Origin of the sequence: Chryseobacterium sp. MDT2-18 (assembly GCF_030815285.1) — a bacterium.
GTDB classification, from domain to species: Bacteria; Bacteroidota; Bacteroidia; order Flavobacteriales; family Weeksellaceae; genus Kaistella; species Kaistella salivictor.
The window spans coordinates 1-57,293 of sequence record NZ_JAUSWQ010000007.1 but is presented as its reverse complement, the minus strand read 5'-3'; the positions used below and the strand labels follow the sequence as shown (position 1 = coordinate 57,293).

At 39.0% G+C, this 57,293-nt stretch carries 58 protein-coding genes and 2 pseudogenes; 36 read left to right on the top strand and 24 right to left on the bottom strand.

Annotated elements, in window-relative coordinates; translation table 11 throughout:
* Positions 1–124: 124 nt before the first annotated feature.
* The 4 genes from QF004_RS08950 to QF004_RS08935 all read left to right on the top strand — a co-directional run bounded on the left by QF004_RS08950 (position 125) and on the right by QF004_RS08935 (position 4,160).
* Entirely contained in the window at positions 125–802 is a 678-nt protein-coding gene (locus tag QF004_RS08950) for a hypothetical protein (RefSeq protein ID WP_307425223.1), read from the top strand.
* A gap of 342 nt (positions 803–1,144) precedes the next feature.
* Complete coding sequence (locus QF004_RS08945) at positions 1,145–2,161, top strand: PliI family lysozyme inhibitor of I-type lysozyme (protein ID WP_307425220.1); 1,017 nt, start codon at positions 1,145–1,147, stop codon at positions 2,159–2,161.
* Between the two features lie 514 nt (positions 2,162–2,675).
* A complete protein-coding gene (locus QF004_RS08940; RefSeq protein WP_282905808.1) occupies positions 2,676–3,506 on the top strand; it encodes an AraC family transcriptional regulator in 831 nt (276 codons plus the stop codon).
* Between the two features lie 93 nt (positions 3,507–3,599).
* Positions 3,600–4,160 (top strand): sugar O-acetyltransferase, encoded by a 561-nt coding sequence (locus tag QF004_RS08935; RefSeq protein WP_282905807.1) that lies wholly within the window; start codon positions 3,600–3,602, stop codon positions 4,158–4,160.
* A gap of 189 nt (positions 4,161–4,349) precedes the next feature.
* Here QF004_RS08935 and QF004_RS08930 read toward each other — a convergent pair whose 3' ends face one another.
* Complete coding sequence (locus QF004_RS08930; protein WP_307425217.1) at positions 4,350–5,051, bottom strand: response regulator transcription factor; 702 nt, start codon at positions 5,049–5,051, stop codon at positions 4,350–4,352.
* A gap of 470 nt (positions 5,052–5,521) precedes the next feature.
* On the opposite strand from QF004_RS08930, the gene QF004_RS08925 reads away from it, so the two are divergent.
* Entirely contained in the window at positions 5,522–6,364 is an 843-nt protein-coding gene (locus QF004_RS08925) for a toxin-antitoxin system YwqK family antitoxin (protein ID WP_307425215.1), read from the top strand.
* Positions 6,365–6,607: 243 nt separating this feature from the next.
* Here QF004_RS08925 and QF004_RS08920 read toward each other — a convergent pair whose 3' ends face one another.
* The 7 genes and pseudogenes from QF004_RS08920 to QF004_RS08890 all read right to left on the bottom strand — a co-directional run.
* Positions 6,608–7,462: an AraC family transcriptional regulator gene (locus QF004_RS08920; RefSeq protein ID WP_307425210.1), complete on the bottom strand. Its 855-nt coding sequence runs from the start codon at positions 7,460–7,462 to the stop codon at positions 6,608–6,610.
* A gap of 70 nt (positions 7,463–7,532) precedes the next feature.
* Positions 7,533–8,201 (bottom strand): ankyrin repeat domain-containing protein, encoded by a 669-nt coding sequence (locus QF004_RS08915; protein WP_307425207.1) that lies wholly within the window; start codon positions 8,199–8,201, stop codon positions 7,533–7,535.
* Positions 8,202–8,214: 13 nt separating this feature from the next.
* Positions 8,215–9,546 (bottom strand): amidohydrolase, encoded by a 1,332-nt coding sequence (locus QF004_RS08910; protein WP_307425204.1) that lies wholly within the window; start codon positions 9,544–9,546, stop codon positions 8,215–8,217.
* A gap of 340 nt (positions 9,547–9,886) precedes the next feature.
* The gene (locus QF004_RS08905; protein WP_307425201.1) at positions 9,887–10,516 is read right to left on the bottom strand and encodes a chloramphenicol acetyltransferase; all 630 of its coding nucleotides are present in this window, start codon (positions 10,514–10,516) and stop codon (positions 9,887–9,889) included.
* Positions 10,517–10,829: 313 nt separating this feature from the next.
* Positions 10,830–12,671 (bottom strand): Xaa-Pro dipeptidyl-peptidase, encoded by a 1,842-nt coding sequence (locus QF004_RS08900; RefSeq protein ID WP_307425198.1) that lies wholly within the window; start codon positions 12,669–12,671, stop codon positions 10,830–10,832.
* Positions 12,672–13,306: 635 nt separating this feature from the next.
* A complete protein-coding gene (locus QF004_RS08895; protein WP_133440710.1) occupies positions 13,307–13,828 on the bottom strand; it encodes a GNAT family N-acetyltransferase in 522 nt (173 codons plus the stop codon).
* Between the two features lie 26 nt (positions 13,829–13,854).
* A pseudogene (locus QF004_RS08890) lies at positions 13,855–14,043 on the bottom strand (multidrug efflux SMR transporter); the annotation flags it as partial.
* A gap of 356 nt (positions 14,044–14,399) precedes the next feature.
* On the opposite strand from QF004_RS08890, the gene QF004_RS08885 reads away from it, so the two are divergent.
* The gene (locus QF004_RS08885; protein WP_307425195.1) at positions 14,400–15,590 is read left to right on the top strand and encodes an ATP-binding protein; all 1,191 of its coding nucleotides are present in this window, start codon (positions 14,400–14,402) and stop codon (positions 15,588–15,590) included.
* Between the two features lie 386 nt (positions 15,591–15,976).
* Positions 15,977–16,486 carry a tol-pal system YbgF family protein gene (locus QF004_RS08880; protein ID WP_307425192.1) on the top strand — a complete coding sequence of 170 codons (510 nt, stop codon included), beginning with the start codon at positions 15,977–15,979 and terminating at the stop codon, positions 16,484–16,486.
* A 105-nt stretch (positions 16,487–16,591) separates the two neighbouring features.
* Here QF004_RS08880 and QF004_RS08875 read toward each other — a convergent pair whose 3' ends face one another.
* Entirely contained in the window at positions 16,592–16,783 is a 192-nt protein-coding gene (locus QF004_RS08875; RefSeq protein ID WP_133440707.1) for a hypothetical protein, read from the bottom strand.
* Positions 16,784–17,080: 297 nt separating this feature from the next.
* Here QF004_RS08875 and QF004_RS08870 point away from each other — a divergent pair, with 297 nt between their 5' ends.
* Both QF004_RS08870 and QF004_RS08865 read left to right on the top strand, forming a co-directional pair.
* Complete coding sequence (locus QF004_RS08870) at positions 17,081–17,323, top strand: hypothetical protein (RefSeq protein ID WP_307425189.1); 243 nt, start codon at positions 17,081–17,083, stop codon at positions 17,321–17,323.
* 6 nt (positions 17,324–17,329) lie between these two features.
* Positions 17,330–17,593 carry a helix-turn-helix transcriptional regulator gene (locus QF004_RS08865; RefSeq protein WP_307425187.1) on the top strand — a complete coding sequence of 88 codons (264 nt, stop codon included), beginning with the start codon at positions 17,330–17,332 and terminating at the stop codon, positions 17,591–17,593.
* Between the two features lie 114 nt (positions 17,594–17,707).
* Here the strand turns inward: QF004_RS08865 and QF004_RS13975 are convergent.
* A pseudogene (locus tag QF004_RS13975) lies at positions 17,708–17,785 on the bottom strand (hypothetical protein); the annotation flags it as partial.
* A gap of 480 nt (positions 17,786–18,265) precedes the next feature.
* Between QF004_RS13975 and QF004_RS08860 the strand changes: the two are divergent.
* From QF004_RS08860 to dcm, 6 genes are all read left to right on the top strand, one after another.
* Positions 18,266–19,054 carry an HNH endonuclease gene (locus tag QF004_RS08860; protein WP_307425184.1) on the top strand — a complete coding sequence of 263 codons (789 nt, stop codon included), beginning with the start codon at positions 18,266–18,268 and terminating at the stop codon, positions 19,052–19,054.
* Positions 19,055–19,057: 3 nt separating this feature from the next.
* Positions 19,058–21,718, top strand: coding sequence for a hypothetical protein (locus tag QF004_RS08855; RefSeq protein ID WP_307425180.1), 2,661 nt, complete (start codon positions 19,058–19,060; stop codon positions 21,716–21,718).
* Between the two features lie 101 nt (positions 21,719–21,819).
* Complete coding sequence (locus QF004_RS08850) at positions 21,820–22,509, top strand: hypothetical protein (RefSeq protein WP_307425177.1); 690 nt, start codon at positions 21,820–21,822, stop codon at positions 22,507–22,509.
* 28 nt (positions 22,510–22,537) lie between these two features.
* Entirely contained in the window at positions 22,538–23,713 is a 1,176-nt protein-coding gene (locus tag QF004_RS08845; RefSeq protein ID WP_307425174.1) for a hypothetical protein, read from the top strand.
* Positions 23,700–24,224 carry a hypothetical protein gene (locus QF004_RS08840; protein ID WP_307425171.1) on the top strand — a complete coding sequence of 175 codons (525 nt, stop codon included), beginning with the start codon at positions 23,700–23,702 and terminating at the stop codon, positions 24,222–24,224. The genes QF004_RS08845 and QF004_RS08840 overlap by 14 nt, the downstream gene beginning before the upstream one ends.
* Positions 24,225–24,547: 323 nt before the next feature.
* Positions 24,548–25,804, top strand: a complete 1,257-nt coding sequence (gene dcm, locus QF004_RS08835) for a DNA (cytosine-5-)-methyltransferase (protein WP_373456887.1) — start codon at positions 24,548–24,550, stop codon at positions 25,802–25,804.
* Here the strand turns inward: dcm and QF004_RS08830 are convergent.
* Positions 25,780–26,544 (bottom strand): Eco47II family restriction endonuclease, encoded by a 765-nt coding sequence (locus QF004_RS08830; RefSeq protein WP_307425168.1) that lies wholly within the window; start codon positions 26,542–26,544, stop codon positions 25,780–25,782. The genes dcm and QF004_RS08830 overlap by 25 nt on opposite strands.
* Before the next feature lie 210 nt (positions 26,545–26,754).
* On the opposite strand from QF004_RS08830, the gene QF004_RS08825 reads away from it, so the two are divergent.
* The 3 genes from QF004_RS08825 to QF004_RS08820 all read left to right on the top strand — a co-directional run bounded on the left by QF004_RS08825 (position 26,755) and on the right by QF004_RS08820 (position 28,023).
* Positions 26,755–27,303, top strand: coding sequence for a hypothetical protein (locus QF004_RS08825; protein ID WP_307425165.1), 549 nt, complete (start codon positions 26,755–26,757; stop codon positions 27,301–27,303).
* A 12-nt stretch (positions 27,304–27,315) separates the two neighbouring features.
* Complete coding sequence (locus QF004_RS13970) at positions 27,316–27,582, top strand: helix-turn-helix domain-containing protein (RefSeq protein ID WP_373456892.1); 267 nt, start codon at positions 27,316–27,318, stop codon at positions 27,580–27,582.
* A gap of 306 nt (positions 27,583–27,888) precedes the next feature.
* On the top strand, positions 27,889–28,023 hold the full coding sequence (locus QF004_RS08820) for a GIY-YIG nuclease family protein (protein WP_307425163.1): 135 nt from the start codon (positions 27,889–27,891) through the stop codon (positions 28,021–28,023).
* A 471-nt stretch (positions 28,024–28,494) separates the two neighbouring features.
* Here QF004_RS08820 and QF004_RS08815 read toward each other — a convergent pair whose 3' ends face one another.
* The 4 genes from QF004_RS08815 to QF004_RS08800 form a co-directional block, all read right to left on the bottom strand.
* Positions 28,495–28,899, bottom strand: a complete 405-nt coding sequence (locus QF004_RS08815) for a VOC family protein (protein WP_307425160.1) — start codon at positions 28,897–28,899, stop codon at positions 28,495–28,497.
* Between the two features lie 41 nt (positions 28,900–28,940).
* Positions 28,941–29,390 (bottom strand): SRPBCC family protein, encoded by a 450-nt coding sequence (locus QF004_RS08810; protein ID WP_307425157.1) that lies wholly within the window; start codon positions 29,388–29,390, stop codon positions 28,941–28,943.
* 463 nt (positions 29,391–29,853) lie between these two features.
* A complete protein-coding gene (locus QF004_RS08805) occupies positions 29,854–30,882 on the bottom strand; it encodes a zinc-dependent alcohol dehydrogenase family protein (protein ID WP_307425154.1) in 1,029 nt (342 codons plus the stop codon).
* Positions 30,883–30,946: 64 nt separating this feature from the next.
* On the bottom strand, positions 30,947–32,278 hold the full coding sequence (locus tag QF004_RS08800) for an erythromycin esterase family protein (protein ID WP_307425151.1): 1,332 nt from the start codon (positions 32,276–32,278) through the stop codon (positions 30,947–30,949).
* Between the two features lie 135 nt (positions 32,279–32,413).
* On the opposite strand from QF004_RS08800, the gene QF004_RS08795 reads away from it, so the two are divergent.
* Together QF004_RS08795 and QF004_RS08790 are read left to right on the top strand one after the other, a co-directional pair.
* Positions 32,414–33,091, top strand: coding sequence for a dienelactone hydrolase family protein (locus QF004_RS08795; RefSeq protein WP_133440687.1), 678 nt, complete (start codon positions 32,414–32,416; stop codon positions 33,089–33,091).
* Entirely contained in the window at positions 33,081–33,716 is a 636-nt protein-coding gene (locus QF004_RS08790) for a phosphoribosyltransferase (RefSeq protein ID WP_307425148.1), read from the top strand. The genes QF004_RS08795 and QF004_RS08790 overlap by 11 nt, the downstream gene beginning before the upstream one ends.
* A gap of 405 nt (positions 33,717–34,121) precedes the next feature.
* Here the strand turns inward: QF004_RS08790 and QF004_RS08785 are convergent, their stop codons facing one another.
* The 4 genes from QF004_RS08785 to QF004_RS08770 all read right to left on the bottom strand — a co-directional run bounded on the left by QF004_RS08785 (position 34,122) and on the right by QF004_RS08770 (position 38,602).
* Complete coding sequence (locus QF004_RS08785; RefSeq protein WP_133440685.1) at positions 34,122–34,553, bottom strand: Hsp20/alpha crystallin family protein; 432 nt, start codon at positions 34,551–34,553, stop codon at positions 34,122–34,124.
* A gap of 423 nt (positions 34,554–34,976) precedes the next feature.
* On the bottom strand, positions 34,977–36,221 hold the full coding sequence (locus QF004_RS08780; RefSeq protein ID WP_282905779.1) for a PAS domain-containing sensor histidine kinase: 1,245 nt from the start codon (positions 36,219–36,221) through the stop codon (positions 34,977–34,979).
* A 141-nt stretch (positions 36,222–36,362) separates the two neighbouring features.
* Positions 36,363–37,235 (bottom strand): universal stress protein, encoded by an 873-nt coding sequence (locus QF004_RS08775; RefSeq protein ID WP_133440683.1) that lies wholly within the window; start codon positions 37,233–37,235, stop codon positions 36,363–36,365.
* A 20-nt stretch (positions 37,236–37,255) separates the two neighbouring features.
* Positions 37,256–38,602 (bottom strand): L,D-transpeptidase family protein, encoded by a 1,347-nt coding sequence (locus QF004_RS08770; protein WP_307425145.1) that lies wholly within the window; start codon positions 38,600–38,602, stop codon positions 37,256–37,258.
* 480 nt (positions 38,603–39,082) lie between these two features.
* On the opposite strand from QF004_RS08770, the gene QF004_RS08765 reads away from it, so the two are divergent.
* Positions 39,083–39,778, top strand: coding sequence for a VIT family protein (locus tag QF004_RS08765; RefSeq protein WP_133440681.1), 696 nt, complete (start codon positions 39,083–39,085; stop codon positions 39,776–39,778).
* A 383-nt stretch (positions 39,779–40,161) separates the two neighbouring features.
* On the opposite strand, the gene QF004_RS08760 is transcribed toward QF004_RS08765, so the two are convergent.
* The 3 genes from QF004_RS08760 to QF004_RS08750 form a co-directional block, all read right to left on the bottom strand.
* Positions 40,162–41,145: a hypothetical protein gene (locus QF004_RS08760; RefSeq protein ID WP_307425141.1), complete on the bottom strand. Its 984-nt coding sequence runs from the start codon at positions 41,143–41,145 to the stop codon at positions 40,162–40,164.
* A 663-nt stretch (positions 41,146–41,808) separates the two neighbouring features.
* Complete coding sequence (locus tag QF004_RS08755; RefSeq protein ID WP_307425138.1) at positions 41,809–42,312, bottom strand: c-type cytochrome; 504 nt, start codon at positions 42,310–42,312, stop codon at positions 41,809–41,811.
* 543 nt (positions 42,313–42,855) lie between these two features.
* Positions 42,856–43,296, bottom strand: coding sequence for a DUF2147 domain-containing protein (locus QF004_RS08750; protein WP_133440678.1), 441 nt, complete (start codon positions 43,294–43,296; stop codon positions 42,856–42,858).
* Positions 43,297–43,893: 597 nt separating this feature from the next.
* On the opposite strand from QF004_RS08750, the gene QF004_RS08745 reads away from it, so the two are divergent.
* The 13 genes from QF004_RS08745 to QF004_RS08685 all read left to right on the top strand — a co-directional run bounded on the left by QF004_RS08745 (position 43,894) and on the right by QF004_RS08685 (position 53,179).
* Positions 43,894–44,472: a cysteine hydrolase family protein gene (locus QF004_RS08745; protein WP_307425136.1), complete on the top strand. Its 579-nt coding sequence runs from the start codon at positions 43,894–43,896 to the stop codon at positions 44,470–44,472.
* A gap of 5 nt (positions 44,473–44,477) precedes the next feature.
* The gene (locus tag QF004_RS08740; protein ID WP_282905773.1) at positions 44,478–45,068 is read left to right on the top strand and encodes a Crp/Fnr family transcriptional regulator; all 591 of its coding nucleotides are present in this window, start codon (positions 44,478–44,480) and stop codon (positions 45,066–45,068) included.
* Positions 45,069–45,207: 139 nt separating this feature from the next.
* A complete protein-coding gene (locus QF004_RS08735) occupies positions 45,208–45,660 on the top strand; it encodes a heme-binding protein (protein WP_307425422.1) in 453 nt (150 codons plus the stop codon).
* Between the two features lie 6 nt (positions 45,661–45,666).
* Positions 45,667–46,080, top strand: a complete 414-nt coding sequence (gene uraH / locus QF004_RS08730) for a hydroxyisourate hydrolase (RefSeq protein WP_133440674.1) — start codon at positions 45,667–45,669, stop codon at positions 46,078–46,080.
* Between the two features lie 216 nt (positions 46,081–46,296).
* Positions 46,297–46,857: a hypothetical protein gene (locus QF004_RS08725; RefSeq protein WP_307425129.1), complete on the top strand. Its 561-nt coding sequence runs from the start codon at positions 46,297–46,299 to the stop codon at positions 46,855–46,857.
* Positions 46,858–46,865: 8 nt separating this feature from the next.
* Positions 46,866–47,300: a hypothetical protein gene (locus QF004_RS08720; protein ID WP_307425126.1), complete on the top strand. Its 435-nt coding sequence runs from the start codon at positions 46,866–46,868 to the stop codon at positions 47,298–47,300.
* A gap of 284 nt (positions 47,301–47,584) precedes the next feature.
* Positions 47,585–47,971, top strand: coding sequence for a hypothetical protein (locus tag QF004_RS08715; protein ID WP_133440671.1), 387 nt, complete (start codon positions 47,585–47,587; stop codon positions 47,969–47,971).
* A gap of 6 nt (positions 47,972–47,977) precedes the next feature.
* Positions 47,978–48,556, top strand: a complete 579-nt coding sequence (locus QF004_RS08710) for a TetR/AcrR family transcriptional regulator (protein WP_133440670.1) — start codon at positions 47,978–47,980, stop codon at positions 48,554–48,556.
* A 575-nt stretch (positions 48,557–49,131) separates the two neighbouring features.
* Complete coding sequence (locus QF004_RS08705; RefSeq protein ID WP_307425123.1) at positions 49,132–50,127, top strand: NADP-dependent oxidoreductase; 996 nt, start codon at positions 49,132–49,134, stop codon at positions 50,125–50,127.
* 17 nt (positions 50,128–50,144) lie between these two features.
* Positions 50,145–51,305: an iron-containing alcohol dehydrogenase gene (locus QF004_RS08700; protein WP_307425120.1), complete on the top strand. Its 1,161-nt coding sequence runs from the start codon at positions 50,145–50,147 to the stop codon at positions 51,303–51,305.
* 201 nt (positions 51,306–51,506) lie between these two features.
* Positions 51,507–52,187 carry a type 1 glutamine amidotransferase domain-containing protein gene (locus QF004_RS08695; protein WP_307425117.1) on the top strand — a complete coding sequence of 227 codons (681 nt, stop codon included), beginning with the start codon at positions 51,507–51,509 and terminating at the stop codon, positions 52,185–52,187.
* A 171-nt stretch (positions 52,188–52,358) separates the two neighbouring features.
* A complete protein-coding gene (locus QF004_RS08690) occupies positions 52,359–52,616 on the top strand; it encodes a SemiSWEET transporter (RefSeq protein ID WP_133440667.1) in 258 nt (85 codons plus the stop codon).
* A 92-nt stretch (positions 52,617–52,708) separates the two neighbouring features.
* Positions 52,709–53,179 (top strand): low affinity iron permease family protein, encoded by a 471-nt coding sequence (locus tag QF004_RS08685; protein WP_133440666.1) that lies wholly within the window; start codon positions 52,709–52,711, stop codon positions 53,177–53,179.
* Between the two features lie 164 nt (positions 53,180–53,343).
* On the opposite strand, the gene QF004_RS08680 is transcribed toward QF004_RS08685, so the two are convergent.
* Positions 53,344–53,958 carry an NAD(P)H-dependent oxidoreductase gene (locus QF004_RS08680; RefSeq protein WP_307425113.1) on the bottom strand — a complete coding sequence of 205 codons (615 nt, stop codon included), beginning with the start codon at positions 53,956–53,958 and terminating at the stop codon, positions 53,344–53,346.
* Positions 53,959–54,058: 100 nt separating this feature from the next.
* On the opposite strand from QF004_RS08680, the gene QF004_RS08675 reads away from it, so the two are divergent.
* Positions 54,059–54,970, top strand: a complete 912-nt coding sequence (locus QF004_RS08675) for a LysR family transcriptional regulator (RefSeq protein ID WP_133440664.1) — start codon at positions 54,059–54,061, stop codon at positions 54,968–54,970.
* Positions 54,971–55,123: 153 nt separating this feature from the next.
* Here the strand turns inward: QF004_RS08675 and QF004_RS08670 are convergent, their stop codons facing one another.
* Positions 55,124–55,885 carry a helix-turn-helix domain-containing protein gene (locus QF004_RS08670; protein ID WP_307425110.1) on the bottom strand — a complete coding sequence of 254 codons (762 nt, stop codon included), beginning with the start codon at positions 55,883–55,885 and terminating at the stop codon, positions 55,124–55,126.
* Positions 55,886–55,947: 62 nt separating this feature from the next.
* On the opposite strand from QF004_RS08670, the gene dinB reads away from it, so the two are divergent.
* Positions 55,948–57,105, top strand: coding sequence for a DNA polymerase IV (gene dinB, locus QF004_RS08665; protein ID WP_133440660.1), 1,158 nt, complete (start codon positions 55,948–55,950; stop codon positions 57,103–57,105).
* Positions 57,106–57,293 lie beyond the last annotated feature (188 nt).

The following is a 57,293-nucleotide window of genomic DNA, read 5'->3' as shown; positions in this document are numbered from 1 at the left end:
TGGGGTGAAGCAACTTGCGGTCTTTAGACAATGGAGCATACTATAACCATACTGTATCTATACTATATTCATTCTATATCTATTGGATTCGTTATCTTTGGGAATATTAATAACTCTTACCAAGATGGCAGAACTTAAAGGAGTCCTTAAAATTACCGGAAAGCTGGGCGGGCTTTCGTTTTATGAAATGAACGGCAAGATCATCGCGCGTACTCCGGGCGGTTTTGACGGCAAAAAGATCCGGAAGGAAGAAAAATACGTGAACGTAAGAAATAATGCTTCTGAATTTGGACGCTGTTCAAAATTTGGCGGAAAACTGCGGCGTGCTCTTCAGCCTTTTGTAAAGGATCTGAATGATCCCCAACTTCATGGTAGAATGGCCAAGATGCTGCACGATCTGGTGAAGATGGATACCGTTTCCGCAAAGGGTGAGCGGACGGTGCAACTGGGTCTGCAACATGCTGAAAGCAAAAAAATTCTGAGCGGTTTTATGTGGAATCTTACTGATGGAAAAAGATGCAGGTATGATTATGACCAGCGGACGCTTTTTTTTGACTGTATTCCTAAGGGAAGTACGAAAGCTGAGGTTACGCTGCGGTCTATTAATCCTGATGAGGGACATGATTCCTTGAAATATGTGGATGTGGTTTTTGAGGTTTCGCTTCCGTGTGCTTCGTTTTTTATTCCTGAGGATGAGGTATTTGAAGCTGTTCACGAAGGAGTGCTGAAATTTGCGCTGATCCGGTTTTTTGATGGGAGCGGCATACTGTTGCCCGGGAAAACGACGGTGGAGTTGGGGTAGGATTGAGTGATTGAGTGGTGGGTGAATTGGGTGAATGGGTGAATGATGCTGGATGCTGGGTGTTGGCAATTGAGTGATTGAGTGATTGAGTGATTGAGTGGTTTTGTGATGGGTGAATTGTGAATGGATGAATGATGCTGGATGTTAGGCAAATTGAGTGATCGAGTGGTAGGTGAATTGGGTGAATGATGCTGGATATTTATATGGCCAAGTTTAGGGTAAGGATTCTGTGCAGTAAAAGTCACGGATTAGAAATCCGCGCAATGGGAGTGCACTTAATAGGTGTATCTTTGCGCGATAGTCGCAGATCAGTAACAAACCCCTAATTTAATAGCCACGAAAATGAACATTTTTAAAAAAAGCACTTTAATTGCTGTAATAGTAAGTACAGTTTTAAGTTGCAAAAACAACTCAGAAAAAACCGAAACAGATATTAAGACCGCAGAACAAAGTATTTATACAGATGACTCCGGTAAATCTGTATCAGGCTTGGTGGGAGATTATGTTTCTTCAAGTTATAACAGACGGAATGAAGGTTACGACTGGGTGGCTGTATCTGTAACTCAATTGGCAAACAACAGTATTCATATTTCAGTACGCTCCCGCGCTGATAAGAAGAAACCAACCTGTACTTTTGATGCCGATGCTTCAGAAATAGATGAAAATGTCTATAGAGCAACTGTTAACGGCAAGAATATTCTGTTCACCTTTAAAAACAACACCGTTACCATTGCTTCTGAAAAACCAGAAGATGGTGGATTGCTAAATTATTACTGTTCAGGCGGAGGTAGTTTAGGTGGTGTTTATACAAAAATTGGTGATCCAATAGATAAAAAACAAACCGACCCAAGAATTTTTACGAAAACATTGTCTCTTCAAAATATAGGATTTGATGTAAGTACTGCAGGTAAAGGTTCTATACAGGAACTAACCATCCAGCCTTCCGGTTTAAAAGTAGACAATAATAAAATCACAATAGACATTGATGGCTCCGTTACCAATGCCGAAATTGAAGACCTGAACTCAGACGGATTTCCTGAAATTTTAATTTACACGATGTCGGCCGGGAGTGGCAGTTATGGTAACGTGATTGGCTACTCTGTAAATAACGGAAAATCGATGAGCCAAATCTATTTTCCACCTATTGCAGACAATATCAAAGCCAACAAAGGTTACATGGGACACGATGAGTTTGCAGTTGTAGAAACAACATTAGTTCAGCGTTTCAAAACCTTTACTACAGGAGATACCAATAGCAGTCCGACCGGAAATATACGTCAAATACAATACAAATTAAAAGATGGAGAAGCAACACGAAAATTTGTAATTGATAAAATAACTGAATATCCCGGTAAATAAATAATTGTGAATGATGCTGGATGCAGGATGCTGGGTGTTGGCAATTGAGTGATTGAGTGATTGAGTGATTGAGTGATTGAGTGGTGGATGAATTGGGTGAATTGTGAATGGGTGAATGATGCTGGATGCTGGGTGTTGGCAATTGAGTGATTGAGTGGTGGGTGAACTGGGTGAATTGTGAATGGGTCAATTGGTGAATTTACTTTGCCAAGTTTCGGAAAAAAAAGCCTATTTATAAATGAAATCTTTGTGTGTTCACGACGGGATTAAAGTATTCATAGTGATAAAAAACGGATATTCATTTAATTTTTAACAGATCAAGCGAAAGGATTGGTTTTGGCGAATCTTCGATTTATCCCGCTTGCAGAAATACCCAACCGTTATAGGAAAACCGATACTGCGAATAAAGATACGATCCTGCGTCTGAACCTTACAGGAATAAGCAATGAACTTTACCGCAAAGTGATCCAAGAATAAATATTCTAAATTTGTTCATTCATAAAGTAACAGCGAAATGATGGAAGTACAAGTAGAGGACCAATTAAAAACCTTAAACTATTCAGGAGTATTCCTTTCGTGCTTTTCAGATTATAGCGAAAAGTGCATTCACTCAACACCTGAACACGTTTTGCTGTATTTGTATTCGGGCGAACAAGTGATTGAAGACCGAAATAAAATTATCAAATTACAGGCAGGTGACTGTGCTTTTATCAGAAGAGACCACCGTTTGAAAATGTACAAAAACAGCAAAGGTGAAGATTTATATAAAGGTATTTCGATGACATTCAAACGCAATGTGCTTCGGGATTTTTACAGCAAAATGAATAAATCTGAAATTCCGAATAAGGTGAAAGTTTCTGATAAAACCGTTTTCAAACTCGAACGAAATCCTGCTATAGAAAGTTTGTTTCAATCTCTCACCCCCTATTTTGACAGTAATATACAACCAACAGAAGGGTTCGTCCATTTGAAATTACTGGAAGGAATTTACGCTTTACTGAACAGCAATGAACAACTTTATCCTATACTTTTTGATTTTGCTGAACCCTGGAAAATTGACCTTCTAGGATTCCTGAACAATAATTATATGGAAGAACTTTCAATGGAACAAATTGCTTCATTCACGGGAAGAAGTTTGGCAACTTTCAAAAGAGATTTCAAGAAAATAAGCAACCTCACTCCGCAAAAATGGCTGATAAGAAAACGCCTGGAAATGGCTTATATCCAACTAAAAGAAGATGGTAAAAAAGTAAAGGATGTTTATCTGGAAGTTGGTTTTAAAAACCCTTCTCATTTCTCAACCGCATTTAAAAAACAATATGGCTTTCCACCAACAGCAATCTGAAAACTGAGCTTTACAGAAAAGCGATTTGAGCCTCACAACAAAGCAGTTGCAAGGCTTTGTTTTTAACTTTGCATTGTAATAATTAATAAGACAATGCAGGAAACAAATATATTCGAGCGATTAAGAAACGGGGAAACCATTCCGGCAAACGACAACCAGGCTTATAAAATGCGTGAAGCTTCTTTTGAAACGAAAAAATTATCGGTTCAGATGAATAATTCGTCCAACCCTGATGAAATCAGAAATTTATTAAGCCAAATTACAGCCACCGAAATTGACGAAAGTGTAACCGTATTTACTCCTTTGCACATTAATTACGGAAAGCATACTAAAATCGGTAAAAATGTATTTATCAATTTCGATTGTGTGTTTCTGGATTTAGGTGGAATTACCATTGAAGACAATGTGTTGATCGCTCCAAAAGTGAGTTTATTATCTGAAGGTCATCCCATTTCTCCCGAACAAAGACCATCGTTAAATGTTGGGCACATTCACCTCAAAAAAAATGCCTGGATTGGCGCCAATGCCACCATTTTACAGGGGGTAACTATTGGCGAAAATTCAATCGTAGCAGCAGGATCAGTTGTTTTCAAAGATGTTCCTGATAATACCATGGTGGGTGGAATTCCTTCAAGAATAATTAAAAAAATTTAATTAAAAAAAATAGGGTGGGAGATGATAGAAATCAATCCGGGAGAAAATCTATACAGTAATCGGCATTAGCGGGTTCAGGTATGTCCAGTTCAACTTAGAGGGATTTATATACTTTTAGCGCACGACAGCATGTCTTTCTTTGGCACTTCGGCTGCGCTCAGTGATGAAGTTCGGCTCCGTTTACACTGACTAAACCAATTCAAAAGCCATCGCGAATTTAAGCAGCTCGGCAAAAGAAGTAGACTCGGTTTTCCGGATGATATTTTTTCGGTGGGTGCGTACCGTATGCACGGAAATAAACAATGCTTCAGCGATTTCTTTTGATGACTTCCCTTTTGCAATTTTATCAATAATGTTTTTTTCCTGTTTGGTGAGCAACGCAAATTGTTTGTAATGGTTTTTGATATAATGATCTTCATCCAATACCTTGCTGACACGACCAATGACACGGTCTATTCCCTCCACAGGACTCGAAAGAATAATCATCTGGTTCCGTGTAGCTTCTGCAGTTGGCTTCTCCAGGAGTTTACAGATTGAATAAAACCAGGTGTAATCTGTCTGGTTATGAAGTTTTACCCGTTGAAAAAAATTGTATTGCTTTGAGAAATCAGCTTCATCCAAGTAGTTTTGAATTCCTTTAAAAATTGCCAGCGATTCTTCTTTTATAAAATATCTTTCATAATAGGCTTCACCCAATGTATTCACTTCTTCAGCAGAGGTTCCCAAACGCTCGCATCCCCAATTATTCATGTAATTCACCCCCAAAGGCTGCATTTCATTCAAATCATGCAGCATCACCGCAGCGGGTAGAATACTGCCCAAATCATCAATGCCATGTGCGTTCTGTTTTAAATTCTTTTGAACCCCATGAAGTTTCCTGTTAAGTTCCATTTCTTGAAATGAAAAAATTGTGTTTTTGCCTGTCATTTTGATAAAGTATTAAGTAACAAGATGATAAAATTAATAAAATTTTATTAAAAATACCCCCTATTAGGTATTTTATACCCATTGTAATTGTAGGAACTTTGAAGAATTCATTCCTGTACGATCAGGAACGGATACGATTGAAAAAATAACAGCAGGTCTTTTGGGGTTGACCTGTTTGTTGACCGTAACAAAAGGAACCGCTCAAAAAAACCGATGCACCTTATCCCGTAACTCAACAAGAAACCCTTCTGGAAGTCAATATCTATTATCAAACAGAAAAGTATTGCGACAGCGAAAAGAAGAACGACACGTGTTTAGCTAACCTTATAGAAATCTAGAACCGTGGCAGGAATAGCATTGTAAAGGACAAGAAAAAGCGAAATATTGGGAAGAGATCCGAAGAAAAAAATAACAACAATCATATTACAGAAATTATGAAACCATTTATTACCATTTTCGTCCTTATTTTAGGATTTGGGTTAGGTCATGCACAAATAAAAGAGAAAAAGGAGTATTATTCCAACGGAACCCTTAAACATCACAGTTATTATAAGACAGATTCAGATGGCTGGCCAGTAAGAGAAGGAAAATGGAAAGACTATTATGATAATGGCAATCTGCAATATTTTACGTTTTACGTTAAGGGCAAACGGGAAGGAAAAGAGGAAAAATATTATGAAACGGGAGAACTGGAGTCTGTGGAAAGTTATAAAAACGGAATGTCTCAAAATGATGAAAAAACATATTACAAAAATGGAAAAGAAGTAACAGCTGTTAAAAATTCGTTAGGACAAAAGATAAAAACGAAGAATGTTAATGCTCATTTTGTACAGGTTGACTTTCCTGCAGAACGTCAATCCATTCAATTATTTACCAATCCTCTAAAAGTAGAAGGTTATTATTTTTCAGGTTTAAAGTTTAAAGTTCCTGAAGATGGTTATCTTTATTGGAATTTTCAGCTCCAAAAAAACAATGAAGTCGATAACTTTTACATCGTCAGCGCCGATGCAGAGGATCATGACCTTGACAAAAGATACTTTACCCGAATGGCGTTCAAAATTTCTAAGGATAAAGATCAATTCAGCGATTGGATTATCCAAAAATCATCAGAAAAACTCAAAGCAAATACAGAATATGTTATCTATTTTAAATCCAAAGAGGTAAAACCACGACCTGAAAAGCTAACATTTGAACTGAAATTATCGGCAACAAACGATGAGAAACTTGGTGCGTTTTTTAAAAACTCTTTTGAAGGTGGGCTTTTGAGAGACTATTAGGTGAATGATGTTGGCAATTGAGTGGTTGACTGGTTGAGTGGTTGAGTGGTTGAGTGAATTGGGTGAATTGTGAATGGGTGAATGATGCTGGATGCTGGATGTTGGCGATTGAGTGATTGAGTGGTTGGGCGATTGAGTGGTTGGTGAATTGGGTGAATTGTGAATGGGTGAATGATGCTGGATGCTGGGTGTTGGCAATTGAGTAATTGAGTGGTTGTGTGGCGGGTGAATTGGATTTTTCATTCAGAAAATCTTCTCTTTGAATTGAGTCGGTGTAAATCCTGTATTTGATTTAAAAAATTTCGAAAAACTCGCATGGTCATAGAAACCAAGATCATAAACAATATCTTTTACCGACATTTCAGACACTTTGAGCAGACGTTTAGCTTCGAGTAAAATTCTATTCTGAATTAAAGAAGAAGCGGAAGTGTTGAGAAATTTTTTCGACATAATGTTTAAATAGTTCGCCGAAATATGAAGCTTCTCAGCATAAAAAGAAACAGACCGCTCTTCTTTGAAATTCAAATCAATTAAATTTAAAAATTTTGAAATAACAGGATTAGCGTGAATTGCCTCATCATTTTTGAAACGCTCTTCAACAGATCTGCTTAGCATCAGACCAATTGTTTCACATCTTTTCTGTACCATTTCCCAAAAGATATTTTGTGCTTCCACTTCTTTTTTAATGCATTGAAACTCATACAAAACAGACTGGAAGGCATCCTCAGAAAGAGTAATAACCGGATGATTCTGATAAAACAAAGCTGAAAACCGGAGCGACGAAAGAAGATTTTCCAACCAGGATCTGCTGATCATCAATTGATAGCCTACCGTTTCTTTTTTAATATTCCAGTGGTGCACCTGATCAGGAAAGACCAAATGAACCTGATGATCCTGAATGGGATACGAAATAAAATCGATGACATGAGTGCCCCTTCCTTTTTCAAAAATATTGAGTATAAAAAAATCATGCTTATGGGGCAGATCGATTGAACGCTCACCATGGAGCTCATTGAATAAAAGCGGTCCTTCAGAATTTTCAGTTTTACTGAAGTCCTGAAGACCCAAGACGGGAAAGTGATCTGACTTTTGGTTCATCCTGAATGATTTTTCGCCTAAAATTAGTAAAATTTAAAACAGAAAAGCATTCAAAATGCAACGCTGTATTTTAAGATTCCAATATTTTCACCATTTCTCTGAAGCCTAATGATTTTGAATGCTGTAAAGCCGTTACGCCGTCCTGATCAGGAATATTCAAATCCGCACCTGCATTTTTTAAGATATGGATGATCTGCTGATATTTTTCGCTGCCATCACCCAGGACCACCGCTTCCATGAGTGCTGTCCATCCCAATCTATTCACATGATCGACAGGGAAACCTTTGGTATGGGCGAGAACTTTTACGGTTTCCACATGGCCTCTTTCGCAGGCAGGAATCAAAGCTGTTCCGTTGTAACGGTTAAAAACATCGAACCGGGCGCCGTTTTTCAAAAATAACTGTACCAATTCGGTTTGTCCGCTTGCTCCGGCGTATAAAAAAGCACTGTCCTTCTGGATATCCTGAAGATTTACATCTGCTTTATACGCGACCAGAACTTTGGCCATTTCTGTTTGTTTTCCTACTACTGCAATCAGTAAGAGTGATCTGCCTTTTTGATCGGTCATATTAACGTCAGCGCCTTTGTCTAAAGCATTTTTTACGTGAAAGATGTCATTTTGCATCACCAGATTCACTAAATTTTCCTGTTGCATTCTGTTTTCTTTTAAATGGTGAACGGTATTTTTTTTGCAGGCGCCCACACTGCAAAAAGCGAATAGAAAAAATAAAATTTTCATTGATCTTTAGGTGTTAAAATACCATATTTCCCTTATGAATCAATGATTTCACTTCTGATATCCTCGAAACTGCTTCGGCCGAACAACTCGCATCCAGAAAAACCAAATCCGCATCATCTCCTGCTTTTGGCCATTGCTGATTTCCTTTATCATCCAGAGGAAGCACATTCGCCGTAGCGAGTTTTAAACTTCTGGATAATAAAAACTCAGTCGACTGACCATACAATTGTGCATAGAGATTGGCTTTTTCCAAAACACTTCCGGTTCCGTAGGTATTCCAGTGATCTACGATGCTGTCGTTTCCTGTATAAACCGTTACTCCATGCTTTTGCAAGGTCGGAAGTGGCATGATGAGTTTTCCAAAAGGAATCGTGGACACAATTCCTACCTGGGCATTTCCTAATTTTTCGGCAATCTCTTCCTGTTTGTTTTGATCCAGTTTCCCTAAAACAAAGCAGTGACTCAGAAACGTTTTTCCTTTCAAAGCCGTATTTTCATTGACTTTATCAATCAGGTATTCCACGGTTTTCAAACCTGATTCTCCGCTTTCGTGAAGGTGGATATCTATTCCTTTTTGATGGTCTAAGGCAAGCTGTACCGTAAAATCAATGGTCTTCTCAATGGCTCCATCGATGCTGTAAGGATCTACACCACCAATAAAATCGATATCCATTGTTGCGGCTTCTTTTAAATAAGGGACAGCATTTTTATAAAAGACGCCATGTTGCGGAAAAGCGACCAACTCGGCACCAAAAGTTTTCTTCTTGTTTTCTAAAGCTTTCTGCAGATTTTTTAACGAATCTAATTTGGAAGTGGGCTCGATATTCACATGACTTCTGGCAAAAGAAGTTCCTTTGGAATGCAGCAGTTCAATCATTTTTTCTGCTTTCTCAGTAGAGGTTTTCAGCAGTTCGGGCATCAGTTGTTCTTCCAGCTCAATCATTCCTTTTACACCGCCTTTTCTTTTTCTTACTGCCTGCCACTTTTCACCGTAGAACGTTTTATCCAAATGAATGTGCATATCTTTAAACGCCGGAAGCATCAGGAATCCTTTGGCGTCAACTGCTTTTGCACTGGTATTATTTGGAGCTATTTTTAAAATCTTACCGTTTTCCACTTCGATGAGAAATAAATCTGTTTTTGTTGCAATCACTTCCCCTTCTTCATATTGAAAACCGGTTTCGAGCCTTACATTTTTTAGGATGAGTTTTCCGTTGGTGGAGCTATTTTCATCATTTAAAAGAGAAGTTGCCCTCATGATATTGGGAGTTAAGGTGAGACCAGCCACTGCTAATGCTGAATTTCTAAGAAAATTTTTACGCGATATATTCTTTGAATAATTCATAATCTATTATTTACGACAAAAATAAACAGATGACCGATAGAACATCGGTAAGATTTATCCCATTATCTGTACAATTTATTAAAAACAGAAAAGGATAAGGAGAAAATGCATCCCTCAGGATGAATTGCGTGATGGGTGAATTGGTGAATGATGCTGGATGCTGGGTGTTGGCAATTAAGTGATTGAGTGATTGCGTGATTGAGTGGTTGAGTGGTTGTGTGTTGGGTGAATTGTGAATGATGCTGGATGTTTATATAGCGAAGTTTCGGATGATCATTCTGTGCCGTAAAAGTCACGGATTAGAGATGTGCGCCATCGCAGAGCGGGAGACCGGCAGTTTCTATTCATTATCAAGTTGCCTTTGAAACTCAGTCAGGTATTTTGCCAAATGAAAACCATCTGCTAATCCATGATGTGCTTCGATGGAGACCGGCAAATATTTCTTGCCCTCCCGAATACTAAACTTCCCAAAGGTAACTTTAGGAACTGATTCTGTTTTGTCAAAATCCGTAGGATGTAATAGTCCAGTAAAAGAAGTCCATGGAATGGTAGAATGCCGGATTAAGTCTTTTTTCACATCATCATTGTTTAACCGCAAACCACTGGAGTTCTGTACGGCTCTGATTTCTTCCTGCAGTTCATTATTGAAGGTTTCGAAATTATCTGAAAAGTTGACAAAGGCAAATCCAAAAGTTCCGTCTGCTCTCCCAATCGTGCAACCAGCATGGATCTTATCGAATAATACTACCTGATGATCAACAATTCTTAATTTCAATTCTTCAACTGAATTGATCGCAGCCATTGATTTATGAAGATAACAGGCAAAAAACGACTGTCCTTTTTCTTTAGCTTTTTCATGAGCGACAGTACAATCAACCTCAGTTGTAATTCCAAAATAGGGGCTTGCCATTTTTGAGAAGAATTCAAAATGTTCCTTTCTGTTCCATTTTTCGGTGTCGATTACTTTCATGTAGGTTGTTAATTTAATATCGTGTTTTAAGTGAAACAGTATTTTCAGACGAATTTATGGAGCTCACAAGATTAAAAAATAAGCCAAAATTCAGGTGGTCAATTTGCTCCGAATTTGGGAGGTCAATTTGACTTTTTTTACATTTAAATGCTAAAAAAACTTACAATTTTGCGAATTTTATTTGTTGATATCGTCGCAATCTGGATGAAGCCGTAAATTGAGGTCAGAAGAATCTGCGATTTCGAAATAAGAATTCCCTGGACCTCATTCACGTATAAGCCTTTCCCATAAAAAGCTGAACTTAAATCATCATTTAATTCGTTACTGCATTTGTCAATGCTTCCGAACCGCCCACAATGGGCAAAGTCAGCTTTGTTCCATCCAGATCAACGTTTAATTCGGTTCCCGGTTCCGGGTGTAAGGTGAACTCTTTATCACTCGAAAAAATCATTAACCCGATCTGCTGTCCTTTTTTGATGATTTGATCGTCGGGCATTAAATCGAAGGATATTTCATAGTATTTACCGGGAATTAAAGGTTCGCTTTTTCTGATGGAAGCATGGTTTTGAGGATCGGCCCAACCGCGGGTAATGATATTGTCCGTTATTTTTGCTGCTCTGCCCTCATTCCAGGGAAGTGAGACCAACCAGACGGATAAATTCGCAGCAGGCTTACTGCTTGCCAGTCTGACGGTGATTTTTGGCACTCCCGAAAGATGCAGGTCTTTTGAAAACTTTGGAGTAACATATAATAAACGGTGATTGGTATTTTCAGCTCTGGCTAAACTTTCACCGCTAAATGAATAATTATCAACCAGGGTTTCTCTGCCCTGACCGGCAGCTTTGGTCATCATTAAACCGCCTACTTTTGGCGCACCTTCCGTTAAATAAAAGGTTACGTCTTTCGCTTCCGGGTTCGGATAATCCCGGTAAGGTGTTGGCTGATCAGGAGCATCATTCTCGCGAACGATAAAGGCTTTATTCTGTTCTTTCTGGATGCCGTTATCAATCCCAAATAAATAATGGGTAAACCATCTGTTCATCATTTCGAAGGGTGGCGGTCCGCCGTGACCATTTTGGTGGTAGTAAATGGCTGTTTCCAAGCCCATTTCTCTGGCTTTTTTATAAATACGGTAACTGTGCTCCGGCATCACATTCCAATCGTTAAAACCGTGAGCCATTAACAGGGCAGCTTTCATCTTCGGCATGTGGTTAAGGTAATCACGTCCTGCCCAAAAACTGTTGTAATCACCGGTAATGCGGTCCATTCCATTTTTCATTTCGGTGTCCCGGATTTTCGCATTGCTGTAGGCGCGTTTAGATTCATCACCACTGTGAATAAAGTCGTACAAAACATCAACGTCTTCTCCTAAGTAGCCACCGGGTGACCGCACCAATCCATTAGAACGGTAGTAGTGGTAATACGAAGTATTGGGCGCTACCGGAATGATCACTTCCAGGCCTTTTACGCCAGTTGTAGCGGCGGCAAGCGGAATAGTTCCGTTGTAGGAAGTTCCGGTCATGCCTACTTTTCCGGTAGTCCAGTACGCTTTTACTTTTTCATTTCCGTCAGCGGAAGTGTATCCGTTTGCCCTGCCGTTGAGCCAATCTATGACGGCTTTTGGAGCTAAAGATTCGTTATCGCCGCCCACGGTGGGTGAACCCTGCGACAAACCGGTACCCGGAGAAGAGGAGTGAACTACAATAAAACCGCGGGGTACCCAGGTTGCAATGAGGGAGTTGGAAATAATGGGACGGGTCCCTGTGCGAACCACTTCTGCATGAACGCGTTCTTTTCCGGCTGCTCCCAATTCATGACTGACATTCCAGAAAGCACCTTCTACATCAGGAGCAACCCCAGAATAGTAAGGACTCGATTCATAGATGACCGGAAGCTTTAATCCTTCAGTTTCGGTTTGATAAGGTCGGGTAACATCCACGTGCATGCGGTCTTTTTTACCATCACCATCGGTATCAAAAGTCGTTTCTACCCAAAGATCAGTTCTGATCCATTGGTTGGCATCTTTAAATTCCGGTACGATCTGGGCTTCACCATTGGTAAAAACAGGGCTTGCTTTTACCCTGTTTTGCGCATCTGCGGAGCAGAATGCAGTAATTGTTAATAAAAGGAAACCTGATTTGATTAGTGTATTCATCCTGTTTTTTGTCATTATAATTTTTATGGTAAGGCTGTGCTTTGCCGATTGACGGCAGCTGCAAGTTTTAAAAGTTTTTAATTTTTGTCTATGGTCTAATTATCCCGGTAAAGGCAAACGTAAATGTAGTAAAAAATATTTTGCTTAATAGAGGATAGACGAATAGATAATAGAGGATAGACAATAGATAATAGACAAATAGATAATAGAGGATAGACGAATAGATAATAGAGGATAGACGCATAGATAATAGACAAATAGATAATAGAGGATAGACGCATAGATAATAGACGAATAGATATTAGAGGATAGAATAATAGATCATAGATAGCAGACAATGGTTTGGTATATATTCCGGGACGGCCAGATTTTTAATCCTTGTGGCCCAGGGTTTAAACCATGAAGCTTTGAGGGATACAGAATGCGGAACCGTCGGATTATACAATAGGCTAACTTTTCATACGGTAGCCAACAGGGGTAAGATTCTTCCTACGACTATGCACTGTCATTGATTCCGTCGAATATCCGGTTTCTGAACGCAAGGCAGCAAAGCCAAACGCCGAAGGAGCAGACCGCAGACTGATGTCAGTTTGCTCCAATGTTTTTCATTATTTACGGCCGCTGCCTTTCTGTTTTCAGCGTAGTTTAAGCTTCATCATAATGTCAGTCTGCTCATCATCTCCTAATTTGAAAATATGCTTATCAAACGCTATAAAACCGTTCTTTTTATAAAAACGGATCGCTCTTGGATTTTCTTCCCAAACTCCTAACCATACATAATGCGAATTTTTCTGTTGGGCAATTTCAATCGCTTTTTCGTAAAGAATCTGTCCGGCTTTCCTGCCGTGAAACTCTTTCAGAACATAAATGCGTTCAATTTCAAGGGCTTTTTCATCTTTTAATTCAGTTTGTGAAGCTCCGAAATTGATTTTTAAGTAACCGATGATGCTGTTTTTGGATAACGCAAAATAAAATTCAGAATTTTCATTGTTCAACTCGTTCGTCAGCTTTTCATTGGAAAATCCCTCGGTCAGATATTTTTCTATATTTTTTTCGGTGTTACCTGAAGAAAATGTTTCCGAAAAAGTAGCTCTCCCTATTTTTTGCAGTTTCTCAAGATCTTTTATTGTTACTTTCTGTATGGTGATGTTCTCCATTTCTGTACTTATTTTTTTAGTTTATATTAATGAGCTGATACCGCTTTAAGTCCGACAATTGAACCGATCAAAGTGATAATGAAAAGGATTCGCAGAAAAGTTGCAGGTTCTTTAAATACAATAATTCCAACCAGTACAGTTCCTACTGCTTCGATACCTGTCCACACGGCATAAGCTGTTCCGATTGGCAAACCCTGGGTGGCTTTTATTAAAAGTCCCCAAACTGACCGCTAACTTCAAATATACACAAATAGCTCAACCCTCAAAATTGTTTTTTTTATGATTAATTGTCAGTAATTTATAAAATTAATAGACTTGCGTATTGGGTATAATTTTAATTCCGGGTTATGAAAAATGCGCAGGTCTTTAAGCCGGAACGCTATGGCTTACTGCCGGTACTGAGCGGTGACTGGAAAGCGGGAAGGGCTGTGAAAACATAAAAACAGGTATTCTATCAAATATTTTGCTCCTCTATTATTTAATAATGCTTTCTCTGGAAAGCAATATATATAAATAAATGCTTTTCATAAACAGCAAAAAAATGTATATTTGCTTCTTAAAAGTAGCAAATATGGAAGATTTATTGTTGGAATTTCAGTCAAAAATAGCAGGTATATCTTTGAATCTACAGCGCTATCTTGTTCATCAAATAGATTTGAGTAACCGTTTGATTGCGGTAAAAGGCGCAAGAGGTGCCGGAAAAACCACTTTACTTCTGCAAATGGCAAAATTGCATTTACCGCTGCAGTCAACCCTTTATGTAAGTTTGGATCATATTTACTTTTTTGATAACAAACTGTATCATTTGGCAAAACAGTTTACCCAGTTCGGAGGGACCTATCTATTGCTCGATGAGGTTCATAAATACCCGGATTGGTCACGGGAAATCAAATTGATTTACGATAATTTCCCGGAGCTCAATGTTATTTTTACTTCGTCTTCAATGCTCGAAATTTATAAGTCCGAATCGGATTTGAGCAGAAGAGCTGTTACCTATCATTTGAAAGAACTGTCTTTCCGGGAGTTTATCACTTTTGAAACCAGGAAAACAGTTCCTGTTTATTCATTTTTGGAACTGCTGGAACACCATAACCGGATTGCCACAGCACTTTTAGATGAGATAAAACCTTTGCCGTTATTTGAAAAATATCTGAAAATCGGAGCGTATCCCTACTACAGAGAAAGTGAGAGTCTTTATATACAGAAACTGCAAAACACAATTAATCTTATCATTGAGATTGATATCAATGCGGTGGAAGATTTGAATTACGACACGTTGGTAAAGCTGAAAAAATTACTCATCAGCGTGGCTTCAAGTGCGCCGTTTACCCCTAATGTCACGAAACTGAGCGAAAAAGTAGGCGTTTCCAGAAACATGTTGGTGCAAAGCATAAAGATTCTGGAACGTGCAGGATTGGTCAATGAACTTTACAGAGATACTTCGGGTATTGGAGTACTGACCAAACCTGAAAAACTGTATCTGAAAAACAGCAACCTGATGTATGCTTTGGCAAAAGATAATACAAATGTTGGAAATGTACGTGAAACATTTTTCCTCAACCAATTCAAGGGTTTACACGAAATAAACCGATCAGAAATTGCCGATTTTGTGATCGATAAAACTTATGTGTTTGAGATTGGAGGAAAAAACAAAACCAAAAAACAAATAACAAACGTAGAAAATGCTTACGTTGCGAAAGACGGTATTGAAATCGGTTTTGCAAATATTATTCCGGTTTGGCTTTTTGGTTTGATGTATTAAGAGCCTGTATAAATTTTGTTCTGCAAACTGAAAACAGCGTGAAAATCCCCCGAAGGCGCGATCGATTATTTTGATTAGCCCGGCCGTGTCCGGCCCTCCGTTTTCAGGCAGCCCATTATAAAGCCGGATCAGACCCGCGTGGAAAGCATGCCGAAACTCCCAATAAAATACGTTCCATGGGGCCAAAAAAGCAAAATCAGATCCAATCCCTGGATATGGGAAAAGATTTGCAGGTGTGCAGGGAAATTCCTGAGCCAAATGAAAGGTGGGGATGCTGCAGGACAGAAATTTCTGCAATATCCAAAAAAATACTATTTTTATACTGACGGAAGACCGGTAATTTTTTGTAAGGATTCAGGTCGCCGGTAACCCTAAAAGTATCAGTAATGACGCCCAAACAGATAGAACGGATTCAGTTTAAGATTGCAAAAATCAGGAAGGAACTTGCCGCCGATAAAAAGAGGTGGGGAGGTTATTACGACGACAGCCGCGGATTGCGGTATCTGCCTCCGGAACTGTACCTCAGGATACAGGATTATTCGGGCGCTCTCCGGTATTTTAACTGGTTCAGTAAGAATTTTCCTGATGATTCAGGGTATCCTGTATTTTTATTCGAGTGGGCCATTACGCTCTTTAAAAAAGACAGAATCAAAGAGGCAAAGGCCAAAATTATACAGATCGATCTTGTCAATACCTGGATTGTTCCCGCTTTTCTGGAGGCGGAGAACAGCCGTCCGCCTACTAAGGTGTTTTCAAACTGGCAGATGCCGGATGTTGCTGAGGACATGGGTTATTCAAAGCATGATGCTGAACTGGCAGATTTTGCAGAATGGCTTAGTGATTTTGTGAGCAGTGGGGAAGCTTCGGAGGGGAATACCGGAAATATTGGGGTGTAATTTGGTAATCTGTACCGATGTACTCCCGGCATCATGATTGGAATCCTTCACGTCTGGAGCGCACTTTCGGTAGCCTGTCCGGGATTCTCCTGCCATTTTATACCGCTACTGCCTGCAGATGATCACGGAATAATCACTTAAAATTTCATTCAATAAATCTTCTGTCAGATCAGAGCTTCCCAGTAATACCGTTCTGAAAATTTCAGTTCTGTCCTCAGGGGTCAGCTGATTGAGTTTTTCGGTATCGCGGAAAAACTTCATGAAGGCTTCCGGGGTTATATTTTCAGTGGTTTCCATAGCAGGTCCCTTTTTCTATTTGGAGGTATTATTAAATCTTCGATCTCATGATCAATTTGCGGGATAAAAAGATGGTCCTATTTACTTCAAAATGGTTCTGCTGTTTGCAGTTTCCGGTTTTCGTAATTTTTCCCTGTTTTTTTCATCCATTTAAAATGAAATACATTAATTTAAATGTTCATTATATTGCACACCAGGTAAATGTTTCTTATATTTGAAATAGGGAATTATTGACGCGCTGTCAGTCCTGCACAGCTATAAGATATTGCAAAAATAACCCGTTAAAATTCAGAAATTATGAATACCTACTTAAGCGAACAGGAAAAGCTAAGCCATCCGTACTACCGGATCATGGAACTGAAAGGTGAAGTACTGAATGAAAAACTGAATACATGGTCAAGGTCTGAACTGATCGACTGGCTGTGCTGGAATGACCGTAATGGGGTTTATACCGATGAGGATTCTTTAAGGGAATTCGGAAATATACTCAGCAAGGAAAGAGCAATTGAGATCATCACTGAAATGATCAATGAACCGTAATCAAGAGTGAAAAATATAACAGATACAGACGGGGTTTCTATTGAAGCTTACCTCACGGAGTGCCGTTTGAAAGTAGGCAGGTCTATCCGGGAAATCCGGGAAAAACGCAGTTTGAGTCAGGAACAGTTGGCCGATAAAATGAACATCAGCCGGTCTACCATTTCTAAAATAGAAAGCGGGAAATTCAACTGTAGCATTGATTATCTCTCCAAATTCGCATCCTTTCTCGATTTTGAAATTATTCTGCAGGACTCTCAGCGGAACCTTTAATGTTTTGTTTCAGCAATTTTATGGTGTCTTCGACCGTATTTTTTTTAGCTCACATTCCCAAACCGTAATCATTCCCGGTAAGCTTTTACTGTATAAAGAATATCAAAACCTTACTCAAAATAAAGCTTTTCTGAGTTTGATTTCAGGCTTGGTATTTTTACTTTTAATCTGGCTCATATCGTAGTTGCGTTGCTTCGTTGTATGTCTGGCATAATTTTTTTTTTAATCTAATTAATTACGGAAAACCGTATTTTTCATCCTTGAATCTTATGTAAATTTACATCATCACAGAATCTTCGGTTTTATGAAATTTTATCCAATACTCTCTAACATTAAAAAGGGAATTTAGTTGTTTTTTATTGAAATTTTTCATCTGTGAAGATTTTAATGTATATTCATTGTCCTATAAAATAGGATGACAGAAATAAAATTTAGAGATTTGTTTGCAGGTGCAGGTGGACTTTCAGAAGGATTTATAAGATTGGGGTTCATCCTGTTGCGCATGTGGAAATGAATAAATATGCATGTGATACTTTAAGAACGAGAACCACTTTTCATTGGTTGTAAAAGAAAAATCAAGAGGAGGAATATTAAGATTATCTAAAAGGATGGCGGCTTTCAAACAAATTGGAAATATGGTGCCGATAATGGTTGCTTAAAATTTTGATTGTTATGGAGAGAAAACTATGGTCACGTGAAGAATTGATACTTGTTTTTAACTTGTATCTGAAATTGCCATTTGGCAAAATGCACTCGAGAACGCCAGAAGTTATTGAAATGGCAAGCTTAATTGGCAGAACCGTCAGCTCAATTTCCATTCGGCTTGGTAACTTCGCTTCTTGTGACCCATATCATCAAAATAGAGGTGTTGTAGGAATGCCAGGTGGAAGAAAACAATGTCAACCAATTTGGGATGAATTTTTTGGTAACAAAGAATTATTAATTTTTGAAAGCGAAAGAATTTTGGCTGAAAAAGAAAATCAAACCATTGAAACTAAGTTTGCGGATTTATTCTTTGATATTAAAGATTTGAAAGGAGAAACCAAAATTCGTGAAGTAAAAACGAGGGTAAATCAAAATGTTTTCAGACAAATAGTTGTCGCCAATTATTCAAGTAAATGTGCAATTAGTGGGATTGATTTACCCGAGTTATTATTAGCAAGCCATATTGTTCCTTGGTCTAAAAATGAAGAAGAAAGACTGAATCCAGAAAATGGAATTTGCTTGTCCGCACTTTACGATAAAGCATTTGATAAAGGTTTGATTGCAATAAATGAAAATTATCAAATCTTACTTTCTGATAAACTTAGAAAAAAGAAAGATGCGGATTATTATGGAAAATACTTTGCACATTTAGAAGATAAATCATTGATTCTTCCTCAAAGGTACTTACCTAAAAAGGAGTTTATTCAATATCATTTGGATGTTGTTTTCAACAAGAATGAATTAATAAAAATTTAGACAATGCTAAAAAGACTCGTTATACTTCATTCAGACATCTATTCAAAAGCTGACATCGAGTTAGGTGACTGTGATTCCGTACAAATAGTCGGACCAAATAATATTGGGAAAAGCACTTTAATTTATGCTTTAAATTTTCTGTATATCATAGATGGAAAACAAATGACTTTTAGTGGTAACAGAACGGGCGACAAAACAACTTTTAATCACTACTTTCCTTCAATCAATTCGAGCTACATAATCTTTGAGATTTTCAAAAAAAGGTATTACTGCATTTTAGTAAAAAAGAATGCAGAGGGAAATTTGGATTATTACAAAATTGACAGCGACTACAAAGAAGAACAATACTTTAAGCAATCACCCGAAGGACAAAAGCTAAAGAAATTTGATTCATTACTTGCCGACCTTTCCTCGTCAGGCGTAGAATATAGCAAATACTCCAACAGACGTGACCTTTTCAATTTCGTTTACCAAAAAGGAAAACGAAATAATGGTGTTGTGTGGTTAAATGAAGGAGCTTCACAAGATCAAAGAGAAATAAGCAACAACTTTTCTAAAATTTATCGCTACTTAATCAATTCAAAACTCATTGACAACAAGACATTAAAGGATTCTTTGATTATTGCTGACAATAAAGAGAACGAACAGGTTGAGTTTTCTAAGAAAAATCAAAAGGATATTCAGACCCTTTTGAAACATAACAGAGAAATTAAGGTAGTTAGAAGTATTCAGAAGAGTTTTTCCGATTTTAAAGAATTAGTCAATCAGTATAAAGCAAAAAATCAAATTATTTCAGAAGTTGTATATGCTTTTGAAGCACTTTATTCTTCTGTCAACATTGAGCTAAATACAAGTGTCATAAGAAAGAGGAAAGAAAAAGAAGAACATCAATTTAATCTAACTGAAACTTTGAATCCGAAACAAAGTAAGTTAAATCAAAAAATTGGTGGACTAAAAATAACCGTAACACAGAAACAAACTTCACTTGATTTACTGATAAGAAAGATTTCAAAGATTAAATCTTATGAAGGTATTGACTTTTTAAATCAATCATTGAGCAATTTAGACACTGAAAGAAAAAGCATTGAAAGCCGACTTACTCAAATTGAAAACCAAAATCTAAGTAGTCGTGAAATTGAAGGGAAAATTTCTAGACTTAGTCAAGACATCTTAAAATTTGAGGGGCAAACTGAAACTTACTCAAATTTACTAATTCATCAGATAAGCAAAAGTGCAACAAATAAAGAATTGCTAAATGCAATTCTTTCCGATTCCATTACTACACTTCCTAAAGAAAATATTCAATCAGGCATTGAGAATTTAACTGATGTAATGAAAATTTTTGATGGAGCAATTTCAATTCCAAGAGGTTTTAAAGGCAAGCCAATTGCTTCAATTGATGACTTGAGAATTCGCAAAGATGAAGCGGCTAAAGAAAAAGAAAGTAATGAACAGTTGTTGCCTATTGCGAAAGATTTAGAAAAATATCGTTCTGAACTTCTTACAGTTCAACAAAAAATAAAAGAAGTAAGTAGTAAAATGGAGGAGCTAAATTCTTTGCCCGAACTTGAAAAAAACTTAACAATAGAAGAAGGAGAACAAAAAGTTTTAATTCAGCAAATGGACGAAACTGAAAAAGAATTAAAAGTAACCGAAGAAACGATTGGTAGAATAAATCAAGCAATTGAAATCTTAACGAATGATATATCACAAAAGGAAAATAGAATCAGAAAAATCCAAGAATGGAAAGTGAAAATGGAACAATCAGGGATTATTCCATTAGAATATCAAACAAACGAATCACTTGATAACCTTTTCAAAAACTTTGAAAGAAACTTGATTGAACGTGAAGAAATCAAGAATAAAAAGGAAAGATTATTTGAAAATCTAAAAACAAAAACAGAAACCGTTTTTGCTTCGGAGGACGAATTTATCAAGTATCTTAATTCAGAACTTGCAACGCTTGACGACAAGCAAAAAAGTATTGACGCATTGCTAAAAAACATTTCAACGCAATTTTCTATTCCGTGCAAAACACTTCATTCAAAATTTCAAGAATTTGAAGCGTTCATCAAGAATCAATTCAATTCCAAAATAAGAAAAATAAAAATCTCTGATATCGATTCTTTAAGTATTGAAATTATTCCAAACGAAAATTTAATCAAAGATTTAAAGAAGATTATGGAACTCCGAGACCTGACTTCTGAACTCATCTTTGATGACCAATCAGAAAACCTAAATGTTCTAAACCGATATTTAGACAATCAATCTGTAATTGAATTTAAAGACCTTTTTGACATTAAGTTACACCTTGACAAAAAAGGCAAGCATAAGATTTTTGATTTGCGGAATCAAGTAGAATCAGACGGAACGGATAAAATGATTCGTTCAATATTAATTATGTCAATAATAAGCCAAATTATTGTAAAGGATATCGAAAATAAAATTGTGATTTTTATAGATGAAGTATTAACAATAGACCCCGAAAATAGAAGTGAACTAGTAAAATTCTGTAAAGAAAATTATTTCACTCCAATTTTTGCGTCTATTCCACCTATGGTTGACGGATTTGACAAATATTACTTGGTAAGAAGAAGTAAAGGGAAAATTGTTTTAAGCGAAAACAACGGAAATGTAATTTACCGCAAACAAAAAGTAAAGTGAACCAAACAGATTTCAGAACATACAAGAAATTAAAAGAAGATTCTTTTCTTACAGAAAAGGCAATCCCCAAAACTGTTTTGAGTTCACCTCATTTCAAAGGATTGGTTTCTTCTTTAATTCTTGAAAAAACGAAATCCGGCAGAGGATTCAGATATGAAGTAAAAAAAATAACTGAATTTGAAAGTTTTTTTAAAATCTATTTTCCTGAAGACATTGAAGTTAAAGACAAGTCTGACAATGTTAGAAAATTCAGAAACTCGAAAATTCAAAAAACAGTTTCTACCCCTATTTTTATGTTAAGAGGATTTGAAAAGGTTAAGATAAACGACAATGAAGTGAATTTAGAAGATTACACAAAGAAATTTCAACTATTTGCCTGTAATGCAGAAAAAATTGAAACTAGACGAATTTGTATTGTTGAGAATTTGGACACGTTTTTAGTTGCCGAAAAATTGTTAGGAGAAAGTTTTGTTTTCATTCATAAATATGGACGAATAGGAAAAGAATCTCTAGGCAGTCTTTTTACAAATGAATTACTTGTTTTTGTTGATTACGATTTTAACGGTCTTGAAGAATTTCTAAGAATCAAAGAGGTTTTTGACTTTGCTCAACTTTACGTTCCCGAAAACTATGATGAACTTTTTGGAAAATATTCTCAAAGCTTAAAAGACAATAAAGCCGAAATGACGAATAGAATTAAGCAAAGTTTGGATATTAATGTGGTTAAGATTAAGGAAAGCATCATAAGAAATAACCGATTTTTAGAGCAACAGTATTGGAAATATGATTAAATCTGAACCAAAATCAATATTGCAGTTTATGGCAAATCATTACGATTTGCTACGAGACCTTTTTGATATACAGGTTAAGAACGATATTATCACCAAAGAAGCCCTAAATGTTTGTTTAGAAAATTACGACAAAAACATTCGGGAACAATTAACTGAATATCAAATCTTGGTTGAGCAGAATGATGACTTTGCATTTAACGAACCGTATTTTATACTTTTTGAATTTATACATCAACAATTCAAACCGCTTTTACCCGAAGAAATCGAGCATTTTGGACAGTCAATAAGAACACTATTTTTAAAAATCAAAGAGGGAATAAATGAGGATAAGAACATTTTATTAGAAAGAATTGAAGCCTTATCAAGTCAAATTAGAAAATTCACAAATGCCGTTGTAAACAACACCAAAAGTTTATTAACGGAATCAAGAGAGCTAAAAGCAAACAACAAGAAAATTGACTACCAAGAGAAAATTCATAAAGCAAGATATCTCATTGAAAATTACATAACCCCACTCAATACAATTTTAGACGTAAACCATAGTCAATCTATTTACAATGAATTGCTGAATGTTTCTCAGTTTACTAACGTAAAAAGATTTGATTACGGAGATGAAAGCATAAGACGAGAATTTGAAAAATTGTATCATTTGCTTCGTCAAGTTGGGAAAGACTTAAATACACAATCTGTAATTCTTACAAATGAATTATTACCTTTAATTGAACGAATAAAAACCGAAAGTCAATATTTGAGAGGCTTTCATTTTTACCTAACTAATGGAAACTGTTATAAAGGAATTGAACCGCCACATATATTTGTTTCCACCAGAGATAATATCTACAATAGATTCATCTATGAAAACACGAAAGAATATTTTGAACAGTTCAAAAATGAAGCTGATATAATAATTGTTGAAGATTCAGAACAAACCAATGATTGGATTTTCGATAAATCAAAGTATAAAGAAACGCTAAACAGCAATTTGCCCGTAGAGGATTTTTTCAAATGGTGTGAAAGTTCAATTAAGGAAGAAAATGAAGATTTTTCGTTTGACAACTTCTTTATGGTAACATGTTTACTTTTTGAAGAGGATTATGAAGTTTCAGTTAACCAGGAAGGAGAAAAAATAATCGTTTATAATAATGATTATGAATTAGTTATGCCCAAACTTATAATCAAAAAACAAGAAGATGTATCCAGATAAACATAAAGAAATAATCACTTCCCTAATGGAGGGAAAGTTTATTACCGTTGAGGATTTATTATTTGAAACAATTAAGAAAAAGGAAGATTTTTATATAGAGTTCTTTGAAAATTCTTTCGGATTTGAACTTATTGGTAATCACGACTTTTATTATCTTGTTTCAAGTGAGACAAATGAAAATACATCAAGAGATATTTCAATTTTCTTTTCAATCCTTTGTTACGAGCTTGACAAAGACGGAAAGAATTTTTTAGAGGAACTCAATTATTCTGAATTTCATATTGACGAGATTATTGAATATTTTAGTAATTCGTCTTGGACAGATGTTATAAAAGCTAACAAGCAGTTGAACAATGAAGAAAGTTTAAAACGACATATTGGAACTATGGTAAAGAGAAATATAGCCGTAAAACAAAGTAACGACAGATATTCATTTACAAAAGCACACAAATTGTTCATCAACTTTGCAAAAGACTTAATAAAAGATGATAAAAATGAAACAATTGAATAAAATCATATAGTGGAAAGTCTAGAAAGTTTTTTATGAAATTAACTGGTGTACTTTGCGTCGGAATGAGTGGTGTACTTTGTTCGTAATAATCATTGCATTCTCTTTTTTACAATGTATTTTGGGAGTGTAAAATAAACTGTGTCAAGCTCCAACATCGGGTAATATTGATCCGGAGCTGATTTCTTGGGTTCTTTAATTAACCGCAAAAGTCTTCGATGAAAACTTCATACCCGTTTGTAGAAATATTTATCTGTCGTTCTTCTTTTCGTCATTTTCATTTGGAAGTTTAAGATTTTTTGTATTAAATTTGTAACCAATGTCTAATGTTGTATAATTTGGTTATGAGTGAGTATTTAACTATTTCAGAAACAGCGAAGTTACTTAATAAAAGTACGAAAACGCTTCGTCGTTGGGATGAAGAAGGAAAACTTTCAGCCTTTCGTGAGCCAATGAGTAATTATAGAGTTTATAGAAAGGATGAAGTTGAAACTTTGTTTGCCGAATTTCTAAATGCTGATATTGAAGAAACAGTTTGTAATTTTGTTGAGCCTGAAAATGAGTACAGAGTTTTAGAACTGTTTGCAGGTGCAGGTGGTTTAGCGGTCGGAATGGAAAAAGCGGGTTTAAAATGCGTTGCTTTAAATGAAATAGACAAGTACGCTTGTGAAACTTTAAGGAAAAACCGTCCAAATTGGAATGTTTTAGAAGGAGATATTAAGGATTTCAATTTTTCGGAATACTATAATCGGGTAGATGTGGTAACTGGAGGATTTCCTTGTCAGGCGTTTAGTTATGCTGGAAAAAGATTGGGATTTGAAGATGCAAGAGGAACTTTATTTTATGAGTTTGCTCGAGTCGTAAAAGAAGTAAATCCTCCGATTTGTATTGGTGAAAATGTCAAAGGTCTTTTAAGTCACGAAAACGGAAAAACTTTACAAGGAATGATTTCTATTTTGGACGAAATCGGTTACAATGTTGTTCCTGTAAAAGTTTTAAAGGCTATTAATTTTAATGTTCCACAAAAACGGGAGCGCTTGATTTTGGTTGGAATTAGGAAAGATATTGATTTAAAATACGAATATCCTAAACCTTATAAAAAAATCTACAATCTAAGAGACGCTTTGAAAAAAGGTGAGTTATTTGATACCAATGTTCCCCAATCTACGGGAGCAAAATATCCTGAGAGTAAGAAAGTAGTTTTAGACTTAGTCCCTCCAAAAGGCTATTGGAGAGACTTACCTTTAGAAATTCAGAAAGATTTTATGGGGGCAAGTTTTTATTTAGGTGGTGGAAAAACCGGAATGGCAAGAAGAATCGGTTGGGATGAACCTTGCTTGACTTTGACTTGTAGTCCAGCACAAAAGCAAACAGAACGTTGTCATCCAGATGAAACTCGTCCGTTTACCGTTCGTGAATATGCAAGAATTCAAACATTTCCAGACAATTGGCAATTTTCGGGGTCAACTTCTCAACAATACAAACAAATTGGAAATGCTGTCCCTGTGAATTTAGGAAAGGAAGTTGGTTACTCAATTGTGAAATTTTTGAACCAATATTACAATTTGTCGAAACCTAAATAATAACTGTAATTCTCGAACGTTATTTGGTCTAAAATACTGCGTTTAGAAATTTCTGTTTCTAATTTAATTTCGTCAATGGCAGAATTTTCAGCGATTGAATTGCTGTGTTCGATTGATTGCAAATAATCTTTTATTGCTTTTGGTAAGGCTTTGTACAACTGTAAAAGTGCATCTTCTTGTCCCGAAAGCAAAGCATAAAATTGGTCGCCCGATATTTTATAAACTCGGCTGTGGCTATATTCTTTACCGTTGATTTCGCCTTTCCAAAGTTCGTTAAAACTATTTTTGGCTAAAATCTGCACCCAATAACATTTTGCTTTTTTGTAATCGTCAGCATAACGAGCCAATTTCTGAAACAAACTTTCTGCCGAACTGCTGTTCATTGTATTGTGTTTGTTTTTGATGTCGGCAAACAAAGTATCGTCCGTTGCTTTGATGTCAAAACCACTCAAATTACCAACTTCAAAACCTTTAATTCCACCTAAAATTTGTTCGTGAAAAGTACCGATTGAATTGTTGATGGATTTATCAATTTGTCTTAAAATTTCAGCTTGGATAAGGCTTTCTTCGTCAATATCGTTGAACTTTGCGTCAAAAGTCAGCTTGATAGTGTCAACTTTATTTGAGTAAAAATTCTTTTTAGTGATGTTATTTTTCGCTTTCAAATAAGCCTTGTGAAGATTACCAACACAGGTTAATAAATGCTCGTCCGATATAAAATTTACATACTTATTTGCCATTCGTTCTTGTCGTTACAATTCGGTCGCTAAGTTAGTGTTTTTTGCCTAATGTTTTTCGGTCGTTGATGTCAGTACGATGGTCGGATAGAATGACAGATAACGGGGTATTTCCGCACGCGGGATAAAAATACGAAAACTTTCTACTTGCTGAAAACGTAATTAACCGCAAAAATCTTCGATGAAAATTTCATACTCGCTTATATAAGTATCGTGGCCATCGGACTGTTTAAGAAAGTGGATTCGGTGTACCGGCGGCAGCAATTTATATTTCCCGAACTCTGCGAAAATTACAGGCTCCTCATGCATGATGCTCAGCACCGCAATCATATGAATGATGCCCTGTACTATTCCGATGTCCACCGCAAAATGGAGAACCAAATTTCGGCGGATGTGATATACCTTTCCTCGGTATTTCATGCGGAAGGGTTTAAATACGAAAAGAGGAGGCTAACCCAGAGCAAAAGAATGATGACCATTGGGTTCGTATTGAGCATGATATTGTTGGCAGTCTTCGTTTACCAGTATTATTTGGAAAAGGAAGCAGAAAAGAGATTTCGGGTGATGATTGCGCCCTCCGCATTTTCCGGTGAAACTTCGTCCGCAGGTACGAAACGGAGAAAGGGAAAATTTACGCTACCACAGGAAATCTACGACAGGATGCAGGAAAAAATGCAGCATTTTGAAGACGGGGAACACTACCTTGATGCGGAACAGACCAAAAAAAAACTGGCTGACCAGCTGCGTACCAACACGCAGTAGCTCTCTGCCTTTATCAATATCAGCAAGGGTGTAAATTTCAGGACTTACCTCAATGAACTGCGCATCCGCTATATTGCAAAGCAGATTTCTGAAAACCCAGAATACCTGAAGTATGGCAATGATGGCTTGGCAAGTGAGTGCGGGATGGGTTCACGCTCTACCTTTTCGAGGCATTTTTTCAAGATCTATGGAATGAGCCCGCAGAAATACGTGAAAAAATGCCGCGAGGAAAGAGAGGCGCGGTGGCTTCGAGGGCCTCAGCCACCGCGCCCTCGATAAAAGATAGAGTCCTCACCCGATGCCTGGACTTCGAGAGCCTCAGCCACCGGAACCGAAGGCAGAGGCACCGCGTCTTCGGGAGCCTCAGCCACCGCATCTCTTATAAAAGATAGAGTCCTACTACCGATGCCTGAGGCACTCGAAGGCAGAGTATCCGCATCTTCGAGAGCCTCAGCCACCGGACCTATATAAAAGATAGCTCTCTCACCCGATGCCTGAGGCACTCGAAGGCAGAGGATCCGTGTCTTCGAGAGCCTCAGCCACCGGACCTCGAAGGCAGAGGAACTGAAATAAAAAAAAAACGCTATGAAAGGTTATATGTACATCTTACTCTGTTCAGACAGAAGTTATTATACAGGAAGCACCACTAACTTAGAAGTGAAGTTGAACCAGCATCACGCAGGGGAAGGGGCAAATCATACAAAAAAAGACTGCCTGTAAAACTGCTGTATTATGAAGAGTACAGCCGGATTGATGAAGCTTTTTACAGAGAAAAACAGGTTCAGGGCTGGAGCCGGGTAAAGAAAGAGGCGCTGATCAACGGCACACCCGAACTGCTTCCTGAGTTGGCAATCGCCTACCGGGACCTAGGTGATGGTGCCTTCGAGAGCCTCAGCCACCGAGCACCTATATAAAAGATAGATCCTACTACCGATGCCTGGACTTCGAGAGCCTCAGCCACCGCATCTCTTATAGAAGATAGATCCTACTACCGATGCCTGAGGCACTCGAAGGCAGAGGATCCGTGGCTTCGAGTGCCACAGCCACCGCACTCTCGGTAAGAGATAGAGTCCTCACCCGATGCCTGAGGTACTCGAAGGCAGAGGATCCGTTGCTTCGAGAGCCTCGGCCACCGCGCCTCATCCCGGCTTCAATAGATGATTTTTTGATTTTTCATGCGGGAACGATTTATTATTTAGGTATTTTGGTCATGTCCATATAAAAAAATTCCCACGTATGTCCGTCGAAATCTTCAATGGTGCGCTGCTGCATAAAGCCATAGTCTCTCATTTCTGAAGGTTCAGTACCGCCGGCTGCTAAACCTGCGGTCATTACGGTATTCACCTCATCCACAGAATTCAGGGAAAGGGAGAAAAGTCCTGCCAATGTAGATTTGGTGTCTGCAATAGGTTTGGTGGCAAACGAAGAAAATTTTTCATGCGTCAGAAGCATCACATAAATGCTTTCGCTCCAAACCATGCATTTTCCCGTCTCATCAGAGAACTGCGGATTGTTGGTAAATCCTAAAGCGGTGTAAAATTCCATGGACTTATCCGGGTCTTTAACTGCGAAATTGAGGAAGATCTGTTTATTCATTGTATAGGGTTTTTAATTTATAATATCGGGAAATGATAATTTCAGGCATCAGGAATATTTGGTTCCACTAATTTTTTAAGTTTCTCCAGCGATTCCTGCCATCCTAAATAGCAGAATTCTACAGGAATCATTTCTGGAATACCCTCCTGAGTAATGGTGACGTCTGTTCCGCATACTACTTTTTTGAGCCAGACCGTGGTGATCATTTCTCCAGGCAGATTTTCGTTGTCAAAATGGTCGGTGTATTTTAAAAATTCATTGGGTCTGATTTCTAAATAATCACCGCCAAAAGACTGCGTAGTTCCGGTAGTGAAATTAGTAAAAGACATTTTATAACTGCCTCCAACTTTGAAATCGAGCTCATGCACTTTAGCCGAAAAACCATTGGGCGGCAACCAGGAAGTGAGCGCATCGGCCTCTGTAAAAGCACGGTAAACTTTTTCCGGGCTTGCTGTAAAAACGCGGTGTAGGGTGACTTTGTTGTGGTTCATAATGGGTATGTTTTAAAGGTTAAGTCTTATTTCTAAATACGAATCAACTTACTGTGGTGTTGCTGCTCTGCGAAAACACTTTAAATAAACGTCCAGATAAAAAGAATTCGGCAGGTGATGAAGATACTCTTCACTCCATGGTCTGTTATAAAAAAATCGTGTTTCCCTAATGTTATTTTGTATTTTATTCCCTATCAAATTTAGCCATTTGCTTAATTATTTCATCATTTATTTTCGGAAAATACCAAAAAATACCACGGTCGAATTCCTGAACTTATTTAAAACCGCCCTCTGCAACCAGACCTTTTAAGAGCCTGTTTAAATTTCATCAAAATTAATTTCCCCAACCCTAAGAATTTTTAATTAATGCATCAATGGGATAATGATTATGAATTTTAAACCTAAAAATTTAGGAAGCTTCCAACTTTGCCAAAGTTGATTAAATAAAAAAAATATTGATGAGTCACGCTATTACCAATACTTTTGCCCCAATACTTTTTTTATTTTTGAGATCTGTTAATGCGCGGTTCGCGTCTTCTAACCGGTATTCTTCAATGACCGGTTTAATGGGAATCTCAGCAGCCAGCTGCAAAAACTCCCTTACGTCTTTGCGGGTGACATTGGCCACGCTTTTGATCTGCTTTTCCATCCACAGGTCTTCGTGATAATTCAGGTTAAGCAAATAGGGTCTGTCCCGGTCTTCTTTTCTGATGGCGTTAATGATCAGGCGTCCTCCGGGCTCAAGATTTTTCATTGCTTCCACTACGGGAGTCCAGGCTGGGGTGGTGTCTATGATGGCGTGAAGTTTCTCAGGAGAACGGTCCTGTGTATTACCTGCCCATCCGGCACCCAGTTCAAGGGCAAACTTCTGTTCACCAGGGTCGCGGGCAAAGACAAATACGCTGACCTCAGGATATTGATACTTTATCATTTTTAAGACCAGATGGGCAGAGGCTCCGAAACCGGTAAGACCCAGACGCTGTCCGTTTCTGATGCCGGAAAGTACCACGGAGCGGTAACCTACCGCACCTGCGCACAAGAGGGGCGCCGCTTCGGAATCGGAAAATATTCCGGGAATGGGATAGGCGAATTTTTCAGAAACCGTCATGTACTCGGCGTAACCTCCGTTAGCATCTCTTCCGGTTGCTTTAAAATCAGCGCAAAGATTTTCGTTCCCTGTTCTGCAGTATTCACAGACGCCACAGGCGGAAAATATCCAGGCGACACCCACCCTGTCGCCTTGATTAAAAAGCGTAACGGCGGTTCCTTTTTCGGCCACCCGGCCGACAATCTGGTGCCCGGGGATGACCGGAAATGCTGTTGGGGAAGTACGGCCTTCAATTTCATCCAGTTCCGTATGGCACACCCCACACCGCGAAACCCTGATCAGTATTTCATCATCGCGGGGAATGGGCACCGGAACATTTTCAAGCACCAATGGCTGACGGCCCGTTGCCAAATTGACCGTTTTGTAAAGCAACATTGCTTTCATGGCTCTTTTTTATGAAAATGGGATGGTAAGTAACCAGGCTGAGGCCGGTATCTGTTCACGGTATTTAGACGCCAAAAGGATAGGTCTCTGGGATCTGATGCACATCTTTTGCAACATGCAGCGGATGCAGCGCTTTTGTTTCATCCAGGTAAACAAATGCATCGTAGCGGAGCGGCATCAGGCTTGGCACATAGTTTCGGTGCTCATATTCCGGGTGGTAAACCACCCCGACTGCGCGGTGCTTAATCATTTTACTGCCAAAGCGTTTTTTCATGCTGTCATTCATGAATACGATTCTGTCTTTTGCGCCGCAAAGATGAAGGAGGTATTCCCAGCTTCCCTGAGCAGCCTCGGGCAAAGGGAGGATGCGCATGTCGGCTCCCCAGTTATTTCCTGCAATCACGGTTCCTTTATAAGAGCCAAAGCCAACGGCAAATGCATTGTTATCCCCATGCTGTTCCCGCACCAGCTGGCCTACATTCACCATTCCATCAGCAGTCATATCTGTTGCGCGTGCATCACCGATATGGGTATTGTGTTCCCAGATGATTCCTTTGGCATGGCTTCCGTGAAACTGCATCAGGCGGTTCAGGGTATCCATCATGTGGCGGTCGCGGATATTCCACGACTCAGGTCCGCCTTTTACCATCGTGCGGTAATATTTTTCTGCGTTCACAGCGATGACCGCATTTTGCTCGGCGCTGAAAACCGCTTCGTGATCGGTATTATAGTAGGAGATTCTGGTTCTTATTTCTTTCAGCAGATCAATCACTTCCCGCTCACAGGAAAAAGGCACCATCATGGTTGCCCGGGCATAGGCCTGACCTTCTTCGGCACTGTAGGGCTCAAAGCACTGAAATGCTTTTTTGGCAATTTCAAGTGCCTGAGGATCTACTTTGCCCAGGTATTTCAATATGGCTTCCATCGATTCCCAGAGACTGTACACATCTAATCCGTAAAATCCTGCTTTTTGACCGCGTGGGAGATTTTCATTGTGCTTCTTCATCCATTCCGCTAACGCTACCACTTCCCAGTTGGCCCACATCCAGGTAGGCCAGCGGTTGAACGCGTGCATCACTTCGAAAGCGCTTTTGCCCGAATCCGGATAATTCTTTACATACCGGTTGACCCGGTAGCAGTCTGGCCAGTCTCCTTCGACGGCGATGAAAGAAAATCCTTTTTCCGCAATCAGTTTTTTGCTGATTTTGCTCCGCCATGTGTAGTATTCATGGGTGCCGTGCGAAGCTTCACCCAACAGAACATATTGGGCGTCACCGATTTGATCAATCAGTTGATCCAGGTCTTCGGCAGACTGTAATTCCACCGAATTACCGGTAATGGTATGGATAAGTTCTCTGCTGATGAGATGACGGTCTTCTGATAATGAAATTTTCATGGCAGCTGTTTTTGGTCCTGCAAACGAACCGATATTTTGCGTTAAAAACAATGATCAATTTCATTTTTTTTACTGATTGAAATCATTACATGCAGGCATTCAGTAGATTATCTTTGACTCAATAAATGCAAAGCGATGAATACTTCAAATCACGAAATGATCATCCCATTCGGGAACATTTCACTGAAAGGAATTTTAACGGTTCCTCCGGGAGCGGCCGCGATCGTTATTTTCAGCCACGGAAGTGGAAGCAGCCGTTTCAGTTCGCGGAATGCTTTTGTAGCGAGGGTACTGAATAAAAGTGGAATGGCAACCCTTCTTATTGATCTGCTTACCCCCGATGAGGATCTCGTGTATGAAAACCGTTTTGACATTGATCTGCTTACCGCGCGGCTGGTAGAAGTAACGAATTTTATTCACCAACAGGAAGCCTATAAAAACTTTAAGATTGGATATTTCGGGGCAAGCACCGGTGCGGCATCTGCAATCAATGCGGCAGAAAGACTGGGAACGCTGATCAGCGCAATCGTTTCTCGCGGTGGCCGTCCTGATCTTGCTGATGCTGATTATCCGCTGGTAAAAGCGCCCACCCTGCTGATTGTAGGCAGTCTGGATGTTCCGGTCATCGAACTGAATGAAGAAGTGTACAACGATTTACGGTGCGAAAAGAAATTGGTTATTGTGGAAGGCGCGACGCATCTATTTGAAGAAGAAGGAAAACTTGAAGAAGTAGCCGAACTGGCTTCCGAATGGTTTCAAAAATGTATTCAGGAACATCATTCTTTACCCAAAAACAGTCACCATGATCTTTAATAACCGATATGACGCTGCAATGCGTCTTGTTCCCCTTTTGAAAAAATATGCGGACACCAAAGGAGTGGTCCTCGCCATTCCGCGGGGTGCGATCCCTATGGGGTTCTACATCGCCAAAGAACTGCATCTTCCTCTGGACCTTCTGCTTACCAAAAAAATCGGGCATCCCCAAAACCCTGAACTGGCAGTGGGCTCCGTGAGTATGGAAGGACGGGTGGTGGATCCGAGGTTTAATATGGATGAAGACTTTATAGACCGGGAAACGGTGAGAATCCGGGCGACACTGAAGGACCGCTATAAAAAGTTTATGGGCAACCGCTCTTCCATTGATCTGAAAGACAAAACGGTCATTATTGTTGACGACGGGATTGCTACCGGAAACACCATGCTCTTATCGGTTGATTTGGTGAAACATCATGCCCCGGAAAAGGTGGTGGTGGCGACGCCGGTGGCTGCTCCGGAAGCGCTGAGAAAACTCCGGAAGAAAGCCGATGAGGTCATCTGTCTTTATGCGCCGGAAGATTTCAGAGCCGTAGGGGAGTTCTACGATGATTTCTCTCAGGTAACCGATGACGAAGTTATTGATTTTCTGAACAGATTAAGCACAGAACAGAAATCTGTTTGATTTCTTATTTCTATTCAGGCAACGAGATAAAAATTCAGATTCCCGCCAAAATTAATATTGAGCACTGCTGGCCACTGGCATCCCCTGTTAAAAAGGTCCCTTTTGAATGACGGGTCCCTATCATGACAGAATAAGAATCTCCCCAGTTGATTTTTTAAAGCAGACTCAACCCTTGAATCATTTTGATATAAACCCTGCCGGAATCCTCAGAACGGCAATTTGTCTCTTCCGGCAGGGCTTTAAGTTGATCCCGTATTATCCTGTGTATGAAAATTTCTCCTTTTCACAGGACTGGACTGTTCTTTTTAGGTGCGATTTTAAAAATCAGTATTTCCGTTTTCAACGCACTGTTTTTCACGATAAGTTACGGTTATAGGCCGATACCATTGAAGAGCATTCCCTTTTTTACTCAATTTTAATTTGTTTGTGATTTGTTTTACCGTTATCCACTTTAGCAATATTGATGCTTAACAGGCCGTCCTTGTAATTCGCCTTGATCTGTTCGTCCGTAACATTATCAGGCAAACGGAAACTTCGGCAGAAAGAGGAGGTGGAGAATTCCCTTCTCAGGTAATTTTTTTTCTCTTCTTTGCTTTCCTTGCTGGTTTCTGCACTGATGCTGAGAAAACCGTTGTCCAGATCCAGTTTGAAATCTTCTTTCTTAAAACCGGGTGCAGAAACGGTGATTTCATACTTAGAGTCCTGATCAAGGATGTTGACATTGGGATAATTGTTCTTTGCCAGCATGGGTTGGTTCAAAAACCCGTCGGTATTCCAGAAATCTTCCATCATGGATTCAAAAGTAGGCAGCGTGTTGATTCTTTCTAAGGTTTTCATGACAATCTATTTTTGTTGGTTAATACATCAAAGGTAAAATGCCTCCTTATGGTGTGCCATGATTGCGGTTGTTTTTTGAAATGATTCTAATCACTTTTTTTCACAAACTGCGAATGTTCGCGGGGTGAAACACCGGTGATGGGGATCTGAGGTACCGGGCGACATTGAATCTGTGCATACAGACTCAGCACCAATTCTCAGCAGCGACCCAGCGACAGGAAATAGTACCGGAAAAAGTGCGCGCTTTCAGGAAGTGGTGGCAGGAAACCTGTACTGATCAACGGTAATCAGGCCATGCTGCCCCGCCGCCTCAACGAAAAGGAATGCCTTCCAAACGAGCGCCCATCATGCTGATTTATGCTTTTTGAAGCCCGCCAACGCAGGATGCTCTGCTCCTTATCCCGCCGGAGGACGCCATGATTCTCAATAGGTAAAGTCCGTATTTATGGATGGCGTTTGCAGCGTATCTTTGGTTTCATCCTTTGTCTTACAGAAGGATAATGTAAATTGCGTACCCTGATTCAGGGAACTGGTGAAATGAATTTCTCCATTCATCAGGTTGACATAACTATCCACGATACTTAGGCCTAATCCTGTTCCGGAAATGTTGCCGGTGTTGTGTGCCCTGAAAAAAGGCTCAAAAATCAAAGCATGATCTTTTTCAGGGATGCCTATGCCATTGTCTTTAACGGTAAAAAGATACTGCTGATCAGTAATTTCTGTGGAAAATTCAATCACGGTATTTTCACCTGAATATTTCACAGCATTGGTAATCAGATTAGTCAGGCAGTGCCTTATCAGGTATTGATCCAGATTTATCTGGCGTTCAGAGCCGGTATGCCGGTAAGTAATGACCTGATTGGTCTTGCTGATCAGCTGCATTTCGTCCCGGAGTTCTTCAGCAAACTTTAAAACATCAAAAAGACGGTTAACCGGAGTAGTAATGCCGATTTCAAGTTTTTCCGCCGAAAGAAACTCATTGAGAATAGCATTGAGATTGCCGATGGCATTTTTCAGCTGATGGAGGTATTTTACCACCGGCACCCGCTCTGAACGCTCGAGATATTTTTCAATGAGGGCTATAGAAAGCTGCATAGCACTTAGTGGAGTACGCAACTCATGGGAGGCCATGGATACCAGACGGCTTTTCAGGTGGCTGAGTTCTTTTTCTTTTTCAAGAGACTGGTGCAGCTCTTCTTTGGCTTGCTGAAGTTCAGTAAGCATTTGCTGCAGACTTTTAGTGCGCTCTTCTACCAGTTCTTCGAGTTCGCCGGTGTATTTTTTAAGGATCTCCTCGGTTTCTTTCTCTCTGGTGAGGTCATGAAGAAATGCGGTATAGATCATTCTGTCCAGATACTGCACTTCACTTACAGCGAGTCTTAAGGGAAATTGAGTACCGTCTTTTCTTTGTCCGATCACCTCCCGAATCTTTCCAATGGATTTTTTCTCACCTGTCTTCCGGTAGTGCTGCATATACTGATGATGCGCGCTCCTGTCAGGTTCGGGCATCAGGATGGAAACGTTCTGACCAACCAGTTCATCATTTTGATAACCAAATATTTTTAGACCTGCCGGATTAATGCGTTCTATCATACCGCTACTGTCCACAGTGATAATCCCGTCAAGAGCTGTGGTTATAATGGCCTGCAAAAGTCTGGCGTTTTCCATGGCGGCAGTGTAAGGTACCCGAATATACGAAGTTACAAATTTAAAAACCCTTACCCTTATTTATTATGAAAAATGTTGACTGATGCGGTTGGGCCGTAATACCTGTGGGGTTTTATTACGGCTCTCAAAATGGGAATCTGATCAGAACAGGAGAGGGACCCCCTGCGGAATAACCATTAATGGAAGATGCAGTTTACGGGCCTGTCTGATGCTGTGGCTGCCCTCGGTTAACCTGTCGAAAAATACTTTATGCTGGTGCCCCATCACCAGCAGATCCAGATCCTTATTTCTTAAAACATCCAGGCCACTGTCGATCCCTTTCTCTTCAATGGGCAGGTAGCTGGTTTTCCCCGGAATGTCTTGAATGAAAAGATCTTTTTTGTGCTCATACGCATCATTATCCAGTTTTTCATTAAAATCAATAACATGACTGATCAGGAGTTCGGCATCAAAATATTCCGCCAACTTGGATAAAGCCTGTGCGGTTTTTTTATCTTCCGTACTCAGGTCCGTCGCGAACGCAATTTTCCGTATAGCCTGGTAGCGGTGATGGTGAGGAATGATGAGTAGGGGATGCTGCGTTTTGTCAATCATTTTCAGACTGTTGCTTCCAAAGAGGAGCTGGTTTAGCTTTCCGCCCCCTGTCATTCCCATAACAATCAGAATAGCATCTGTTGCAATGGCGGTGGTATGAATAAAACTTACCAGATCTTCCCGTTCACAGGAATAAGAAATGGTGGGATGAAAGAGGGTAGGAGCATCTGCCGCCAGAACAGTTTCTTTTTTTTCTAATGTGTTGGCAAACTTTTTCAGGTCTTTGTTGATCTCTTCCTTGAGGTCGGGATATTCGTACAAAGACCAGGTAACCCCGCTCATTACAGGGCTTTCGGCTGGTACGGTAAACGCGTTACAGAGGTGGAGGTCTGCCTTGAGGCCTATGGCCATGTTCAGGGCATAATGAGCAGCGTTTTTGGAGGGTTCTGAAAAATCGGTCGGAACCAGAATTGTTCTCATAATAGGTGTTTTTTAAATTATCAGTGTGGGAACTTTTGTTCCAGATTTTTATCCAGACCATAAATGTCTCTGAACATCTCAGGTTTTCCCTGATGTATTCTACAGGTGAGGTAGGAGATCATGAAGGGCACCGGTTTTTTTAAAATAAAATCTTTTCGGGTATACGTCTGCATTGCCTCTTCCAACTCTGGGATTTGGTTGGCAGCACCGTCACCTGTAAGCAGCAGGCCTGCGAGTTGTTTTGCTTCTTCCACCCGAATGCATCCGTGGCTCAGCGCTCTGTATTCCTGATGAAATAAATTGGGCTGGGACGTATCATGCAGGTATACATGATAAGGGTTGGGAAACCGGAATACTATTGCACCCAGCGCATTGCCGGGCCCGGCAGACTGTCTTACCGTGAACTGAGATGGGTTGCTGCGCACGGCTTTCAGGGTGGTGCTGTTCCCCTTTATCGGGTGTCCTTCTTTATTGTAAAATGAATAATGATGGTTGGTTAAATACTGCCTGTTTTTTAAGATTTTGGGCAGGATTTCTTTCATCATGATGCTCTGAGGAACCACCCAGACCGGTGCGGTGGTAAAATAATGAATGGCACTTTTCAGCACAGGGCTTTTATTGGAAGGTTTTCCCACGATAACTTTGAACTCCGATATTTTTCCTGCCTGATGGAATTCTAAGGTGTAGGAAGGGATGTTCACGAGGATATAGGAGTCTTCGTCAGTGTCCACCCACCGCAGGCGTTCCATATTGATGATTATTTTGGTCACCGTCTCCGGAGGAACCTCATTATCGCCGGAAAACGTTCTCCTCAAATAGTTTTGAAGATCCTGATAGGCTTTTATTTTTGGCTGTGCTTCGGCAGCTGCATTTTGCAGATTCCGTTTTCTAAGGGCGCCCGCCAGGATTTCGTCGGCACGGAAGCCGTCTATATTCCGTTCATCGATCTCATCGGCTTTATAAAAAGGGTTATACTTTCCAAAATGAAGATGGTTGAGAAATGTAATAAGTTGATCTGTAATCAGAATGTCATTTCTGATCATCGCAACAGAATCCTTTGCGGTGGTATGATGCGCCACCTTTTTTAATTTTTCGGCAGAAAACTCCTGCGGCTGATTGGCATAAGAAGACATTCCGTACTGGGGTGCACTTGCCAGCAAAGCAACTGCGCCCTGTAAAAGAGCTTTTTCCGAATCCATCCAAGCGTATTTAAACCCGTTTTGTTCATAAAAACGCTTCACTGTTTTTGGATAATGGAGGGTACGCCAATTGGCGGTGTCCGCAAGAAAGAGGTCTAACCGGATATTCTGGCCGCTGATCTGAATAACGGCGAGCAGAATAACATGGAAATACAAAATCGATTTCATCTTGCAGTATTTATTAAGTAAATTTCCGAATTTATATGTTTTTAATTTGTGACAGGAATCATTTTATAAAATGATCTATAGCGCATCCCTGTCGCCGGAATACGAAGCACAGATTTTGAAATATTGGATTTTCGTCATCTTTTGAAACTTCCGGTCATCTGATGCCGCCTGCCTGTTTTTATTGGTATTGTCATTCCTCCGAGGCAGTTCAAGCGGTTTTGTACAGGTTTAATTTTTTGAAAACTGCTGAAGTTTGATAAAACCTCCGCCAGAGATTGAAGTCATCCGTATTTTTTCTGATTCCTAAACCGCTTCAACCGGAATGGTCAGCAGGTGGAGAGATCCTGATGAAAAATCAGCTCGGGGTGAAAGAACTTCTCAGTGGGTGGGATATGCATTATAACCCATCAATAATGACGGAATTTGAAATTATTTCATTAAATTTAAGGTTTAAAAATCATTTTTTTAATAAAAACAGATATGCATCATCCATTTGAAAAACATTATGTAAACAGAGTGGGCTGGCTTCGTGCCTCTGTTTTAGGTGCTAATGACGGACTGCTTTCCACCACCAGTATTGTAATAGGCATAGCCGCAGCACAGCCAGACCGGAATATCATTGTACTCGCAGCTTTAGCGGGAATGATTGCAGGGGCCATGTCGATGGCGGCAGGGGAATATGTTTCTGTCAGTTCACAGGAAGATACCGAAAAAGCAGATCTGCTGCGTGAGAAAAAAGAACTGGAAGAACTTCCGGAAGTGGAACTGAGAGAGCTTGCTAAAATCTATGAAAACAGAGGGGTAAGTAAAGAAACCGCTTTGCAGGTCGCTACAGAACTCACGGAACACGACGCACTGGGAACGCATGCACATGATGAATTAGGCATTAATGAAATTACACAGGCAAAACCGTTACAGGCAGCGATGGCTTCCTTTGGGTCCTTTGCATTGGGCGCTTTATTGCCTTTTGTTGTTTCTTTTTTAGCACCTATCAAAGAAATGGTCTATTATCAATACGGTTTCTCGATTGTTTTTCTCATGATTTTAGGAGCGGTTTCTGCAAAAACGGGAGGTTCTGCTATGGGTACCGCCGTTTTAAGAATTTGCTTTTGGGGAACAGTAGCCATGGGAATTACCGCCTTGGTAGGACATCTTTTCGGAGTGAATATCAACTAGTTTGAGTCTTTCTTTAATGATGAAAAATGCAGGTAAAATGCATTAAAACAGCACTTTTTTCAGTAAATTTCAGGTCCTATTGATCAGTATGAAAATCAGGAAATATCTGTGGGATCTGAAATTCAAGTACCTGTATTTCTTAAATAAACGAAGTACCTTTCTTTTTTTGATCTAACGCATTTTTTAGACCCTTTCGTTTGACCTCTCGTTTGGGGAACTAATGACAGACAAAGGAGTCTTCAATTTCTTTTAACTTTTAAGATCAGCCAAATCGCTAAAACTTATGGAAGCAAGACCAAGTTTAAATGCTTTATTATGCTTTAGTTTTTTTAGCAGCGGTATACTTTTTAATGCGTTTGACCTGTGCAAAAATCTTGCACCCGTTAAAAAGGCAAATCTATATTTTCCGGTACAATAAAATCCTTCGTATAGGGATTCTCCAGAAAGCTCAGAAACGGTTTTTGAAACTGAATGATATCTCCCCTCTGAATGCCGTAAACCGACCAATAGTTGGTGAGCAGCTGTGCGAAAGTTTCCTCATCCCAAAATCCGAAAACAGGTCTGTTTTCATTGGCAGTAACAGGAACTGCCTCTATCGTAATTCCGGTTGCGGTGTTTTCAATTTGGTATTCCGGTTTGTACTGTAAAATATAATCGGAGTAATGAAATCTCGCGAATAATTCTTCAAACTGAAGTGGATGCAAAACGTGACCTTTCATTTTTTCGAGGATCTCCTTTTGTTTTTCACCGATCACGCCATTATCCTGAAGACAGGCAATAAAACCAAATCCGTTGACGCCAAACTGGAACAGTAAATTAACCGTATCATCACGGTAACTGAAAATATCGGCGGAATATTTCAGCGGAAATACCGCAATACTCCAGGGTTTCTGACCCACAAAAGAAACCGGTTCTATGATGGACTGCATCATCAGATGGAAGTTTCCAAAACGTTCGCGCAGGGCAGATGAGAGGTCGAAATTTTCTCTCAGTCTCATCCTGCGGCTGCTTTCGTAGCGCATTTCGTAATACAACATGCCGTAAACCATTCTTCCCGTCCAGAGAAAAAGCAACTGTTCATCGAGTGCGGCCATGCCTTCATATCCTTTTTCATAGGCAGCCTGGATTTTTTCCTCCAACGCCTCAAAAGCTTTTTTCACGCGGGGTGAGCAAGGCAACTGCAGATCAGCATATGTGTAAGACTTGCTTTTATCCATCATCTCAATGCGATCGGTTCCAAATTTAAAATGATCCATGAGCCACTCCGGGTAAACAGTCATTTTTTCGGTAGTTAAATCTCCGGTAAGGAAGCAAAACTGTTCATCGAAAATCAAATCCGTGAAGGGATTAAAAAGGGATAAAGACATAAAATGAGTTGATATTGAGGTTGAAAATTTTTGCAAAGATAGCCATTAACGTGGTTTTCTTAAGCCATTTTCCATCGGATTTATTTTCCGAAAATAAAATATAGACAGAAGTTTCACCCAAATAGAAATTCAATGAATTCTATTTTTTTAAAGATATCCGTCTTTAATCATCATAAAATTTTAAATCCCGTCGTGAACGGGACAAGGGTTTCATGTAAAAACAGGCTGTTTTTCTCGCTCATCTAAAGGCGCAAACCGAAGATTCACCCATTCCTTCAAAACGATAAGAAAACATTGGCAAAGGCATTTGCCACCCTCGAATCTGCGATTTCGCTTAGCAAATGTCCGGAAATAGATGTTTACGACCCATTACTCCGATACCTTATTCTTTAAATCCCATTTCAAAAAATCTAAATGGTGTTTTTCGTGAAGCCATTCGTGTTAAAATCACATTCAATAATCTAAACCAATATCCTTGATAAAATTAGCAGTACCATCTGTGTTAAGAACCCACGTTTATTTCCGGCGAAAATCTCAATAGACTTTCATTAATTAATCTTAGGCTGAATTTTAAATTACAATTTCAAAAAGTTCTGATGATCAAAAACCTTGAAAGCGTCACCAATGTTTTCAAATCTGCTTTACAAAGTCCTGGTTTTCCGGTTACTGCATTTTCATTTCATTTTTCCTGATCGGCATGAGAATCGGAACCATTTTGCTTACGCCCTGCAGGTATTTTTCTGGATTGGGATTTCCGCGGTGACAGGTGATGCAGTAAACGGAAGTGATTTGTTTGGGCTTCGGGTCTGGAGCGTGGGGCAGAAAATATTTCGCATTGATGTCATTGGTCATCTGGAGCATTCCCCGGGCGATCTCTTTGGTTAATTTAGCATCAGAAGGAAAATCCAGTTTTTTGGGATCGCTCTTTTGTGCAGTATGACAAAATACACAATCTACGCCCAGAGAACTGTTAAAAGTTTGCATTACAAACATCAGACTGTCCTTGGTGATGTTCCCGGGCAGCACTTTTAGATTTTTCCAGTCTGTTTGTGTTTCAGTGATCGGGCGGTAAACTCTGGTAGAATTGGTTGTTATCAAAATAATAACACCGATGATTCCTAATAATCCAATAAAGGATAAAGCGGATTCTAATGGGTTTGTTTTCATGATATTTTGTGTTTTTAAAGAATATCTAAGTTATTAATTATTCTTTTAAAAGCGGTAATGAATTTCGAAAATCTGACTGGAACGTTATTTTAGATGCCAGCTAAATCCATTGAATAGGAGGAAGTTAGAATTGAAAACAAGAGAGTCGTGCTACATCATTCTTTTGCTTTTCTGGTCAAGGTTTTAAAATCCAGGTAAAAATGTTTTGCTGAAATGTCATATAGTGCCCTTTACCTGTTCAGGCTTTGACTGTACCGTAAAATTAATTTTAAACGCCTCCCGAAAGTTTTAAAAAGAACCTAAAAACTAAGGTAAAAAAGCTGCTGCTTAATTTTGAAGACTGATTTTCATTAAAAAATAATTTTTACAAATATTCAGAAAATATTTGATTTTCAATCTGATGTGCACTTTTGAGCAGCACCATTTTCACTTAGAAAGAAACTGATGTTAAAAAAGTGGCGTTCCGACATTTTCCTTCATCACTGCGTGCTTTTATCAAAACACAAATGGCACTGATTTTTTAACCGCGAGCAAAAAGCTCATTTACATTTTATTAAAATGCAGTGTTTTTCCAATCCAGGTCCATTTCCAGTAGCCACGGACAATCATCAGGCCATTCTCTTGGATTTCAATATAAGAATCCCAGGTTCTGCCGCTGGAAGCATCATAGATTTTTCCATTTTCCCAACGTTGTTTTTCGTGGTTAAAATTCAGGTTTTTCAGAATTTCCATGCCAATCAGTTTTCTGTTTCTTAAATTTAAATCAGGATTATGAGAGTCCACCCGCGTGTTCATTGGCTTTCCATTTCCTAAACGCTCATCAAACCACAAGATCCTGGCTTTAAAATTTTTTCCTTCCCTGTAAACAGATACACTTACGGTTTTATCCACGGACATCCATTTTCCCAGAATATCATCAATTCTGTTTTGAGCCGTTGCGGTATAAAACAGGAGGAGAAAGAAAATGATAGAGGATTTTGCCATGGTGATTTAAGTTTCAAAAGTTATAACGGATGTAAAATGTGTTTTATGATGTTCTGAACAGCCAGGATTGTTATTTTAATGGTAAACACGCCTGCCTTTTGCCAGAATCTTGAACGAAATAGCTTTTATCCATTATCGAGCCATTCCTTCACCTGACAAAACTGGGCCCATTTTTTTTTATTTTCAAACAGCCCGGTGCAATCCGTTCAATATTATTTTTTTGGTAGATCTGTAATTTAGCATAATGGGAAAGTCTTTGCGAAATTTGTCAAGTGAAATCAAAGGTTTGAAAAAGTTAAACATCCTTTCAATCTTTTCTAAATTTTATTTAGAAATTAGGAATCTCCGGTCTGCGAACTTTAAAGATAAAATGAAAAACAGGTCATTCTCAAACAAAATATTTGTGGGGGGCTGCCTCAAAAATTTTCATGATGTTTAAAATGGATATCCAGATTATTCATTTATTGAACTAGTTCAACACTTTTTTCCGGTGACCAAACTAACTTTGCCGAAAATTAATTAAAAGAGAGAACCTGTTCAAAACAGTAGTAAAGAATTTGAGGATAAGTAAATAGCTTTTAAAATAAAAAAAAGAAAATGATGACACGGGAAAATAACAACACAACTGCATTGCTGATCATCGACATCCAGAATGATTACTTTCCGGGCGGAACGATGGAACTGGAAGACTCAGCTGAAGCGGCAGAAAAGGCGGGTGCTGTGCTTTCTTATTTTAGAAACAACAGCATGCCGGTCGTTCATATCAAGCATATTTCAAACCAGGAAGGGGCTACTTTCTTTCTACCTGAAACGGAAGGCGCGGAAATTCACCAAAGTGTTGCTCCATTAGAGACAGAAAAGGTGATTACAAAAAACTACCCGAACAGTTTTAGAGAAACAGAATTATTAGGATATTTACAGGAGAAATCTATTTCAAATTTAGTAATTTGCGGAATGATGACCGATGTGTGCGTAAGTGCTACAACCAGAGCAGCCATGGATTTCGGTTTTCATAATACAATTATCGCAGACGCAGTGACCACCAAAGCCCGCGAACTGAATGGGGAAATGATCCCCGCTGAACAGATTACAGCATCGTTTCTGGCAGGATTAAATGCATTAGGCGGATTGTATGCAACACTCGAAACAAGTGAAAGCTATATAAAAAACCAGTAAACAATATGGGGGCATACCCTTCCTTCGAAAAGAATATCCTAAAATACGTTGATTTGTCGCAGGATGAATTAGCAGCGTTCATCTCTTGTTATACCCTTGAAACAGTTGAAAAAAACAGGATTATTCTGAAAGAAGGAGAAGTGTGCGAATTTGAAAGCTATGTGCTGGAAGGTTGTTTTAAAGTTTTTTATCAGGACGAAAATCTCCGGGAACACATTCTCTATTTTGCAGTCGAGGATTGGTGGGTATTAGATATTGGCAGTTTTGTTTCCGGTAAAGTTTCCAGATTAAATATTCAGGCCCTGGAAGATTCTGTTATTTTAACGGTTGACCGGGCAAAAAAAGAGCAGTTGTATGCCGATATTCCGAAAGCGGAGAAGATTTTCAGAATCATGAATCAAAAGTCTTTGGCATCCATGCACTTAAGAATGATCAGCATGCTTCATAAAACTGCAGAGAGAAGGTACCTGGATTTTACGGAAAGATATCCGGCCCTCGATCAAAGAATAGCCCAACACCAAATTGCTGCCTATTTAGGAATCTCCCACGAATTCTTAAGTAAGGTAAAAAAAAGACTGTTGCGCAATCAGCAGTAAAATTTCAGGATTAACCCGTTCATTACCGATCAATAAAGTCACTCAGAAAAAGGACGCAGTAAATTGCGGTACCGAACATTCAATTTTTACGATTATGAAAACAGGAAAAAAGATAATGATCACCAGTGTATTGCTGTTCATGTCTGGACTGGCATCTGCACAATATATACAAAAGGAATACAGTCTGAATCAGGCAGGAGCTTTGAAGTTAGCAGAACAGGCCGGAATTGAAGCTCAAAAATCAGATAAAAAAGTATCCGTTGCGGTACTCAATTCATCGGGCGTAACATTGTTACTGTTAAAAGGAGATCATGTAGGACCGCACAATACAGAAGCCTCCAGACGGAAAGCGTACACCTCACTGTCGACAAAAACGGCAAGTCTGGACCTGATGAAAAATGCAGCCGGTAGTGAAAGTGCGAAAAACCTCAATACACTTCCGGAATTATTATTGTTAGGGGGCGGCGTACCGGTATGGAAAGATGGTGAACTCGTTGGAAGTTTAGGAGTTTCCGGCGGCGGAAGCGGAGAAAATGATCACCGTATTGCAACGGAAGCAGTAGAGAAATTAGGATTTAAAACAAATAAATAAATAAAGATGAAAGCAAGAAATTTTTTAACCGTACTTATGCTTGCACTTGCAAGTTTCAGCTTTGCCCAGGAGGCAAAATTCCAGTTATCAAGTCACATCTTAGACATTACGAAAGGCGAGCCTGCTCCAGGTGTGAAAATAAGTCTGTCTAAACAGGATAAAGCTGGCAAATGGACCGCCGTTGATGAAAAAATAACGGATCAAAACGGCAGGATTACCGATTTTTTAAAGGTAACGAAAGGAGTCGATAATGAAGGTATTTATAAGTTGACCTATTTTGTGGCCCCTTATTTTAAAAAAATGAAGCAGGACTCTTTTTACCCTTTCATAGAAGTGGTATTTGAAATTAAAGGAGAAAGCCATTTCCATGTTCCGATTACGCTGTCTGCTTACGGATATTCCACCTACAGAGGTAATTAAAATTTAAAAAAAACAGTTTTCAAAACCCTGATTAAGTTGGGGTTTTGTTTTTAAATAGTGGTACGTCAATGCGGTCAGATATGATTGTGTTTTGCGTTATCGCGTTAAAAATTTTTAGTATAATTAAAGAAAGAATCTGTATAAAAAGGAGATCGTTTTTTGACTTTTAAAACAAATTTAAACTGACTCTTCCTCTTTTAGGAACCGATTTATTGCATGAAGAAACACAAAGCCGCCCGGTTTTTAATGACATCAACTGTTCTGTTTGTTCAGGTGGTATTTTTATTAATGATTATTAAAGAGCAGTACGAAACCAATCATTTTGCGACCATCATTTCTGTACTGTTCATCACCTTAATGCTGATCTCTGGATATAAATACTTGGATCTGCATCATGAAGAATATGTTTACGAAAATATTTCTGTGGCGATATGGGTCCCGGTTGGAGCCTCGGCTTGCTATCTGCTTAATACTTCCACCGATCTTGGAAGCGTCTTGTCAGTTGGGATTACGGGCGCATTTGCCTCCTTTTTTCCGTCCATTGATAAAAAATCAGAGTACTTTAACAATGTGCCGGCCGCTATTTATTGTGGCGCATTCATCGGAATGTCGGCCTTGAAAATCGCACCCTCCATTGGTTTTGTCATTGCTGCCGGAATTTTAGCCGGTCTCTTTTTGATGCTGGCAAAAAATCTGTTCGTCGGCATTGGTGGAAAATTGGGCAGTATCGCATTCGGCAGTATGGTGATTGTCACCCTTATACATTGGTTATTATGAATGATTTTATGATAACAGCCGTTGCCGGAACTGTAGGTTCAACGCTTACTTTCTATGTCAGCGAACATTATAAACAGGGTCCGGTTCGGTCTTCGGCTTTAGTTTCGGTTGCGGCAGGGCTGTTTTTCTACTGTTTTCCGCACGCACTGAATTCTTATCTCACCAAAAATATTCCGCTTATCCTGATGGGAACTTCGTTTATTGGAATGGTTTCCCCTAAATACTATGGAAGCTATTTTCGGTTAGCTGCTGCCGGAATGCTGTTCAGCATCATTTACAGTAAAAAAAGTCTTTTCTTTGAAGGCTTTGGCGGCGCTCTTGGTGCCCTGGCTTTTATTTCGCTTTTAACCGTCATCAGTACGTTCAATTTAATTTCAAGAAAATTTAAAGTAAGCAGGGTGTATGTGAGAGCCAGAAGAAGATTTTTGAATAACAGAAATTAGTCCGTCTGCAAATGGATTATTTATTTTTTTGCCCGCCTGTGGGATTACCACTTTCGTTGAACAGTTGTTTTCTGGAGAACGTTTATTCTTAGAACATTGTATTTGATCATTTTTAAATTAAAGGAACAGCGACTTTGTTCACCTTTAATGTTTGGGCAGGAAAGCATTTCATGATTCCTCTTTAGGTTTAAATAGTATCAGCCATCATCATTTTGTTTATTTATAAAAATGAACGTTCATTCTTTTTTTTATATCTTTGCAGAATAAAACATAAATCAAGTACAATGAGAGTGATTTTTTGGGTGATCGCAAGTATCCTTTTAGCATTTTTAATGATGGCGGCCGGAGTTCAGCACTTGTGGAATCCCGGTTTTTATCTTCCGTTTGTCCCGTCATTTTTACCGTTTCCACTGGCAATTGTTTATTTGTCGGGAATTGTAGAATTACTTTTAGGCATCGTTACCTTATTTTTAAATCAAAAATATACCCAATATGGTTTGTTCGGTATTTTTGTGTTAATGGTGATTTTCCTGCCACTCCATATTGCGGATGCTTTCAAAGCGCAGCCCGTCATCGGAAGTCCTGAGCTGGCCTATTTCAGACTGGTTATTCAATTGATATTGATTTGGCTTTCCTGGAGATCATATAAATTTACCTCGCTTGTAAAATAAAGAAGAATGGCTAAAAAAGAAAAAATAACAGACAAAAAAAATGCGTTGCTCAATGCGACACTTACTTTGGTCAACAACCATGGTTTTCATAATACGCCGATGTCTAAGATCGCTAAAATGGCAGGGGTGTCACCGGCGACCATTTATCTGTATTTCGAACATAAGCAGGATTTGATCAATACGCTTTACTTAGAAGTGAAGGAGTCTTTCAGTGCCTGCGCTTTCGAAGGGTACAGTGAAGAGATGTCTGTGAAGACCGGTTTTGAACTTATTTGGGTTAATATCGCCAACTACAAATTAAATCAGATAAAAGAAGCCAACTTTTTATCCCAGTGCGACAACAGCCCGATGATTGATGAAGCCATTAGAATAGAAGGATTAAAGAATCTGCAACCGTTACTCGATTTATGGGAAAGAGGTAAAAAAGAAGGTGTTATAAAACCACTTTCGGACTATATTTTGTATGCTTATACCATCTATCCTCTGTCTTTTTTACTGGAAATGCAGGAAAGGGAAATCTTTACCTTAGATGAAAAAGTGAAAAAAGAAACGTTTCAGTTGGCATGGGATGCGATAAAAATTTGATTTTTCTTTTAATTTAATGTATATCTATAATTAGTAATACAGATATATTTCTTCTGTCCTTTGTCAAGTTTTACACCTTTGCGTCCTTAAAAAAGTGAGAAAAACAGCCTGTTTGTAAATGAAATCTTTGCGACTTTGCATTAATTAAAGACGGATATAAATATTTAATATGTATATCCGTAATTAGTAATAATTGTAAAGTCTTTGCGAACTTTGCTAAGTGAAACGCCTTTGCGAACTTAAAAAAGATTGTAAACATGGTATGGATATGCAAATAAAATCTTTGCGAACCTTTGCTTTAAAAAATTACATTATGATTAAAAACGGATATACATAATATTTAATTTTAAAAACCTTCATTAATGAGGAGCCTGTTTAAATTTGCTTACAAAAAAGATATTTTCTTTTTCACCGACCTTAAAGAGTGGAAAATTTCTTAAAATTTATTTCATAAGAAATGGATATCCGAAATGAGTCATCAGAAAGTAAGCTCAAAGCCAGAGCGTATCCTGTATTCAGCAATATCAAAAAAACACAGAAAAAAAGTCATTTATTTTTAATAAAAACCTTTTAAGATGAATAAAACAATAACACTGAACAGCCGACCGGTTGGAAAACCCCAACTGTCAGATTTTAAATTTGTAGATGAAGAAATGACGGTAATAAAAGAAGGCGAAATTCTTTTGAAAACAAAATTCGTTTCTGTAGATCCGTATTTGCGGGGACGAATGAGCGATGTCCCCTCTTATGTGCCGCCTTTTGAACTGCAAAAAGTGATGAGTTCCGGCGTTGTCGCGGAAGTAGCGGAATCTAAGAATGAAAAGTATAAAGCCGGAGATTTTGTTACAGGAGCTTTGGACTGGAAACAATTTCAAACCTCAACAGGAAATAACGTTTTAAAAGTAGATGCTCAGGCAGCGCCACTTTCTAATTATTTAGGGGTTTTGGGAATGACGGGATTAACCGCTTATTTCGGCCTTACAGAAATAGGAAAACCCAAAGCCGGAGAAACCATCGTGGTTTCCGGAGCTGCCGGAGCCGTGGGAAGTGTCGTGGGACAAATCTCAAAAATCCTGGGATGCCGCGTGATTGGCATTGCCGGAACCGATGAAAAAGCAGCCTTGCTGAAATCTGAATTCGGTTTTGATGAAGCCATTAATTACCATACCACAAAGGACATGACCAAAGCCATTGCAGAAGTTTGTCCCAATGGCGTTGATATTTATTATGACAATGTCGGCGGCGCGGTTTCAGACAGTGTACATGCCAATATCAATCGACTGGGAAGAATTATTGTATGCGGCGCGATTTCCGCCTACAACGATACTTCTGTTCCGCAGGGACCGCGCGTGGAACCTTTCCTCATCCGCAAAAGTGCTCTGATGCAGGGATTCATCGTGAGCAATTATGCGGAGAAATTCCCCGAAGGAATGAAACATCTGTCGCAATGGTTGTCTGAAGGAAAACTGCATGCGGCCGAAACCGTTGTGGAAGGTTTTGAAAATATTCCGCAGGCTTTTATCGGCCTTTTTGAAGGCAGGAATAAAGGGAAAATGATCGTAAAAATATAAACAGGAAAAATAAAAATATGAACAATTTTAAATACAGAAATCCAACAAAAATATTGTTTGGTAAAGGTCAGATCGAAAATCTTCCGGCAGAAATTCCGGCAAACGCAAAAGTATTGATGCTCTACGGTGGCGGAAGTATTAAGAAAAACGGAATCTATGATCAGGTAAAAAAAGCACTTTCAGGTTATGAAGTCGTAGAATTCGGTGGAATTCCTGCCAATCCGGAATACAGCGTTTTACTGGACGCACTGAAAGTCATTAAAGAAGAAAAGATCACCTATCTTTTAGCTGTTGGCGGCGGTTCTGTAATCGACGGGACTAAATTTTTATCAGCCGCAGCTTTATATCAGGGCGAAACTCCCTGGGATTTACTCACCAACAAAAAACCGGTGACCGAAGGATTGCCTTTTGGAACGGTATTGACGCTTCCTGCAACCGGATCTGAAATGAATTCCGGGTCGGTAATTACCAGAGCAGAAACGCAGGAAAAATTAGCGTTTGGCGGCCCGGGACTTTTCCCAATCTTCTCCGTTCTTGATCCGGAAGTGATTAAATCCATTCCGCAACGTCAACTGGCGAACGGCATTGCAGATGCGTTCACCCACGTGATGGAACAGTATATGACCTATCCGATCGGCGCTTTATTGCAGGATCGTTTTGCAGAAAGTATCATACAGACTTTAATTGAAGTGGCTCCGGCCATTATGAAAGATCCGTCGGATTATCAGGCCGCGTGCAATTTTATGTGGAGCTGTACCATGGCTTTGAACGGATTAATCCAGCAGGGCGTTCCGGGAGACTGGGCCATTCACTCGATGGGACATGAATTAACGGCGATGTATGGAATTGATCATGCCAGAACTTTGGCCATTTTAGCAGGAAATCATTACCGTTATAATTTCGGAACCAAGAAAGAAAAACTGGCGCAATATGCGGAGCGCGTCTGGAATATTACCGAAGGAAGTTTAGAAGAAAAAGCCCACGCCGGAATTGACAAAACCGATGAATTCTTCAAATCTTTAGGAATCGATATTAAATTATCCGACTACACCAAAGACTACTCAGAAACCGGAAATATTATTGCAAAACGTTTTATAGACCGAGGTTGGATGGGACTTGGAGAGCATAAATTACTTGCGCCCGCAGATGTTCAGAAAATTATCGAAATGAGTTACTAAAATGTAATTTTTTGCCTGAATATGAAGCAATAATTGACTGGACACCTTTGCTGATTTTTACGCCTTTGCGTCCTTAAAAAGAAGCATCGGAAACAGCATAAGGTCAAAAAAAACTTTGCGCTCTTTGCGTTAAAAGAAGTTGTGAGTGTAGCACGACAAAAAACAGACTATTATAAATTTAACCATTTAAAAAAAATACTTATGAAAATATTATTTGTCTTAACCTCCCACGATCAGTTGGGAAATACCGGTGAGAAAACCGGATTTTGGATCGAAGAATTCGCAAGTCCTTATTACTTTTTGGTGGATAAAGGCGTTGACGTTATTTTAGCTTCCCCAAATGGTGGCCAGCCACCCATCGATCCTACCAGTGACAAACCGGAAAATCAAACGGAAGCCACCATCAGATTTAAAGCAGATAAAGATTTGCAGGAAAAATTAAGCAAAACGCACAAACTGTCTGAAGTCTCTGCAAAAGATTACGATGCCGTATTTTATCCCGGCGGTCACGGTCCACTTTGGGATTTGGCAGAAAGTGCGGATTCGGCAAAACTGATCGAAAGCTTTTACAACAGCGATAAACCGGTAGCTTTCGTCTGTCATGCTCCCGCAGCTTTGAAACAGGTGAAAAATACTTCCGGTGAACCATTGGTAAAAGGTAAAAAAGTAACCGGATTTACCAATTCCGAAGAAGCCCTGGTACAACTGACCGATGTCGTTCCCTTTTTGGTAGAAGATATGCTGAAACAAAACGGCGGGATTTACAGCAAAGCCGGCGATTTTGAAGCGTATGCTTTAGAAGACGGTTTGCTGATTACCGGGCAGAATCCGGCGTCTTCCGAAAAAGTAGCTGAGTTGTTGCTGAATAAACTTCAGAAATAAATCCGGAATCTTTTTTAGATCATAAATTAGTAATAAAAAGTTTCAAAGTGAATTTTCGCTTTGGAACTTTTTTTTAAGAACTCTCAAGAACGGCGCTTGCCATTGGTGGCTGTAATTCCCTAAAATACTTTCTCTGCTTTTTCCTAAATTCGTTTAATAATAAAAATTAAAATGGACGAAAATATTCTCGGTTTGGTCGCTGGTGCCTTTACCTCGGTAGCCATGTTGCCACAACTGATCAAAGTTTTAAAGGAAAAAGATGTAGAAGATTTATCTTTATTAATGATGCTCTTCTTAATTACCGGCCTGTCACTGTGGGTTTGGTATGGTGTTCTCAAAGACGAACTTCCCATTATTCTGTCCAATGCTTTTGCCGTTGTGGTGAATATCATCCTGCTGAGTTCCTATTTTATATACCGTAAAAAGTAAGTAGTAACGAGTGATTAAATAATCACATCCACAGCAGTTACAACGGTTTGGCAAACTTTTTTCTGTGAAGAGAATAATTAAAAACGATTCTTATGGCAACTGACAATAATTTATTTGAAAAATTCTCAAATGCTGCAACTACTTTCACCGGAAGTTCTTACGCGTTTTTAGGTGCTTTGGCGATTGTGATTATTTGGGCGGTAAGTGGTCCTATTTTTCAGTTTTCGGAAACCTGGCAGTTGATCATCAATACCGGAACTACGATTATCACTTTCCTGATGGTTTTCTTAATTCAAAAAGCCCAGAACAAAGATTCCAAAGCAATCCAAATCAAACTCAATGAATTGATCGCAGCCAGCAAATCTGCGAGTAACAGAATTGTGGATATTGAGAATTTAACCGAAAAAGAATTGGATCAGATTCATAAATATTACGAAAAATTATCGGATGAAGCAGAGGAAGATGCCTATTTAAACGGTTCGCACTCTATCGATGCTGCCTCCAGAAATCAGGAAGAGAAGGCTGAATATTTTAAAGGGATAACTAAAAAAGAAGAGGAATAATTCACCTTTTCTTTTATCAAAATAAAAACGGGACCTCATTAAAGTTTTATTTTAAAAAAGAGGTCACGCTTATAGCATCTTTTTTCAATCCGTGAAGATATTCCTCATGAAACCGCGTTTTTAAAATGGATATCCTGTTTTTATAAACGCTGTAAGATTTTTCATTAGACGGACTGGGGTTTTAATTCTTTTGAAAAAACCTCTGTGAGATGTTCCCGGTAAGATTTCATGTCCCGTTCGATATTGGCATTTTTCTCTACATCATGAAAGTGGAAACTTTCCATTTTTTCTAAGGAAACAAAACGGTTCATTCTGTGGAAGCCAAACAGCGGCCCGTCGTCAACACTTGTTTCATTAAAAAATTCTCCGGGAAGTGTAAAAGCAGTTTCCGGCGCGTTCCAACTGGTGGTCACCATGTATTTTCTGCCGCCAAGCATGCCGCCCGTTCCGTAATTAATTTCGGGATTGTCGGCGTGTCTGCCGTCGCTTTTATAAATTCCTTTGGCATGACCGGCAGTGAAAACTTCATCAATATATTTTTTGAAACCATTCGGTAATTGAAACCACCAAATCGGAGTATGATAAATAATAAAATCGGCCCAGACAAATTTTTTAACTTCTTCTTTGGTATCGTACTGTTCGCTTATATTGGTAATTTGCACTTCAATATTTCCAAATTCTTCTAAAACTTTCAGCGTGTTTCCGGTAATCGTTTGGTTGTATTTTCCTCCCGAATGACCAAAATTTTGTCCACCATTGATGATGAGTACTTTTTTCATTTTTAAATGTTTAAAATTATGAATGCAAAATTACCTTCAATTTTACCATAATGAAAATAATATAAATCATACATTTGTATCATAATTATAATAGTAAGTGATGGTTAATTTAGAATGGTATCGGACTTTTAAAGCGATTTACAAAGCGGGGACCCTTACCGGTGCGGCAGAGCATTTATTTATTTCGCAACCCGGGGTAAGTTTGCATTTAGGCTCTCTGGAAGCGTATGTCGGGTATAAATTATTTGACCGGACCGGTCGGAAAATGATTCCGACAGAGCGCGGTAAAATCTTATTTAATGCGGTTTCCGAACCTTTGACAAAGTTGGAAGAAGTCGAGAAAAATTTTCAGAAATCTACCGAAAAACATACGCCCACCATAAGTGTGGGAATGTGTTTTGAAACTTTTCAGACTACTTTAGAGCAATATGTTTCAAGTTTGCCGTTCAATTTAATTATCAGTTTTGGAGATTATCCGGAAATGCTGGATCAGCTGGATAAAGGAATTTTAGATTTGATTATCACGCCCAAAAAAGGGGTTTCACCCAATATTGAACATGAAGCTTTTTCTTCGGAGCAGATTATTTTGGTCGGCGGAAAAGAAGTTGAGACCGATCGTATCAAAAAGATTTTGAATACGAAGGATAAAAGGCAAATTGAAGAATGGCTGAAACAGCAGAAATGGTACGGCACAACCGGCGATATGGAACATCTTTTCCAGTTCTGGATTCTGAATTTCGGACATAAACCTAACTTCCGGCCCAATTATATTGTTCCCAATTTAAACTCCATCATCCGCTGTTTAAAAGGAGGAACAGGATTGGCGGTAATCCCCAATTTCCTGTGCAAAAATGAAATTGAAAACGGCCAGATCAAATTAATTTGGGAAGGTGACAAAAAACTGGAAAACACCTTATATTTCGGTTGCCGAAAGAAAACCAACCATCAAGCTGAAATAGATCACCTCAAAAGTCTTTTCCGTAAAGTGATGGCGGGAATTGAAGCAGTCTGAAGTTTCGTTGATATTCCGCTTTAGAAAAGAAATTTTAAAAAAAAATCAGTTATTAAGGCAATTCAAACAGATTATCGAATGATTGACAACAAGAAAAGCAAAACTCTTTCAGTGGAAAGGTTTTTTTTGACAATAATTGTAATGAAGAAATAGCTATTTCTTCCTGATCAAATCAATCTCTTTCTTCAGACTCAAAAACATATCCTTCACCGTCATCATGTCCAAAGTTTCGGTTTCGAATTCTGCCGTGTTAATGCTGCAGGCATATTCCCAGATTTCCATCAACTCCGAAAGTTTAATATCATAAGGTTTGTACAATGGATTATCTGAACTTACGGTGATATTTCTTACGGTTTTCTTTTCAAATCTTTTATAAACAACGCCTTCATTTTGGGTGATGAAAATATAGGTTTTGTTATTCCTTAAATCATTGATGTTTTCCACATATTTCCCCACGATAAAAGTTCCGTTTTTAAAAGGCGGCATCGAATCTCCAGTCGCCGGAAAAGCGCGGTATTTTCCGTTGCGTAAAAAGGGGAGGGAAATGGTCTGCAGTTTTTCAATATATCCGGGATCACTGTAACCCTGCAGATAGCCCATCTGTGCTTTCTCCGGAATGACTTCTATTTTATTTTCGCCTTTTTCATCCACCATAATGGGCAGGATCGTTCGGTTGTCGGGCAGGTTCATCATCTTTTCTAAACTATATTTTCGCACATCCAAACCCACCAGTAAATCAATACTCACGCGGTAATATTTTGAAATTCTTATGAGGATTTCAATCGGCGGTTCGGTTGCGCCATCTTCATATTTGGCGTACCGTCCGCGCGTGATCAAAAGATCATCGGCGACTTTTTGTTGCGGGTATTTTTGTTGAGCCCTCAAATACCGCATGTTATCTGATAAAATTGACATTGATACAAATTATAGCAACAAAGATACGGATTTTTGATATAAATCATACTAATTTTGTACCCATGGAAAGAGCAATTGCACATATGGATCTGGACACTTTTTTTGTGTCCTGTGAAAGATTACAGGATACAAAACTCAACGGGATTCCCGTTATCATCGGTGGTGGCGACCGTGGAGTGGTGGCATCCTGTTCTTATGAAGCGCGCTATTTCGGCGTACGTTCTGCCATGCCGATCAAAATGGCAATGAGGTTATGTCCGGAAGCAAAAGTCATCCGCGGCGATTACGAACGGTATTCCAAATTTTCCAAAGAAGTCACCGAAATTATTCAGGAAAAAGTGCCCGTTTTGGAAAAAGCCAGCATCGATGAATTTTACATGGACTTATCGGGCATGGACAAATTTTTCGGATGCTATCAATGGACGAAGGAAATTGCAGATTCTGTCACGAAAAATACGGGTTTACCGATAAGTTTTGCTTTATCCACCAACAAAACGGTTTCCAAAATCGGCACCGGAGAATCTAAACCGGTCGGAAGATTGGAGATTCCGGCACAGAACATACAGCCATTTCTAAATCCTTTATCGGTAAGGAAAATTCCCATGGTCGGAGATGTCACTTTTCAATTATTGTCGCGTGTCGGAATCAGAACCATTCAGACTTTGGCAGAAATGCCCGTTTTGGTTCTGCAGCAAATGATCGGGAAAAACGGTGGCGAACTCTGGAAAAAAGCCAACGGAATCGACTTGACGCCGGTGGTTCCGTATTCGGAAAGAAAATCATTATCCAGTGAACATACTTTTACGAATGACACGATGGATCTATTCGAATTAAAAAGATTGATTTCGAGCATGGCAGAATCTCTGGCTTATCAATTAAGACAGGAAAAATGGCTGACTTCCACGGTCGTTTTAAAAATCCGATACGCCAATTTCGATACGGAAACGAAACAGTGCAAAATTTCTTATACTTCCCTGGATCATACTTTGGCAAGAGTCGCTTTGGATCTGTTTGAAAAACTCTACACGCGGCGGATGCGCCTGAGGCTGGTCGGTTTGCGGTTTACCAATCTCGTGCACGGAACCTATCAGATGAATTTATTCGAAGACAGCGAAGAACTCATGAATCTCTACCAGGCCATGGACCGCATGAAAAACCGCTTCGGCAAAAATGCTTTGGGTAGAGCGTCGGGATTTGAGCTGGTTTATGGAGCTGTATAATGTGAAAAGTAAAAATTTAACCACAAAAGGAACAAAAGTTTCATGAAAATTAAGTTATTCAAAAGATCAAAAAAGGTATGCGTGTTTCACTTTGAATGAAATCTTACTTCACTTAATTTCTTAATGTTGAAAATTTTTCAACCACAAAAGGGACAAAAGTTTTTGTAAAATGAAGTTATTCAAAAGAG

What these genes read in the sequence shown, in the direction of transcription:
- QF004_RS08845 (WP_307425174.1), top strand. Translation starts at nt 22,538, where the DNA reads ATGGCAAATCATTACGATTTGCTACGAGACCTTTTTGATATACAGGTT.
- QF004_RS08885 (WP_307425195.1), top strand. Translation starts at nt 14,400, where the DNA reads ATGGAAGATTTATTGTTGGAATTTCAGTCAAAAATAGCAGGTATATCT.
- QF004_RS08800 (WP_307425151.1), bottom strand. Translation starts at nt 32,278, where the DNA reads ATGAAAATTTCATTATCAGAAGACCGTCATCTCATCAGCAGAGAACTT.
- QF004_RS08690 (WP_133440667.1), top strand. Translation starts at nt 52,359, where the DNA reads ATGGACGAAAATATTCTCGGTTTGGTCGCTGGTGCCTTTACCTCGGTA.
- QF004_RS08780 (WP_282905779.1), bottom strand. Translation starts at nt 36,221, where the DNA reads ATGGAAAACGCCAGACTTTTGCAGGCCATTATAACCACAGCTCTTGAC.
- QF004_RS08705 (WP_307425123.1), top strand. Translation starts at nt 49,132, where the DNA reads ATGAATAAAACAATAACACTGAACAGCCGACCGGTTGGAAAACCCCAA.
- QF004_RS08755 (WP_307425138.1), bottom strand. Translation starts at nt 42,312, where the DNA reads ATGAAAACAAACCCATTAGAATCCGCTTTATCCTTTATTGGATTATTA.
- QF004_RS08740 (WP_282905773.1), top strand. Translation starts at nt 44,478, where the DNA reads ATGGGGGCATACCCTTCCTTCGAAAAGAATATCCTAAAATACGTTGAT.
- QF004_RS08760 (WP_307425141.1), bottom strand. Translation starts at nt 41,145, where the DNA reads ATGTCTTTATCCCTTTTTAATCCCTTCACGGATTTGATTTTCGATGAA.
- QF004_RS08940 (WP_282905808.1), top strand. Translation starts at nt 2,676, where the DNA reads ATGATGGAAGTACAAGTAGAGGACCAATTAAAAACCTTAAACTATTCA.
- QF004_RS08880 (WP_307425192.1), top strand. Translation starts at nt 15,977, where the DNA reads ATGACGCCCAAACAGATAGAACGGATTCAGTTTAAGATTGCAAAAATC.
- QF004_RS08915 (WP_307425207.1), bottom strand. Translation starts at nt 8,201, where the DNA reads ATGAAAATTTTATTTTTTCTATTCGCTTTTTGCAGTGTGGGCGCCTGC.
- QF004_RS08870 (WP_307425189.1), top strand. Translation starts at nt 17,081, where the DNA reads ATGAATACCTACTTAAGCGAACAGGAAAAGCTAAGCCATCCGTACTAC.
- QF004_RS08735 (WP_307425422.1), top strand. Translation starts at nt 45,208, where the DNA reads ATGTCTGGACTGGCATCTGCACAATATATACAAAAGGAATACAGTCTG.
- QF004_RS08805 (WP_307425154.1), bottom strand. Translation starts at nt 30,882, where the DNA reads ATGAAAGCAATGTTGCTTTACAAAACGGTCAATTTGGCAACGGGCCGT.
- QF004_RS08930 (WP_307425217.1), bottom strand. Translation starts at nt 5,051, where the DNA reads ATGGAACTTAACAGGAAACTTCATGGGGTTCAAAAGAATTTAAAACAG.
- QF004_RS08905 (WP_307425201.1), bottom strand. Translation starts at nt 10,516, where the DNA reads ATGAAAGTAATCGACACCGAAAAATGGAACAGAAAGGAACATTTTGAA.
- QF004_RS08675 (WP_133440664.1), top strand. Translation starts at nt 54,059, where the DNA reads ATGGTTAATTTAGAATGGTATCGGACTTTTAAAGCGATTTACAAAGCG.
- QF004_RS08710 (WP_133440670.1), top strand. Translation starts at nt 47,978, where the DNA reads ATGGCTAAAAAAGAAAAAATAACAGACAAAAAAAATGCGTTGCTCAAT.
- QF004_RS08795 (WP_133440687.1), top strand. Translation starts at nt 32,414, where the DNA reads ATGAATACTTCAAATCACGAAATGATCATCCCATTCGGGAACATTTCA.
- QF004_RS08745 (WP_307425136.1), top strand. Translation starts at nt 43,894, where the DNA reads ATGATGACACGGGAAAATAACAACACAACTGCATTGCTGATCATCGAC.
- QF004_RS08920 (WP_307425210.1), bottom strand. Translation starts at nt 7,462, where the DNA reads ATGAACCAAAAGTCAGATCACTTTCCCGTCTTGGGTCTTCAGGACTTC.
- QF004_RS08815 (WP_307425160.1), bottom strand. Translation starts at nt 28,899, where the DNA reads ATGAATAAACAGATCTTCCTCAATTTCGCAGTTAAAGACCCGGATAAG.
- QF004_RS08830 (WP_307425168.1), bottom strand. Translation starts at nt 26,544, where the DNA reads ATGGCAAATAAGTATGTAAATTTTATATCGGACGAGCATTTATTAACC.
- QF004_RS08840 (WP_307425171.1), top strand. Translation starts at nt 23,700, where the DNA reads ATGTATCCAGATAAACATAAAGAAATAATCACTTCCCTAATGGAGGGA.
- dcm (WP_373456887.1), top strand. Translation starts at nt 24,548, where the DNA reads ATGTTGTATAATTTGGTTATGAGTGAGTATTTAACTATTTCAGAAACA.
- QF004_RS08785 (WP_133440685.1), bottom strand. Translation starts at nt 34,553, where the DNA reads ATGAAAACCTTAGAAAGAATCAACACGCTGCCTACTTTTGAATCCATG.
- QF004_RS08910 (WP_307425204.1), bottom strand. Translation starts at nt 9,546, where the DNA reads ATGAATTATTCAAAGAATATATCGCGTAAAAATTTTCTTAGAAATTCA.
- QF004_RS08935 (WP_282905807.1), top strand. Translation starts at nt 3,600, where the DNA reads ATGCAGGAAACAAATATATTCGAGCGATTAAGAAACGGGGAAACCATT.
- QF004_RS08895 (WP_133440710.1), bottom strand. Translation starts at nt 13,828, where the DNA reads ATGGAGAACATCACCATACAGAAAGTAACAATAAAAGATCTTGAGAAA.
- QF004_RS08670 (WP_307425110.1), bottom strand. Translation starts at nt 55,885, where the DNA reads ATGTCAATTTTATCAGATAACATGCGGTATTTGAGGGCTCAACAAAAA.
- QF004_RS08820 (WP_307425163.1), top strand. Translation starts at nt 27,889, where the DNA reads ATGAAAGGTTATATGTACATCTTACTCTGTTCAGACAGAAGTTATTAT.
- QF004_RS08855 (WP_307425180.1), top strand. Translation starts at nt 19,058, where the DNA reads ATGCTAAAAAGACTCGTTATACTTCATTCAGACATCTATTCAAAAGCT.
- QF004_RS08685 (WP_133440666.1), top strand. Translation starts at nt 52,709, where the DNA reads ATGGCAACTGACAATAATTTATTTGAAAAATTCTCAAATGCTGCAACT.
- QF004_RS08680 (WP_307425113.1), bottom strand. Translation starts at nt 53,958, where the DNA reads ATGAAAAAAGTACTCATCATCAATGGTGGACAAAATTTTGGTCATTCG.
- QF004_RS08750 (WP_133440678.1), bottom strand. Translation starts at nt 43,296, where the DNA reads ATGGCAAAATCCTCTATCATTTTCTTTCTCCTCCTGTTTTATACCGCA.
- QF004_RS08945 (WP_307425220.1), top strand. Translation starts at nt 1,145, where the DNA reads ATGAACATTTTTAAAAAAAGCACTTTAATTGCTGTAATAGTAAGTACA.
- QF004_RS08765 (WP_133440681.1), top strand. Translation starts at nt 39,083, where the DNA reads ATGCATCATCCATTTGAAAAACATTATGTAAACAGAGTGGGCTGGCTT.
- QF004_RS08810 (WP_307425157.1), bottom strand. Translation starts at nt 29,390, where the DNA reads ATGAACCACAACAAAGTCACCCTACACCGCGTTTTTACAGCAAGCCCG.
- QF004_RS08715 (WP_133440671.1), top strand. Translation starts at nt 47,585, where the DNA reads ATGAGAGTGATTTTTTGGGTGATCGCAAGTATCCTTTTAGCATTTTTA.
- QF004_RS08695 (WP_307425117.1), top strand. Translation starts at nt 51,507, where the DNA reads ATGAAAATATTATTTGTCTTAACCTCCCACGATCAGTTGGGAAATACC.
- QF004_RS08770 (WP_307425145.1), bottom strand. Translation starts at nt 38,602, where the DNA reads ATGAAATCGATTTTGTATTTCCATGTTATTCTGCTCGCCGTTATTCAG.
- QF004_RS08790 (WP_307425148.1), top strand. Translation starts at nt 33,081, where the DNA reads ATGATCTTTAATAACCGATATGACGCTGCAATGCGTCTTGTTCCCCTT.
- uraH (WP_133440674.1), top strand. Translation starts at nt 45,667, where the DNA reads ATGAAAGCAAGAAATTTTTTAACCGTACTTATGCTTGCACTTGCAAGT.
- QF004_RS08725 (WP_307425129.1), top strand. Translation starts at nt 46,297, where the DNA reads ATGAAGAAACACAAAGCCGCCCGGTTTTTAATGACATCAACTGTTCTG.
- QF004_RS08775 (WP_133440683.1), bottom strand. Translation starts at nt 37,235, where the DNA reads ATGAGAACAATTCTGGTTCCGACCGATTTTTCAGAACCCTCCAAAAAC.
- QF004_RS08950 (WP_307425223.1), top strand. Translation starts at nt 125, where the DNA reads ATGGCAGAACTTAAAGGAGTCCTTAAAATTACCGGAAAGCTGGGCGGG.
- QF004_RS08720 (WP_307425126.1), top strand. Translation starts at nt 46,866, where the DNA reads ATGATAACAGCCGTTGCCGGAACTGTAGGTTCAACGCTTACTTTCTAT.
- QF004_RS08925 (WP_307425215.1), top strand. Translation starts at nt 5,522, where the DNA reads ATGAAACCATTTATTACCATTTTCGTCCTTATTTTAGGATTTGGGTTA.
- QF004_RS08900 (WP_307425198.1), bottom strand. Translation starts at nt 12,671, where the DNA reads ATGAATACACTAATCAAATCAGGTTTCCTTTTATTAACAATTACTGCA.
- QF004_RS08700 (WP_307425120.1), top strand. Translation starts at nt 50,145, where the DNA reads ATGAACAATTTTAAATACAGAAATCCAACAAAAATATTGTTTGGTAAA.
- dinB (WP_133440660.1), top strand. Translation starts at nt 55,948, where the DNA reads ATGGAAAGAGCAATTGCACATATGGATCTGGACACTTTTTTTGTGTCC.
- QF004_RS08875 (WP_133440707.1), bottom strand. Translation starts at nt 16,783, where the DNA reads ATGGAAACCACTGAAAATATAACCCCGGAAGCCTTCATGAAGTTTTTC.
- QF004_RS08860 (WP_307425184.1), top strand. Translation starts at nt 18,266, where the DNA reads ATGGAGAGAAAACTATGGTCACGTGAAGAATTGATACTTGTTTTTAAC.